The sequence below is a fragment of the Povalibacter sp. genome (assembly GCF_036520495.1).
GTDB lineage: Bacteria > Pseudomonadota > Gammaproteobacteria > Steroidobacterales > Steroidobacteraceae > Steroidobacter.
Genome location: NZ_DATDJO010000026.1, coordinates 172,397 through 221,819, shown reverse-complemented (window position 1 = coordinate 221,819; position 49,423 = coordinate 172,397). Strand labels below are relative to the sequence as shown.

The following is a 49,423-nucleotide window of genomic DNA, read 5'->3' as shown; positions in this document are numbered from 1 at the left end:
TTCGAAGCCAAAGCGGTGAACATCGAATGTTTGGGTCGAAATATTCGTAATTCGCCGGTGCAGTCCCGCCCTCACTGACAGTTACCTGCCAGCCGTATTCACTATCACGGAAAGCGAGACGGAATATCTATATTGGGTCGATACCGGTCGTAGGCGGAAGTTGGCTGCGATCGTTCTCATCAACGCTTCCGCGTAACGCGGAGGGACGCGCATCCGCTCGATACCCCATGCTGTGATAGCCTTGCGGCCATGAGTACCGTGGACGCAGCACGCGAATTTGGTATCGACCTGAGCCTGATCGAGGAGAGTCTGCGCCTCACTCCCGAGCAAAGGGCAATCCAGCACCAGCAGGCGCTGGAACTGGCGATGCAGATGCGGGCAGCCTATCAGTCGCGCCAGGCAAGGGCGGAGAATGACGGAACTGAACAAGCTGTTGCAGGCGCTGTGCGACGCTGAGATCGACTTCGTCATCGTCGGTGGGTTCGCGGCGATGCTGCATGGCTCGTCGATGCTGACGAGGGGCCTCGATGTTTGCAGCGTACTGACAGATGCGACGGTCGCAAAGCTGAGAACCGCGTTCCGCGATCTCCACCCCATACATCGCCAGACCCCGCAGCGGCTCTCGTTCCTGGACAACCCGGATCCAGGCGTGCCGCTCAGGAATATCTATCTGCAAACCGATCTGGGGCCACTGGATGTGCTCGGCTCAATCACCGGACTGGGCAACTTCGAAGAGGTTCGCAGGAATGCGGTGCGCTTCGAAATATTCGGCCGTCAGGTGGGTGTGATGTCGATCAACGACCTGATCAGGGCGAAAGAGGCGCTCGGTCGTCCGAAGGACATCCTGATGGCGCAGGAGCTTCGGGCAATCATTGCCGCAGGAAAGATTGACTAGAACCTATCTCAAAATCGGTAGCGAAGCGTTTCTTGCCTCAACTGGCGTTCACACCAAAGAAAACGCTCGAGCCTTGTTCCAGGCGGTGTCGTGGCGGCCGATTGAAGCGTTCTAGAACATCAGTAGAAATGTCGCGCCCGGCTGCAGGCTGCGGACGTACCGTACCCGGCCGCCCATTCCGTGAATGAGTTGCCGGACCACGGCGAGCCCGATGCCTTGCCCGTTTTCACGCGTGGTAAAGAAGGGCAGGAAGATCTGCTGTTCGAGACCTTCCGGAACTCCCGCACCATTGTCACGCACGCTGATCAGCATCCGGCCGCCGCGTCCCAGCTTCGCCTGGATCGCGAGCTGCGGTTCAGCCTGCGCTGCCGTGGCGTTCTCGGCATTGCTGATGAGTGCCAGCAGGGCCTGCTCCAGCTGCCCTTCGTCAGCCATGAGGCGAGCGCCTGGAGAGGCGATCTCGAAACTGACGGTTCCGTTGCGAGCCCTCCAGCGCGCCTCGATCGCCGCCCGCAGGCGTGCGAACAACGCACCCAGATCGACAGGAGTCATGACAGGCGCGGGCCACTGGGCGATCTGTCGATAGGAATCCACGAATGCTGCGATGTGCGTCGTGCGCCGGCCGATGGCGTCGAGCGCCGTTCGCAGATCGAGAGTCGCGTCCGCATCGTCCAGCAGGTCGAGCGCGGTCTCGCTGAGGCTCTTGATCGGTGTCAGCGAGTTCATGATTTCGTGGGTCAGAATCTGCACGAGTTGTTGCCGCGCCTGCATCGACTCGGATTCGAGTTCGTTCTCGATCGGTGTCAGCGCCACGAGCCACTGTTGTTCGCCTTCGATCGCGAGTGACTGGCGATGGATCTGCCAGCGTTCAGGCCCGCGCTCGGTGTCGAGCGTGATCGCGTCGCGCGACGCGCGGCTGCGCAGCATTTGCGTGAACTGATGGGTGTCCCGGACGCCGCCGTTCGCCACGAGGCGCCGTGCGCGACTGGTGACCACCTGCGGTTCCTGTTCGCCTTTGATCAGCCACAACGCGATGGGGAGCCGCTCCAGATAGAGCGCGGCGAGTGTGTGTTCATCGAGCGTCGCGGGCCGCGGCTCGAATCGTGGTTCGGGCGTCGTCGCATCGGTACGGCGATGTGCTCGCGCCAGCGGCCATCCCATAATCACGCCGAGGCTGCCGAGCAGGGCCGCCGCGGCCCAGGTGCGCGACGAGTCGGCGGCGATCGCTCCGAGCACACCACAGGCGCACCACAGCACAGAGGTTGCAGCGAGTCGCAGTCGATCAGAGACCATGCTTTTGGAGTCGCCGATACAGCGCAGCTCTCGACAGACCCAACGCACGGGCCGCAGCACTGAGGTTTCCCTGTGCGTCCGTCATCGCTCGCAGCACCGCGGCACGTTCCTGTGCTGCAAGCGGCTGCGCTGCCGGCGCTGAGCTGCTGGTCGCATCTGATATAGGCCCCGACTGCGTGCGCCTTGCATGCTGCAGGGCGTCGCGACAGGTAGCGACGAGGCGCACGTTGTCCCAAGGCTTGGTGATGAAGTCGTAGGCGCCGCGTTTGACGGCACGAACAGCGAGATCGATGTGAGCGTAGGCCGTGAGTGCCACGACCACGGGCGGCGACGCGGTGGCGTGAATTTCATCCAGAAGCCGCAGTCCCTGTTCGCCATCGGTCCGACCGGGGGCAAAGTTCAGATCGAGCAGCAGCAATGCAGGCTGCAGGCGCTCGAGCGCACCGAACAGCTCGACCGTCCTGCGAATACAGAAGACCGGCGCCAGTCGCCGCTGCAGCAGCAGTTGCGCCGAGAGTCCGACGTCGGGGTCGTCATCGAGGACGAGGATCGGAGACTGCGGCGACGCCACTTCCATGCGCTGCATCATCGCAGCGTTCCCGGGGTCGATGCCAGCGAGGTGTCCGGAAACGAACGGTGGGCTTGGCTTGCCCGCTGCCCATGATCACCCTGTATGCGCATGCATGCCCCGGAATCACTGCGGTTGTCGTCTCAGGAGGGCGCGAGTGCTGTCAGCGGCGCCGCCATGGACAGAGCGTTGCCGCAGCCACCGACGTGGCTTCGCTATTCGAAGCATGCCGTCCTGACCGCGCTGGTGCTCGGTGCGGCATTCGTTGCCTGGCGTCAGCCGGTGCCGACGCGGGTGGTCGATTCGCCGCGACTGGCGGAAGTGAAGTTCGGCCAGTTCCGCGACGAAGTGGCCTTGCGCGCTCGCGTCGAACCGGTTCGATCGTTCCAGCTCGATGCGATCGAAGCAGGTCGGGTCGAGGCGGTGTTCGTGAAGGACGGCGATCTGGTCAATGCCGGCGACCCGCTGTACCGGCTGCAGAGCGGCGAGATGGAACAGCAACTGCTCGCTCGCCGCGCCGAGGTCGCGCAACAGCTTGCCAACGTTTCGATCGAGCGCAGTGCACAGGCCGCGAGCCTTGCGCAGAACCGTCGTGTACTGCTGCAGCTCGAGGCGGACTTCCACACTGCCGACTCGCGATACCGGCGCACAAGAAAGCTCGCCGAGGCGGGCTACGTCTCGGCCATCGACTTCGAAGACATTGAGCTCAGGCGGGAGACTTCCGCCGAACTGCTCGAACAGGTGCGACGCGATCAGCGCGAGGAGGCGCGGATCCGCCAGGTGTCGATCGAGGAGATGGCGCGCGCTGTCGAACAATTGCAGTACGGACTCGCTGCACTGGAACGCGCCCAGGAGCGCCTCGATCGCAATGCCCCGATGGCGGGGCGCCTGACGGGATTCCAGGTTCGCGAGGGAGCCAGCGTCAGTCCCGGCGACCGGATGGGCCGCATCGACGATCCGGACGGGGGCGTGCAGTTCGTGGCGGAGATCGACGAGTACTACTTGTCGCGCCTCAGTAATGGCATGGAAGCGACGAGCAATCTGGGGATGCTGAAAGTCACGCAGGTCCTGCCCGACGTTCGCGATGGCAAAGCCCGCGCCGTATTGCAGCAGGCCGAACCGTCCGCAGTGACGCAGTTGCGTCCCGGTCAGAGCGTCGACATCCAGTTGCAGATGGGGGATGCCGTGCCAGCCCTGCTCGTGCCCGATGGGCCCGGCGTGCAATCCACCCTTTATGTCCGCGAAGGCGATGAACTGCATCGCCGCACGGTCCGACTCGGCAGGCGCGGCACCGGATACGTCGAGGTGCTCGGCGGCCTGCGGGCCGGCGATGTCGTGCTGACTTCCGAACCCCCTTCCAATGCAGAGAGGCTGGCACTGCCATGATCGAGATGCAGCAACTGACGAAGCGCTACCGCGGCGGCGATGTCGAAACCACTGCGCTGAACTCCATCGACCTGCAGATCGATGCCGGCGAGTACGTGGCGATCACCGGCCCTTCCGGGTGCGGCAAGTCCACGTTGCTCGGCCTGATGGGCCTGCTCGACGCGCCGACGTCGGGCAGCCTGCGTCTCGATGGTCACGAGGTCGCTGGCAAATCCCAGCGCGAGCTGGCAGCGATCCGCCGCGATCGCATCGGCTTCGTGTTCCAGAGCTTCAACCTGGTCGACGATCTCACGGTCGAACAGAACGTGCAGCTCGCCCTGCGCTACGGCAGCCTGCCGGTGTCGAAGCAGAAACTGCGCGTGGCCGAAGCCCTCGAGCGTCTTGGTCTGTCGCACCGCGCCCGTCACCATCCCGGTCAGTTGAGCGGCGGCCAGCAGCAACGGGTCGCCATCGCCCGCGCCATCGCTGCACGGCCGGCGCTGCTGCTGGCGGATGAACCGACCGGCAATCTCGACAGTGCGCACGGTCATGAAGTCATGCGGCTGCTAAGCGAATTGAATGCAGAGGGCGCGACTCTCGTCACGGTCACACACAGTGCTGAGCATGCTGCGCTGGCCTCGCGGTGCATTCGCCTGCTGGACGGTCGCGTGCTGGTAGATGCTCACGCGGATCTGGCGTCATGAAGCCGTTGCTGGTCGATGCCTTGCGGAATCTCAAAACCCGCCGCAGCCACGCACTGATCGCCGCCAGTGGACTGGCGCTTGCGATGGCCGCCTGCGCACTGGTGGCAATGACGGCGATCGCGTTGCGTGCAACCGATCCGGCCACCACGGACCCTGACCGCATCGTACTGCTGGATTTCAAGGGCAACCTGCCGGATCAGCAGAACGCCTGGTTCATCGCCTCGCCGCTCGCGTTTGGTCCGATGCTCAAACAATCGGGCGCGCCGCTCGATCACATCAGTCGGGTGGCTGGCAGCGGGATGGAGATCCGCCACGAAGGGCGTCAGTGGCCGGCGTACCTGCTGGTTGCCGACACGGATGCCGTGCCGCTGCTGGGGCTGACGCCGCTGCACGGCGATCTGAATGCAGCACTGACGCGACGCGACGGGATCGCCATCACCGTCGATGTCGTGCAAACGCTCTGGGGCGATCTGTCGCCCGCCGAGGCCGTCGGGAAAAGAATCGAAGGCCGCGGCGAGGAGGGAGAGTTCAACGCGTTCACGGTCATGGCGGTGTTGCCGAATACTGATCCGCGCAGTCCGCTGTTCAATCCGAATCCCTGGATCGGCGGCGCAATGGCCATGGTGGGTTTCGATTCACCTGCGTCAGTCCCGCGCGAGCATCAGGAAGCGATCTACGCGGTCAATGGGCAGGTCTTCGCGCGGCTTCGTGACGGGACCAGCGCCGCAGAGATTGGCGCATGGATGCGTGAGGCTTTCGTCGCCAACCCGCGGTACGCGCAGATTCCCGCGGAGTGGAAGACCAATCGCGAGGCCGCTTTCTTCCGTGCACTTCCTCTCAGCGACCTGCCATTCAAAGGCAGGACCAATGAACGGCGCTGGACGGTATTGCGAGCGGCGGCGATCGCCAGCGTGCTGATGCTGTTGCTGGCAACGTTCAATTGCATGAACCTGCAGACCGCCCATCTGCTGCAGCGCCAGCGGGAAACGGCGTTGAGGCGCAGCATCGGTGCTACCGGGGCCCAGCTCCTCATGCTCTGGACGATGGAGGCGTTCATCGTGATCGCGCTGTCGGCCGTGCTGGCGATGGTCCTGGCGTGGTGGATGGCGCCGGCATTCGCAGCGCTGCTGCAACTGCCGCCGGGCTTTGTGTTGGGTCCGGTGCCGGGCAGCGTACTGGGCGGTCTCGCGATAACGGTATTGCTGCTTCTGCCATTGGTCGTTGCGTTTCCGGCATGGCGAGCGTTGCGCAATCCGCCCGCCCCGGGACTGCAGGGCCGCACCGCGAGCGAGGGTCCGTGGGGACGTCGCGTCCGCCAGTCCTTGCTCTGCCTGCAGTTCGGCGGCGCCATCGTGCTGTGCGCCATGGCCGGCATCCTCGCGGCGCAGCAGTTTCACCTCATGCACGCCGACCGGGGCTTCGAAACCCGCAATCGGGTGTGGTTGATGATCCATGCGAACCCGGAACGCCTTCCCGATCTCTCAGAATTCCTGAGCGCGCTCGGCCGTCATCCGGACATTCTTGATTGGGCCTCGACCGACAATGCTGCGGGGCTGCCTACCGACGGAATTACCGATCTGCACGTGAGTCGATCGCAGCACAAGCAGGTCCTGCGCGTGATCAGCGTTTCACCAGGCTTCTTCGCAACACTGGGAGTGCGCATTCTCGCGGGTACGCCGCGAGCGGGCAGCGGCGAGACCAACATCGTGATCGACGAGAAAGCCGCCAGCGCACTGGGGTTTGCCAGCGCGCAGAACGCAGTCGGTGAAATCATTCGAGGCGGCGGCGACTTCCTGCAGGAAGGTTCGGAGGAAAGGCGCATCGTCGCTGTCGTGAACGACTACAAGATGGAATCGGCCCGGGACGCCAGCATGCCCAAGGGTTTCATCGTCACGGACCAGCCGCTCTGGGACATCATGATCCACGGAAAGAACGCCGCCACGCTGGCGCAGACCGTCGGAGAGATCTGGCGCGAATCCGGGCCGCCGCTCGACTACGACGTCTGGACGCTGGATCAATCGCTCGCCTGGACCTATCGCCAGGAAGGTGCGTTGGCCATGCTGCTGGGCGCGCTCTCGTTCCTCGCTGTCTGCGTCGCGATGCTGGGTGCATACACCCTGGTCGCCGACAGTTTGCGCCGTCGCCGCATGGAGCTCGTGCTGCATCGCCTGCACGGTGCGAGCGATGCGGCGATCATGCGTCAGGCCGCCAGCGAAGTCGCAGTCCCGTTCCTGATCGCACTGCTGATCGGACTGCCAATCGCAGTGTGGCTCGGGTTGCTGTATCTGAGCGGCTTCGTCGACAGGTTGGATCCTACGACGGGAATCGCGCTGCCAATTGTCGGCGCTGTGATTGCGACCCTTGCGATCACGACCCTCGCAGTCTTGCGTCATCTGCGCCGCGCAGCATCGTGGCAGCCGATCGAAGCATTGCGATAGTCGCGAAGAACCAGTGCGGTGTCCCGTAAGTTTCTTTCCGTTCGTCCATGGAATCTCAGCGCGAACGGACAAGAACGAGTTAGTCACCAGACGACTAGGCGTCTGCCGCGGTCACGAATCCCGCGTCGTGGTGGAAGTCGGGTTTGCCAGTCGGGTGCTGCAACGCCCAGTAGTACGTCGCCCCGTCCGTGCCCTTCAGCACGGCCGACAGCGCCATTCGCAGCGGCGAATCCGGGCACTCACCACTGGCGATCAGCACATCCAGACGCAGGCGATCAGTGTCGCGCTGGCACAGAATCCGCGGTGGTTCGCCCATTTCCAGTTCGACCATGCCGGCCCGGTAGTGCTCGAAGCGATAGGCCGCCCAGTTTCCGGACGGCGAGAAATTGAATTCGTCATAGAGTGTGGCATTCCCCGGCTTCAGGAAGATTTCGCAGCAGGTTTGACGCCACAGTTCGTCCGTGCGTGCGGGCAAGGCCGCAGGCGCAGGGATCACCAGACGATCGATGGCGCCGCGCAGTTCATAGCTGCAATACAAGCCGCCGCCGTTGCGCCGTTCGACGCTCACCTCGAGTGCCTCGATGAACGGACAGGGCGTGTTCGGGTGCGGTGTCAGGTTGAAGGTCTTCATCGGTCAGGCGACGGCGTGCGTAGTGAGCGTGACTAGTGTGCTTGAATTTGCGGGCAGTATCCCGCGCGCCAGCGACGCTTGCAGTCAGAAAATATTATCGCTATTCCCGCATGTCGGCATCACGGAGGGTCACATGAACTTCTTATCGATCTCTTGCCGTCGTGCGTCCTCGCAGCGTCGGCCGACCGTCATCGGGGGATGACATCGTTGTCAGGCGAGCCGAGCGTCACACTTCCGCGCTGCCGATTTCCGCGGCGACGCGCGTCGAGGGTATGCTGCGGTCCCAACAGCTGATCGTTTGAATCGGCTTCGGCAAGACGGACCTTGTGCGCAGGCAATGCCTTCCAAGTATTCCATTCATCCCGATCAGAACCTGATTCGTCAGACCCTCTGGGGAGCAGTCACGGCTACGGATCTGCGCAATCTCGCCGCAGCCACGTGGGCCGATCCTACTCATCGCAAGAAGCTCGACATCCTCGCGGATCTGCGCGATGCCCAGCTCCACATTCCTTACGACCAGATGGTCGAATACACACAGTTTCTCAGCGGTCAGAGCGAGATCGGGCGGCAGGCCATCGTCGTGAGCCGTCAGCTGGAGTTCGGCATGGCGCGCATGTACGAGCAGCTGACCGAGCATCGCGTGTTGCGCGAAGGTCTGCGGGTATTCTTCTCCATGGAAGAAGCCGAGAAATGGCTGGCGCAGGACAGGCGCGACGCCACAAAGCCGCCCTCGTCTTGACGCAATACGCGGGTGTGGGATTCTTGGCCCATGAAACCCCGGACCCGTGTCAATCATCCGCCTGCCGTCAAGATTCCAGACGACAACCGGCCGCTGGTGGCGCCGATCTACCAATCGGTGAAATTCACTTTCGACGATGTCGCCGAGTCGCAACGCCAGTCGCGCGGAGAACGCGAGGGTTTTCAGTATTCGCGGGTGTCGAACCCGACACTGCGGCAGCTCGAGCTGACACTCGCCGAGTTGCAGGGCCGCGATGCGTGCCTGTTGGCGGCATCGGGCATGGGCGCGGTGAGTCTCGCCCTGCTCGCGCTGTGCCGGCAGGGCGATCACGTCGTGCTGTTCGCGGAGTCCTATCAGCCGACGCGACATGTCGTGCGGCGCGTGCTCTCGCGGTACGGCGTGCGGCACACGGTGCTGTCGATCGAGGACGGCGATGCCCTGGAAGCGACCCTGGCCGCCACGCCGACGCGCCTGATCGTTTTCGAATCGCCGACGAATCCGGTACTCAAGATCGCCGATATCGAAGGCATCACGGCCGCAGCACGCCGGCACGGTGCGCTCACGGTGCTGGACAATACGTTCGCCGGTTTCCACAACCACGGCCTGTACGACATCGATGTATTCGTGCACAGCCTGACGAAATACGCTGCCGGCCACGGCGACGTGATGGGCGGCGCGGTGATCGCGAACAGCGAATTGATCGACACCATGCGTGGTGACGGCGTGGTCCTGGGCGCAACGCTCGATCCACATTCGGCGTTCCTGATCCAGCGCGGGTTGAAGACGTACTTCCTGCGCTACGAGCGGCAGTGCGAGAACGCACAGCAGATCGCGCAATTTCTCGCGTCGCATGCGGCAGTCGCGCGAGTGTCCTATCCCGGCCTGCCATCGCATCCGCAGCATGCTCTGGCGACACGGCAGATGCGCGATATGGGCACCATCGTGACCTTCGATCTCGACAGCGCCGTATCCGCGCCGGGTTTCGCCAATGCGCTGCGACTGTTCGCGATCTCGGCCAGCCTCGGCTCCACCGAGTCGCTGGTGCAGCCGGGCCAGCTCATGATGCCGCGCGATCTCGATGCGACACAGCGCGCCTGGGCAGGTATTTCTGACGCGACGATCAGACTGTCCGTGGGTATCGAAGACTGTGACGACCTCATCGACGATCTGACACAGGCGCTCGAAGTCCACTGAACGTCCGGTCCTCGACCTTTGGTTGAATTCTCAGCGACCAATGCGGCGCGCACCATCGCGCCATGCTGCAAGGGACGTCCATCACTGATCTGATCCAGCGCGCCGACGCCGGTGACAGTTCAGCGCTGCTCAGCGTCTTTGCCACCTGCTACGACGATCTGCGGCGGCTCGCTCAGCATCGCCTCGCCTGCAATTCACCGGACACGCTGCTCGACGCAACGACGCTTGTGCACGAGTCCTATCTGCGGCTGGCCAGTGCACGTGCACCGCACATCGTCGACCGCCAGCACTTTCTTCGCTACGTCGGCCACATCATGCGTTCGGTGATCGTCGATTTCGTGCGCGAGCGCCTGACGCAACGACGCGGAGGCAAGGCGCTGCATGTGGCGTTCAATGGTCAGATCGACGAGAGCGACATGGCGGACGAAGCACAGGTTCGGCGCTTACGCGACGCGCTGCAGGATCTGGCGAAGGACTGTCCGCGCATGCGGCAAGTGATTGAGCTGCGCTACTTCGCCGGTCTGACGGAAGGGGAGATCGCGAGAGTGCTGGGCGTCACGGGCAGAACCGTGCGTCGCTATGGGGAGAAAGCACGACAGGTGTTAGCCGGGATGCTCGCTTCGAACGATTGCAGGATGATGTAAGCGTCACAGTTGCGGATTCATTCGTCGGTGCGTGGTCGTCAAGCCATGTTCCGTTCAGCTCTGCCTGTCATCATTGGTCCCAACCACACCGTCACATGGGTAAGGATCGATGACACGCAGTTACTTCACCGCCACGGCCATCACCATGAGCATCGTCGGCGCCCTGATATCCGGCGCGGCGAGCGCGCAGAATCGCGACCTGGGCGGTGTCGGCATGACTGTGTTCGCCGATAGCAATTTCAACGGCAAGAATGCGACGCTGCGCGAGCCGGTTGCGAACCTGCGCTCGATCGGTATGAACGATACGATCTCCAGCCTGCGTGTCGCTCCCGGCGAACAATGGGAAGTCTGCGTGGACGCGGATTTCAAGGGACGTTGTACCGTGGTGTCCGGCGAGGAGCGCGATCTGGGGCGCGTGTCGTGGAACGATACGATTTCTTCCGTGCGCCCCTTGCGCAGCAGCGGCAGTGGTCCTCGTCCTGGCCCGCGTGACCCCTACATCGTGCTGTTCGATCAGCGTAACTATCGCGGCAATCCGCTGAACGTGAGCTCCTCGCAATCCGGGCTGGGCCAGTTCAACGACCGCGCGCAGAGCGTTACCGTTGGCCGCGGCATCTGGGAAGTCTGCGAGCACGCCAACTTCGGGGGTCGCTGCGTCACGCTCAGTCGCAGTTCGCCCGACCTCGCTGCGCAAGGATTGCCGTCGCGCGTTTCCTCCGTGCGGCCGGTCAATGGCGGCGCCGGTCCGTCGCGACCACCAGGCAGTGCGTCCATCGTTCTCTACGATCAGCTCAACTATCGCGGTGCCGCCGCGAACTACGACGCCGAGGTGCGCGACGTGGGGCGCTTCAACGATCGCGCCCAGAGCGTGACGATTGGACGAGGCACCTGGGAGCTGTGCGAGGACAGCGATTTCCGCGGCCGGTGCATCACGTTGCGCGACAGCTCGCCCGACCTGGGCAGGCAGGGAATGTTGCGACGCATCTCTTCGGTGCGGCCGCTGCACGCGCACCCCCGCTGACCAAAGGTCACGGCGTGTCCTGCTGACGCTCAGGAATCCGTTGTCTCCATTGGAACCAGCCAGTGGAGACAGTCATGAAAGAGCTTTTCCTCCTGAGCGCGGTGGCGTTGTCGATGTTCACCCTGACCGCCGCCGCAGATCCCGAGAAGCGCAACACGGTTATTCGCAAGCCCGCGGCACAGCAGGTCACACAGAGCGAGACCGCACAGCCGCCCGCAGACACAAAGATTGTGGTCGCTGAGCGCGACCAGGAGCCCAAAGCCGTACCCAACGGGCCCTGGAAGCCGAGGAAGGATTGAGCAAGGGCTGCTCGGCGCTGGACTGCTGGGCCGTGGGCGAGAGAACAGCGGTTCTGTTCCGATTCTGGCCAGCAGCCCAGTGCCCAGCCGCCTCAAGCCCGCCAGCACTTCAGTACCAGTCCGGATCAGACTGTGCGTTCCGTTGCTACTCCTGAGAGAAATGATCTCTCGTCAATCTGGAGTATCTGCAATGTCGAACTTCAATCGGATCCGCGCGTCGCATCGGCGTGCGCTGGCAGCGGTCGTTGCGGCGGGAGTGGGGTTGCTAGTGAGCGGGATAGCGTCCGCAACGCCGCCGTCGACCGTGGTGGGAACCTGGTCGATTCTGATCGACCAGACGTACGCCACGCTGACCATCGACAGTCAGGGCGGGCCGGGTGGTCCTGGCGGCAGCGTCTGTCGTGTGATTCTGGGATCGCTCGGCATCGCGCCGGTGCGTGGTTACTACTGTCAGTCCACAGGACGGATTCACTTCCTGCACAACAATGTTGCCAGCGGTGTGACAGTGCGCGACTTCACAGGGAGCGTGACTGCGGCAACGGCGAACTCGCCGGCGCAGATGGCCGGGACATTCAACGTGGTGAATGTCGCCTTCGGACCATTCGGTGAGTATCCGTTCTCGGCGACGAGGTAGGAGGAATAGGCCTTAGGCTTGAAGCAAGGCCCTCCTGTTGGAGGGCCTTTGCTTTTCTGGCTGGAGCCTGGCGCCTGGCACCCAGGGAGGTCTGATTAATTCCGTTCGTGCTGAGTTTATGACTGAAAGGAATCCCGCGGGATGACCGCAGGGAATGGTTTATCCATCGAAGCACATCCCGAAAATAGTGCAGCAGTGTCAACGGTGCAGCGTTCACCCTTCGACCGGGTTCTGGGCGAACGGAGAATAAATCAGAGGTTCCCCAGGGCCTACTTCCGCCACAACCAGAGGATCAGTGACAGAACGACACTGACAATGATCATCGTCGTCAGCGGCATGAAGAACCGGAAGCCGGGCCGGTCGACGACGATGTCCCCGGGCAGTCGCCCCAGCGGGATTTTCGACAGCCACGGCCACGCGAGCCCGATCAGGGCCACGAACAAACCGATGCCGATCAGGATGCGTTGCATGGATGCGAGTGTATCGCCACCACGTGTCTGGTTCATGCCCGATCCTTTGTAGGTGTTTGACATCTGCGACCTTCGGGCAGATTGGCGGCGGCAAGGTCACAGCATTCTGCATCGGGTGCACAATGCGGGTCATGGAAACGGCGCCGGCCCTGACCGATCTGATTCGTCGCGCGGAGAGCGGTGACGCCGGTGCATTGCAGTCGTTATTCGATGCGGCGTACGCCGATCTGCACCGGCTGGCGCGCATCCGACTGGGCAGCAACCGTTCCGGCGCATTGCTCGATACCACGGCGTTGGTGCACGAATCCTATCTGCGCTTTGCCGAAGTCGGGCAGCTGCGGCTGGAGGATCGTCAGCACTTCATGCGCTACTCGGGTCATGTGATGCGCTCCGTCATCATCGACCTGGTGCGTGCCGCACAGGCGGAACGCCGCGGCGGCGATGTTCGACATGTCACATTGAATTCGCAGATCGATGACAACACGGCAGGCGCCGACGAGATCCTGCGTGTGCACGAGGCGATCGATGACCTCGCGCAGTACGACCCGCGAATGGTGCAGGTCGTGGAAATGCGCTATTTCGCCGGCATGACCGAGGCCGAGATCGCCGATGCATTGGGTGTGGCGGAGCGTACCGTGCGACGTGATTGGGAGAAGGCCCGCGTGTTGCTGGCCGAGGCTCTGCGATAGGTCGGTTGACGGATCGGCGCCTGTTTTACTGCAGGACCCAACCATGCCCTCTGATACCTCCCCGGACGAGAGTGCCAGCATCAACAGGCTGCTCGATGAGGCACTGAGCCTGCCGGCGCAGCAACGCGATGACTGGCTGCTGCAGCTCGCGCCAACGCATGCGGCGATCCTGCCGCGATTGCGCCAGCTGTTGCAATCTGCAGTGCAGCTCGAAGCGGACGACTTCCTCGCAGTGCTGCCGCAGATTCCGCTGCCCGCAGGCGGCAGTGACGCGGCACTGCGTTCGCTGGACAGCGACACTGTGGTCGGCCCCTATCGATTGCTCCGCGAGCTGGGCAGCGGCGGCATGGCAACGGTGTGGCTCGCGCAGCGGCTCGACGGAATGATCGATCGGCCCGTGGCGCTCAAGTTGCCGCACGCGACATGGCGCGGAGTCGGGCTCGCCGAACGCATGGTGCGTGAACGTCAGATTCTCGCGACGCTGACGCATCCGAACATCGCGCGCTTGTACGACGCGGGACTGACTGACGATGGCCAATCGTTCCTCGCGCTCGAGTATGTGGAAGGCCGACCCATCGATCTGTATTGCCAGGAAGAAAACCTCGGACTGACAGCGCGGCTGCAACTCTTCAGTCAGGTCGCCTCCGCCGTGGCGTATGCGCATGGCAAGCTCGTCGTGCATCGCGATCTCAAGCCCGGCAACATTCTGGTGACCGCAGAAGGGCAGGTGCGCCTGCTCGATTTCGGGATTGCGCGGTTGATGGACGAAGGTCAGGTGAACGAAAGCCGCCTGACGCAGCTGTCAGGACGAGCGCTCACACCGGACTATGCGTCACCCGAGCAGATTCTCGGCGAGCCGCTGTCGGTTGCCTCCGATGTCTATTCGCTCGGCGTCATTCTCTATGAACTGCTCACGGGAACGCGGCCCTACCGGCTCAAGCGCGATTCGCGAGGCGCACTGGAAGAGGCGATTCTGCGGGCAGAGCCAGCCTGCCCCAGCGATGTAGCCACGGGTCCCTGGCGTAAGTCGCTGCGCGGCGATCTCGATACGATCCTGCTCAAGGCGCTCAAGAAGAAGCCCGAGGAACGCTACGCGACCGTACACACGCTGGTCGAAGATATCGATCGGCATTTGTCGGGCCGGCCGGTGCTGGCGCGGCCGGACAGCACCTGGTATCGCGTTCAAAAATTCGCGGCACGCAACAAGCTGGCCGTGGGAGCGGTCAGCGGAATCTCTCTGGCGATCCTGGTGGGTGCTGCGCTGGTCCTGTGGCAGTCACGTGCCGTGCGAATGGAGAAGGCCAGGGCGGACGAGGTCAAGGACTTCATCGCTGCCGTGTTTCGGGAAGCCGATCCGACGCAGGAACAAGGAAAGGTGGTCTCGGCACCGGAGCTGCTGGCACAGGCCGAGCGCAGGCTCAATGAACGCGCCGACGCCGATCCGTACCTGCGGCTCGAACTGCTCGCCATCATTGGCGAAAGCCTGTTCGGTCTGCAGCAGCATCAGGATGCTGCGCGAGTTCTCGAACAGGCCGTGCAACTGCAGGCGGGCGCGGACAGCCACGACCCGATGATGGACGCCCGGTTGCGATTGGCGCTGTCGCAGTCATACGAGTACCTGGGCAGGAACGATGACTCGCTGGCTTCGCTGAACCATGCGCTTGCGACATTGAAGCAAGCGCGCAACGAATCGACACCGCTGTTTGCGCGCGCGAAGTTACAGCAGGCCGCGTTGGGTATCGTGTTCGCGGACTACGCGCTGGCGGAGAAGTCGGCGCTCGAAGCGATCGATGCGGCGTCGCTGTCGCTGGGCAGGAAATCGGCTGAAGTGGCCACAGGCCTGCAGCAACTCAGCCATGTCTACACACTGACGCAGCGTCGCGAGGAGGCCGTAACGCCGGCGCGTGATGCCTACCGGCTCATGCTGGACCTGCATCGACAGGATCTTGCTCATCCGCGCGTGATGGAGTCTTCCCTGTACTACGCGCAGGCGCTCGGTGTCGTAGGCGATTTCGATGCGTCATCGGCGCTGTTCCATGCCACCGCCGAACGCGCAGCTACGGTTTTCGGACCGGACAGCCGCTCAGTGGGCGAGGCCTTGTCGGCGACTGTGCCGACGGACATCGAGCGCGGTGACCTCGATGGCGCGATTGCAGATGCCCGGCGTGCAGTGGAGATTTATCTCAAACAGGCGGAGCCGGGTTCCGTTGCGCACACCGGCCGTGTCCGCAAGCTGGGTGCAGCATTGCTCGCCGCGCGTCGCACCGAAGAGGCCATCACCCAACTCCGCGAGGCGATCCGCCTGGCGACGATGGCAGGCGCAGATCTGGAGGCGCTGCATGCCCGCAGCAGCCTGGGCCTTGCACTCGGCTACCTCGGACGTTTTTCCGAGGCGGAAACCCAGCTGCATCAGGTGCTGGACCATGAAGGCAACGTTGGCGCGCGTGCACGACAGTTGGCGATGCGCAATCTCGGCACTGTGCTGCGACTGCAGCGCAAGTACGAAGAATCCAGGCCGTGGCTGCTGAAGGCAGTAGAGGCAGCTTCGGTCCATCGCGGTCATCGCGGTGACCTCGCACATGCGCAGGCAGAGGCAGGGTGGGTGGCGCTCGAGTTGCGGGAGTTCGAAGCAGCAGACACTCATTTCAGCCGCGCCGATGAGCTGTTCAGTGACGTGCAGAAGCAGCACATGACCCCGGCACATGCCGAGCTGCTGGTCGGTCGTGCGAGGCTCTTGTTGCAACGGGAAGACGCGCGCGCAGCGCTGACCCTGCTGCAGCAGGCCGATGCCTTCTGGCGGAGCTTCGACGCGACCAATCGCTCCGCGGGCGAAGCCGCCGCATGGCTGGGTCGTTCCCTGTCGATCCTCGATCGACCTGTTGATGCGAGGCAGGCGCTACGACGCGCCGAACAGATCCTCGCTGTCTCACCCATCGAAGGCGATCGTGTTCTCCTGAGTGCCGCGCAGATCCATTGACCTTCCGGGCAGCGCGCCGGACTGATATCGCTGGCCGGATTCTCCGTCGCGATCCGTTCTCTCGGATAAGCACCCCGGCTTTGCATGGCAAGGCAGGTTGCGATCGGTCGGTGGCGAGAACGATCTGGCGGAGAAGGCGATGGGACGATGGACAGAGTGGTTGGCGATGTGCCGGTCACGGGCCAGAACAACGACTTCTCTGACTTCGCCATTGCCCGCTATGACAGCAATGGTTCGCTCGATCCAGGTTTCGGCGCGGGCGGCAGACTTGCAACGGACATTGGCGATGGCACGAACACGGCCCGCAATGTCGTTGTGCAGTCGAATGCGATGATCGTCGTGAGTGGTGAGCCCATCGGTACATTCACCGGGTCCGATCACACCGACGTCGCGCGCTATGACGCACGGGGAGTTCCCGATCCGGCTTTTGGCGCTGGCGGCCTGCTGACGCTGAGCGGCGCGCGTGTCGGCGAAGGCCTGGCTGTGCAACGCGATGGCAAGCTCGTATTGGTGGGCGAGGTCGAAGTCGCCACGCCGCCGGCTACGCGAACACAATTCGCAGTTCGCCGCCTGAATGCCGACGGTAGTCCCGATACCAACTTCGGCACGGCTGGCATCGTCAGCACCCCATTCACCGACAGAGGAGATTCGGCCCGGGCGGTCACGTTGCAGGACGACGGCAGGATTCTGGTGGCCGGCGCGAGTTCCACCCAGACCAATCCCGAGTTCGCACTCGCGCGCTATAACACGGATGGTTCGCTCGACACGGCATTCGCTGGTAACGGCGGCGGCCGGCTGACGGTCGACTTCTTCGGTTTCACCGATATCGCAGAGAGCGTCGCGGTGATGACTGACGGCCGGATCGTGCTCGGTGGCTTGGCGCGAGACAATGTTGATGGGTATGGGGTCGCGCGAATTCTGCAGTGATGAGCTGGTCGCTGGCCAACTGGTCAACCGGCTGACTGGCCCGATAGAAGGAAAGAAGCGGGGCTGTGCGCCTCTCATCGCTGGCCAGCCGACCAGTTGGCCAGTTCGCCAATTGGCCGGCTGCGAGTCACTCAGCCACTGCTGAACACCCTCACCCGATGCCGGTGATAGGGCAGCACTTCCATCACATCGCCCTCGGCGAGCCGCTGCTGGATCCCACGCCACCAGTCGGCGGTCAGGATTTCGCCGTGGACTTGCAGGAAGATGTCTTTCAGATGCTGGTCGAAACCGAGGAACTGCATGAACGTTTCGGGGAAGACGTCGTTGTCGTTGACGTGGTACCAGGCTTCCGCGCGCATTTCGTCTTCCTCGTGCCGGGCCTGCGGTATATCGCGGAACCGGCAGTCGGTCACGGCGCAGAGTTCATCGTAGTCGTAGAAGATCACGCGGCCATGGCGTGTGACGCCGAAGTTTTTCAACAGCAGGTCGCCGGCGAAGATGTTGGTGACCGCCAGGTCGCGAATGCACTGGCCGTAATCCAGCACCGCGCGCTCGGCTTCTTCGCGGGTTGCATTACGGATGTAGAGATTCAGCGGCGTCATGCGCCGCTCGATATAGATGTGATCGATGACGATCTCGCCGTCCTCGAAATGCACTGTGTTGGCCGCCTCGGTGCGCAGTTCCTCGCTCACGGCCTCCGAGAACCGGGCGCGCGGGAATTTCAGGCGTTTGAATTCCTGCGCATCGACCAGCCGTCCGGCGCGATCGTGCTTGAACACCATCTCGTACTTCTGCAGCACTTCTTCGCGTAGTACGTTCTTCGGATAGGCGAAGCGGTCGCGGATGATCTTGAACACGACGTCGAACGAGGGGAGGGTGAAGCAGATCATCACCAGCCCTTTCTCGCCCGGCGCATGCACGAACTGATCGGTGCTCTGCTGCAGATGCCGGAACAGTTCGCGATAGCGCTCCGTCTTGCCCTGCTTGGCGCGGCCCAGCACGGTGTAGAGCTCGCTGATGGGCTTGCGCGGCAGGATGGTCTTCAAAAACACCACCGCCTGGCCGACGTGCGGCAGGTCGGCGTGGAAATAGGAGCGTGTAAAGCTGAACAGAATGCTCACACTGCTCTCATCCATCATGACGGCGTCGACCAGGACGCCGCTTTCAGAATTCTTGAGGCTGAGAACGAACGGCCGCATCCAGCCCTTGCCCGCAATCCGGCCCACGATGTAGGCGCGGGTCATCTGGTAGAACGGCACGCGGATGAACTCGATCTTCTCGACTTCCAGCGGCGGGCGCGAAGCCACCGCATCCGCTTCGCATTGCCCACGCACTTCGTTCGTGATGATGCGCACGCTGCGGTCGAAATCCAGATACGGCGTGCGGAAGCGGAAATCCGCCAGCACCTCCTCGAACAGCAATTCGAGCGAGCCGCGATTCACGTAGAGGTTGGTCTCGATCTGATTGCGGATCTCGCTGATCGGATCGAGATCGAGCGCGACGAATTCCACGGCGGCATCGACACCCACGGTGCCGAACGTCTGGCGCGTCACCGAGTTGAAGAACGTCTTGTCGAACTCGCGATCGGGAAAAGCCTCGATCAGTTCGGTGAAGCGGCGTTTGACGCTGCTCCACAAGGCACGCTCCGCGACATCGTCGGCGAGCCGCGTGAGCATCTGCGAGACAGCGCGGCTGATGCACTTCTCGTACAGCTCGATGCGCTCGACGGCATCGCGCTGGCTGCCTTTCCAGTCGCGCGCTTCGAACCGCTGCGGCGCGCGCCGCGTGATGGCACGGAACTCTGCGTTGTAGTTGGCGAAGGCTTCGACGAGGGCCGCCGCGCACCCTTCGACGAGAACGTCGCGGGACAGGGTGGGGGTGGTGGCGGCGGAGGACATGGGGGAAAGGTACTAGGCCCCAGGCCCCAGGCGCTAGGCCTGAAGCAGGATTGCGGCAGTCCGGGGTGAGTTTCCCGGGGCACAAACGATTCGGGGCGCTTGCGCGCCCCGAATCAGCCAGTGCCAGGCGCCTCGCAATCATCGGATCCGTGGTTTTCTGTGGGGTCCGACTTTAGTCGGACATCTGAGGCACAGGAATTGTCCGGCGGCCGGACCCACAGCGGAATGCTGCGCAAACGAATCGGGGCGCTTGCGCGCCCCGATCCTCACCTCTGGCCAGCTTGCCAGTCAGCCGGAATCACAGATTGCGGATCATCGCATCCGCGAACTCGCTGCACTTCACTTCCGTCGCGCCTTCCATGAGACGGGCGAAGTCGTAAGTGACGGTCTTCTGACCGATCGCCTTGTCCATCGCGCTGATGATGGCGTCGGCTGCTTCGGTCCAGCCCATGTAACGCAGCATCATTTCGCCGGACAGGATCACCGAACCCGGGTTCACCTTGTCGAGGTTGGCGTACTTCGGCGCCGTGCCGTGCGTGGCTTCGAACACCGCGTGGCCCGTGACGTAGTTGACGTTGCCGCCCGGCGCGATGCCGATGCCGCCGACCTGTGCGGCCAGTGCATCCGACAGGTAGTCGCCGTTCAGGTTCATCGTCGCCATGACGTCGAATTCTTCCGGACGCGTCAGAATCTGCTGCAGCGTGATGTCGGCGATCGCATCCTTGATGATGATCTTGCCGGCCTTCTTCGCTGCATCCTGTTCTTCGTTGGCAGCCTTCTCGCCCTTTTCAGCCTTGGTGCGTTCCCACTGATCCCAGGTGTAGGTCTGCTCGGCAAATTCCTTTTCGGCCAGTGCATAGGCCCAGTTACGGAATGCGCCTTCCGTGAACTTCATGATGTTGCCCTTGTGCACGATCGTCACGCTCTTGCGCTGGTTGGCGATCGCGTACTCGATGGCGGCGCGGAACAGACGCTCGGTGCCTTCCTGCGACACGGCCTTGATGCCGATGCCCGAGGTGTTCGGGAAGCGGATCTTGGCGTACTGCTTCGGGAACGCTGCCTTGAAGGCTTCGAGGAACTTCTGGTTGTCCGGCGTGCCGGCTTCGAATTCGATACCGGCGTAAATGTCTTCGGTGTTTTCACGGAAGATCACCATGTCGACCTTGCCTGGGTTCTTCACCGGGGAAGGCACACCCTTGAACCAGCGTACCGGACGCAGACAGACGTACAGATCCAGCATCTGACGCAGCGCGACGTTCAGCGAGCGGATGCCACCGCCGATCGGCGTGGTCAGCGGTCCCTTGATGGAGACGAGGTATTCGCGGCAGGCCGCGACGGTTTCGTCCGGCAGCCAGGTGTTGAACAGGTCATTGGACTTCTGGCCCGCATAGACCTCCATCCAGTGAATCTTGCGCTTGCCGCCATAGGCCTTCTCGACCGCGGCGTCCATCACACGTACGGAGGCGCGCCAGATGTCCGGGCCGGTGCCGTCGCCTTCGATGAACGGGATAATGGGTTGATCCGGAACGGTGAGCTGGCCGTTCTGGATGGTGATCTTCTGGCCCTGGGCCGGCACGTTGAGTTTGACCGCTGTCGACATCGACGGAACTCCGATAAATCTTGAGGGAAACGCTGATCGAAAGGGGAATTTCGAGGCGCTGGATGATAGCAGACGAGCCCGCCCAAGGGCGGGCTGGCGGACTGGCCAACGGGGTCTGCTGGACCGCTCGCCGGAAAAAACTTCCTGCTGCAGCGGAAAAGTGCACTGCACCGATGTATCTCAGCCATTCCCTCACTCTGGCCAGCAGGCCGCTGACCAGCGCCTTCTTCAAAATCCCACTCTGGCCTCCACGCCTCCAGCCGTGTTTTCCAGCCGGATATCCCAGCGATAGCGCTCGCAGATGCGGCGTACCAGGTACAGGCCCATGCCATGTCCGCCCGGATGGGTGGTGAAACGGCGCGTAGGTTTCGAGGGATCGGCGGGCGGCAGAGAACCGGCATTCGACACGCTGAGTTCGCGGCCCTGCAGCCGGCAATGCACATTGTCGGCCGTGCCGTGCTGCAGGGCGTTACGCACGATGTTGCCGATCAGCATGGCGACCATGCTTTCGGGGGCCGCGACTCGAACGGCATCGCGCCGATCGATGGCTACGCTGATCTTCTTGTGCGGCGTCACGCTGCGCAGATCCTCGACGACTCTGAGCAGCAACTGCTGGATCTCGCAGCCCGAGTCACTGTCCCGCGCCGCTCGTTCCTCGCGCGACAGCGTCAGAAGCGCGTCGGTGAATTCAGTCATCTCCCGCACGGCCCGCTGGATGCGACCGAGGGCGTTCGCGGTGGCGGGACGATCCACCATCTGTGCTTCGAGCAATTCCACCGCGCCTCGAATCACCGCCAGCGGAGTGCGCAGCTCATGGCTCGCGGTCGCCGTGAACGACTGCTCGCGCTCGACGAAGCCATCCAGTCGTTCCATGTAGCTGTCGATGGAGCGTGCAATGGGCTCGAGTTCGTTGCCGGCGAACTCGGCGCCGATGCGTACGTGACGCTGACCGGGGTCGATGTCGGTGAGCCGGTTCGCGAGCGCATTGATGGGTTTGACCAACCGGCCGGAAATGCCGAATGCCGCCCAACCGGCGACGGCGACGATGCCCACCACGCCGAACGCAATGATGAGGATGGCGATCAGTTGCTGTCGCGCATGCGTCGTGACGTCGTATGTGATGTAGAGACGTCCGAAATCGCCGTCGCGCACCAGCACATCGAGGATGCGGCCTTCCGAGCGCACGCGATGCATCTCGCCGGGCCGCAGCGTGGCGATCCGTCGCGGCAACTGGGCGAAGTCACTGGATCGGTAGATGCTGAGTCGCGCCGACCGCAGCGGTTCCGCGCCCCGATCGATGCGCATCCGCTGCTCATAGTGGGCCAGTTCCTCGGAGAGCAGGTCGTAGGTGACGTTGCGCTTGAGGCGCTCATCGGCCAGCACCGACCACGCAGCAAGCAAAACGCCGGCAATGGCGACGAGCGCGATCATCGTGCCCGCGATGCGCGCTCGCAGACTCAGTCGTGCGAGCCGCTCGCTCAGGTCACGGACGAGGCGGATCCGGCGAAAGTCGATAGCCCGTGCCATGGATGGTGTGCAGAAGTTTGACTGGGAAATTCTTGTCGATGGCCGTGCGCAGGGCGTGCATGTGGGCACGCAGGAAATCACCTTCCGGCGCGCGATCGCCCCACAGCTCGTGTTCGAGCTCTGCGCGCGTCACTACGCGGCCGCTGTGTTGCATGAGCACGGCCAGAATGCGCCGGGTGGTCGGATTCAGCTTGATGCGTTCGCCGGCGCGCTCGGCTTCGAGCGTATTGAGATCGAACTTCAGATCGCCCACCGTCAGCACCCGCGGGGTTTCCGGCGCACTCGCACGCCGCACCAGGGCTTTCAGTCGCGCATCCAGTTCGACCAGGGAAAACGGCTTGACCAGGTAGTCGTCGGCGCCAGCCTCGAACCCCTCGATCTTGTCCTCGAGCAGGTCTTTCGCCGTGAGCATTAGGATCGGCACGCGTGTATGCCCCGCCTGACGCAGGTTGCGACAGACCGTCAGACCGTCCATGCCCGGCAGCATCAGATCCAGCACGATCGCGTCGTATTCCTCATTCAGCGCGAGATCGAGACCCGTGTTGCCATCCGTCGCATGCGCAACGGCATCGCCGCGCGCGCCGAAGTATTCGGCGATATTGTCGGCAATGTCTCGATGGTCTTCGATCAGCAGCAGCTGCATGGGTGGATTGTGCAGGAAGGATGGCTCGTTGCGCGAGCAGGAAGGCCGTGCGGCAGGTGGGCCGCGAAGCGCGGCAGGCGGGCCAATGGAATTGGCAGGTCGATGAGAGCGATATTCAGGGCGAGGCTTTATTGGCGGGGATGTTTTTTCTGACAACGGTGATCAGTGCCGAGATTCGTCGCGCAATGATCTTTGCGTCGTGTCTCAGATCGGCAGCGACGCTGCCTTCGAGGTAGCCGATGTCTTCGATCGCGTATAGCTGCGAGCGCAATTCGCCGACCGATCCTTTGGCTATTGACAGAAAGTACGCGAATTCCTTGCGGCTGCCGCGCTCACAACCTTCAGCGATGTTCGACATGACCGAGATCGCAGCGCGGCGAATCTGGTCGCGCAGTCCTCGATCTCGTTCAAATGCCGCGCTGTTCGATGTCTGGTAGATGCGCGCTGACAGATGTCTTGCGTCATGCCAGACGCGTAACGATTCAAAGGATGTATGAGCCATGAGCCGTCCTTGGTGTTGAATGATTCAAACGCATGATACTGCCGACGGGCTTCTGACCTGCCGACCCTGTCGGCCTGCCTGCCGCCTCGCGGCCCGCCTGCCGTACGGGCTCCCTTGCCGCGAAGCGGCCTCAGGACCGCCGATAGCGTGAACCGCCGATACCGTGAAAGGGGTCACAGAACTAGCGCCAGGTCGCTGAATCACAAAACCGACACACAACTGTCAATCGCGCGCAGCACGGGAGGGGCAAAGTGCGCGCAGCAACCGAAGCGAGGTGATTGACATGGCCTCCGCGAGAACTGAAGAACTGTTCCGGCGTGTCGATGCGATCGAGTACGGCTGGTGCCTGCGGTTGAATCGCAGCTGCAGCGGGCGGCGCGTTCGCGAGCTGTTCGCGACCGTGAGCCGTCTCGGTGATGGTGTGTTCTGGTACACGCTGGTGCTGTCGCTGCCGCTGATCTACGGCCAGTCGGCGTTGCTGCCTGTCCTGCGCATGGCCATCGTCGGCTTCACCGGGCTTGCGTTGTACAAGTATCTGAAATCGCGGCTGGTGCGCGAGCGGCCGTACATTTCGCTTGCCGGCGTCGTGCCCGGCACGAAGGTTCTGGATCGCTACAGCTTCCCGTCCGGGCATACGCTGCATGCCGTGAGTTTCACGGTGCTGATCACGGCGAGTCATCCGGAGCTGGCGTTGCTCTGTGTCCCCTTCACGCTGCTCGTGGCAATGTCGCGTGTCGTTCTGGGGTTGCACTACCCCAGCGATGTGGCTGCAGGCGCGCTGCTCGGCGCGAGCCTGGCTCTGGCCAGCATGGTGCTGATACCGTTCTGAGATCGACCGCACGAGTCCAGGTCATCTTGCAGGTCAGGGTTCGTCTGACATTCTCGCGCTTCGCTGACGTTCGACTGAAGTCGAACCCACAGGGGCGCCTGCGAGGGTGCAGAGCATCTTCTGTTCTGCGACGGGTCCGGCTTTCCCATGGAATTTTCTTCGGTTATAGCCGGACGACGCGCCGAAGGCCGCTGCTTCGCTGATTCGACTTCAGTCTCCGGCCCGGATTTCGCCTGACGCCGGGACCGATCACTGTCCATATGGCCGATGGCCATTCGTCCTCCGGGGTAGCAGGGACTACACTTTCGTAGTCCTGTACTTCGGGGGCGACCATGTGCCGGAATATCAAGACCCTTTTCAATTTCGAGCCGCCGGCGACGCGGGAGGAGATCCACGCCGCCTCGCTGCAGTTCGTGAGAAAACTCAGCGGTTTCAACAGTCCGTCGAAGATCAATGAAGCGGCCTTCAATCGCGCCGTCGACGAGGTCGCGGCTGCGGCGGAGGCATTGATCGCGTCGCTGGTTACGACCGCCGAACCGCGCGACCGCGAGGTCGAGGCGCAACGTGCCAAGGCCCGCTCCGTCATGCGCTTTCCGCCATTGCGTCAGGCCTGATCCGTCGGCGCGACTTTACGAATGACTCAGGGGGACTGCCATGTTCGCTGGTAATGCCTATTCCTCCCTGGCGAAAGCGGCGGCGCGCTTCACAGGCAGGCCTGTCACGTTCCTGCTGGCCATGCTGGTCATCGTCGTCTGGGCGATCACCGGTCCGCTGTTCAAGTTCAGCGATACCTGGCAGCTCGTGATCAACACGGGTACGACGATCGTGACCTTCCTGATGGTGTTCCTGATCCAGAACACGCAGAACCGCGATACCGAAGCGATGCAGGTGAAGCTCGACGAACTGATTCGCGCAACGAAGGGAGCGCACAATGCGCTGCTCGATCTCGAAGAACTCGATGAGAAGGCGTTGATGGTGTTCAAGCTGCGGTATGAGGCGCTTGCCACGGAGGCGCGCGGGGCGATCGCGAAAGGCCAACTCGATACGGATACGCCGGACACCTGATCGGCCATGCCCCGCCGCGTTCTCCTCGTCTGTGTCGTGCTGCTGGCCTGTGTCGGCTGCGACCAGTTCACCAAGTCGATGGCAAAGACCTATCTGCCACGCGAAGAGGCGTGGTCCTATCTTGGTGATACCGTGCGTCTGCAACTGGCGCACAACTATGGCGCGTTCCTGAGTTTGGGAAACTCTCTGTCGCCGGGCTGGCGACAGGCGCTGCTGTCCGCGGGTGTAGGCGTCGTGCTGTTGGGTTTGCTGGTCTACCTGTTGGGATGGAAGAACGTGAATCCGCGCAACGTCGTGCCGCTGACGCTGATTCTCGCCGGCGGCACCGGCAACCTGATAGATCGCATCGCCTATGGCGGCTATGTCGTCGACTTCGTCAATCTGGGCATCGGGTCGTTGCGCACGGGGGTCTTCAACGTGGCGGACGTGGCTATCATGACGGGCGTGATATGGCTGCTGATCGTCGATTTCATGATCAAGCCGCGCGACTCGAAGCGCTGATGCTGCAGCTCATGTGTATTCTTGAACAGGGGAGGCAGAGTGCAATTCATCGACTGCAGTCTTGAGTCTCACGGCGCGGAAATCCTCGACATCCTCAACGACGCCATCGTTCACTCCACCGCGCTTTACGACTATCGGCCGCGCACATCGGACAACATGACGGGCTGGTTCAACGCCAAGACGGCCGGTCGATTCCCTGTCATCGGCGCGACCGACGAGCGCGGCGCGCTGCTGGGCTTCGCAAGTTACGGGACGTTTCGCGCCTGGCCCGCGTACAAATACTCCGTCGAACATTCCATCTACATCCACAGAGACCATCGCGGCCGCGGCCTGGGCGTGGCGCTGATGCAGCAATTGATCGAGGCGGCCACGCGACAGGAGTACCACGTGATGGTCGGCGGCATCGACGTCGCGAACGCAGCCAGCATTGCGCTGCATGAGAAGCTGGGCTTCACACACGCGGGAACGATCCGGCAAGCGGGATTCAAGTTCGGCCGCTGGCTGGATCTCGCCTTCTATCAGCGCATTCTCCAGACGCCGGTAACACCGGTGGATGGTTGAAGCTTTTCGATGTCCTGTCAGGCAGGGAACTTCCAGTGCGTCGCTCGACCTAAGAGCCCGTACTGAATCGACCGATTCCGTACGCGGCGCGGGGACGACCCCACGGTGCCAGATCTTCAGGGGACGACCCCGCGTCAATCGCCGGGTGCACTTATGTCTCCTCATCTTTCCTGGTTGCTGTTGTTGCTGGCCGGCCTCTTCGAGGTCGCGTGGGCCGTCGGGCTCAAATATACGAATGGCTTCACGCGTTTCTGGCCGAGCGTCGGCACCGCGGTGGCGTTGATCGTCAGCATCGGGTTGCTGGCGGTGGCGCTGAGATCACTGCCGATCGGTACGGCTTACGCGGTGTGGGTCGGCATCGGCGCGGTGGGAACGGCGGTCGTCGGCATCGTCGCGTTCGGCGAGTCCGCGAGCCTCACGCGCGTGCTCAGCCTGTTGCTCATTGTCGCGGGTGTCGCAGGTCTCAAATTCAGCACGTCGTAGGTTCGGGCGGATCGCGAAGCGCGTTCGCTGCGTTAGAGTGATTGCATGCCGACACCCCGGGACAATGACTCCGACGCGCGCAGCGCGCGGCGCTTCCTGCTTGCGCTTGGATTTTTTTTCGCGGGGCTGGCCATCGCATGCCTGGCATTTCCATCGTGGAATGTGCCGGGCCACGCGATGCCGGTCTGCGCCATGCTGGCAGTCACGCTCGTCGGCTTCGCGCGATTCGTTCCCGATGCCTGGGTGCGGCGACTCGAGAATATATTCATCGGCTGGCCATGAATCGCCACGTGATCGCGAGCTGCTGGGCGCCGCGATGATCCGACCGGGCTTCAGCAACTATTCGATGGCATGGTGGCATTACACCTTCCATTCACGCAGCGCGCCGTGCAAGCATCAGCCGATTCCGACGCTCGCCGCCGCCTGTGCGATGCGCATCGCTGCCTTGGGGCGCGCATACATGCGTTCCAGGTACGCGCGTAGCGTCGGGTAGTCATCGAGCAGTGATTCCATCGTCGCCCAGTCGAGCGTGTACGCGAGCACGAAATCGCCGACCGTGACCGTATCGCCGACCACGAACTCGCGGCCTTTCATGTGTGTCTCCATCACTGCCGCCATCCCTTTGAAATCGCGACTTGCGAGTTCCACGTCCTGCGGCTGGCGTTCTTCCTCGGGGTAGAGAAACGTATTGCGGGCAATGCGCCACAGCGGCTGCTCCAATTCTGTCGCGGTGAAGAGCAACCAGCGATACAGCTCGGCGCGTTTACGCAGGTCCGTCGGCAGAAACTTCTTCTGCGGATATTTTTCGGCGAGATACAACACGATGGCCACCGACTCGGTGACGACCAGATCGCCGTCGACCAGCACCGGCAGCTTTGCCGCTGGATTGATCTTGAGGAAGTCAGGTGAGCGATGCTCGCCCGCCGGCAAGTTCACGGTAACCGATTCGAAATCGATGCCGAGCTCCTGCAAGGTCCAGCGTGCGCGGATCGAGCGGGTGGGGGCGAATTCGTACAGCTTCATGTCGGGTCTCCGGGTGCAGTCACACGAGGACGTGCGAGCGTGGTCGCGTCCGACACTCTGCGTCGTGCGATTTCGTACGACCTGCCGACGGCGTAAGAAAAGCGCTGTCGGACATAGCCGCAGCACGCAAAAAACGTCTCCTTCACGCTGCAACTTCACTGCGTGCCGAACGTTGATCAAGAGGATATCCGGTGCAGGTATCGAATGGTCGATCGACCATGCCTCGACAAAGATTTGCACCGACAACAGGAGACTCACATGCCGAATCGCACCGACGATCAGAAGCGCAGCGAAGAGCAGCAGAAGCAGAATCGCATCAATCAGGGCGGGAGCCAGATGGGCGAGGAGAATCGCAAGAGCAACCAGCAGGCCCAGGAAAGTCCCGACAAGCAAAATCCGAACAAGGAAAATCCGAACCCGAGCGTGCAGAATCAGCCCGGACAGGGTCAGCCCGGGCAGGGTACGCAGCGCCCGGGTCAACAGTCCGGCGGCACCGCAACCGGTCAACAGCGCCAGGATTCCGGCCAGCGCACTGACCAGCCTGGACAGAGCCAGAATCGGACCGGCCAGCAAGGTGGGAGCACCGACAATCGCAGTGAGCGCGATCGCAACCGGACCTGATCTGCAAATATCCTCAATGAGGTAGAAGAAAGCCAGCCCCTTGGGCTGGCTTTTTTTGGGGAAACTCGAGGCGGGCCTGACCGGGAGCGGTGCGACTCGCGGCTGCCCTTGAAGTGTTGCTGGATAGATCGCATCTACCTGTCCCTGCCCTGTCCCTGCGTCCCCTCCCGAGTCCAGCCATGACCACTCAGTTGAAGATCGATTTCGTGTCCGATGTGTCCTGCCCGTGGTGCGTCGTCGGGCTCAGGTCGCTCGAGCAGGCTCTGCAGCGCATCGGCGACGCCGTCACTGCGGACATCCATTTCCAGCCGTTCGAGCTCAATCCGCAGATGCCGGCGGAGGGACAGGACATCGCCGAACACATTGCGCAGAAGTACGGATCAACGCCGGAGCAACTGGCGCGCAATCAGGAAGGGATCCGCGCCCGTGGCGCCGAACTCGGCTTCTCGTTCAACATGGAGAAGCGCGGTCGCATCTACAACACATTCGATGCGCATCGACTGTTGCACTGGGCCGAACTGGAGGGCCATCAATCGGCATTGAAGAATGCGCTGTTTACGGCGTACTTCACCGACGGTCGCAATCCCAGCGATCGTGAGGTCCTGGTCGATATTGCGGCCAGCGCCGGTCTTGACCCCGCGCGCGCTCGCGAAGTGCTCGAATCAGATCGTTACGCCGCAGAGGTTCGTGAACGCCAACAGTTCTATGCGCAGCACGGCATTCGTGCAGTGCCGTCCGTGATCATCAATGGTCAATACCTGATTCAGGGTGGTCAGCCCGTCGAAATGTTCGAGCAGGCGCTGCGAAAGATTGCTGCCGAGACGCAGCAGCAGTCCGGGACCTGAGGTTCAGCGCGTCTCCCGGAAGGAATGGTTCATCCATCGGACCATGCACGAAGGCCCCAGCGTACTCATGCGCGGGGAATCGGCGCCCTTCGATAGACTCCCCTTCGATAGACTCAGGGCGCACGGAATAATTCAGAGCTGCCCTGAAGCGCGTTGCGCTACTCATTCAGAAACAACTGCGCGATCGATCGTGCTGTCTGATACGGCTCCGGCTCTTCCCGGTTCGTCAGCACGATCACGGTGAGGCGCTGCTGCGGATAACGCACGATGACGTTGCGGAAGCCGCGCGTCTCGCCGGAATGCCACAGCGTCGTGCCGCCGACCTCTTCTGGTGTGATGCGCCAGCCCATGCCGTACTCGATTCGTGGATCCTCCGTCCTGGTCACTGGCGTGAACGCGAGTTCACGAGACTCGTCGCTCAACAGACGCTCGTCGTAGAGCGCCGCGTCCCAGCGCGCGAGATCGTCGATGGATGAATAGATGCCGCCGTCGCCGAGCACGGCACTCGTCTGGCTTTGGTCGGTGCGACCCCACCTGCCATTCTCGAAGGTGTAGCCGTAAGCGCGATGGGGAACGGCCGAAACGCCTTCCTGATGGGCGACCGTGTTGCTCATGCGCAAGGGTTGAAAGATACGCGCGCGCAGGAAGGCCGCGAAGCTTTTGCCCGATGCCCGCTCGACGATCAGCGCGAGCAAGGCATAGCCACCGTTGCTGTAGCGATAGCTCGTGCCCGGAGCGAAGTAGGTGCGGTCCTGTCCTTCCAGGATTTTCAGTATGTCGGCGTCATGCAGCTGCTGCGTCATGTCAGCCGGGATGACTTCTTCGTAGTCGATCAGGCCGGACAGGTGTGACAACAGATGACGAACGGTGATGGCCTTCGTGGCAGACGGGAGATCGGGAAACCATCTGCTGATGGGATCGTCGAGTTGCAACTGGCCATCCTGCATCAGCAGCAGGATCGAGGCGGCAGTGAACTGCTTGGTCACCGAGGCAAGGCGGTAATTGGTGTCCGGCGCGGCCAGCGTGCGCTTCTCGAGATCGGCAAAGCCGTAGCCACGATGTACGACCGCTGAGCCGTTATGCAGTACGAGCACCGAGGCGCCGGGCACCTCGCCGTCGTATGCGCTCATGAGTTCGTCGATCTGCTGTTGTTGCATGCGTGGATTCCGCTCGCCGCCATTGCTGCAGGCGGCGACTGCAATCGTCAGTGTCAGGAGGAGCGCGCGCCTCATCTCATGGGCAATCACGTATCCGGGTGAACGCGAGGTCGTCGTAGTCATAGCTGAAGTCGGCATCCGGATCCACTTTGCTGAGTTGCAACGTTGCCGGCTGCGCGGAGGAGAATTCGAGCCAGGGCTCGGCGTCGATGCTGTCGTCGTCCCAGTCCACCAGCCGTCGTTCGCCGACCTGCATGATGCGTCCGGCCATCCGCGGCGACTTTGCGGCGACGAAACCAACAGTGCTTTCCCGGGCGCAGATCGACACGTCGCCGAACCAGGGATCGCGATAAACGCCGAGCCATTGGGTCATGTTCCCCGGTGTAACCGCCTGCCGCGAGGATGTGTCGTGCGCGCGGTTCTCGGCAGGCTCCCGTGCGCGCTCCGATTCCAGTGATTGCGCATACCAGGTGACCGCTCTCGCCCGGTCCGGATCCGTGAGGTACTTCGCCAGAACGGTGTTCAGCACGGCACGTGCGTCGCTGCCATCGCCATTGATCAGGAAGACGAAGCCGGCATTGCGCTCGGGAAACAGATTCACCGCCGAGAACATGCCTGCGAGCGTGCCCGTATGTGCGACCCGCAGCACGCCGTCGACATCAGAGACGCGCCAGCCGTAGCCATAGGCATTGAAGCGGCTGCCATCCCATTCGCGCTGGCGCCTGGAGAGTGGCATGGGCGTATGAGCGCTCCACACCGCGGTGCGCTGTTCTTTCGAGAGCCATACGTCGCCCTGCTGCGATTCCAGGTCCGCGTCCAGCCACAGCTGCATCCACGTCAGCATGTCGTTCAGGCTGCAGCGAATGCCGCCGGCCGCTGCAGACGTGCTGACTGGCACGTTCGCCTCATCGGCACGGATGACCACATTGCCGTTGTACTGGCGCATGTGCGGCTGCGCCACATTGCCGACGGCCTCGCGGTTGAATGCCCCGGCCTGGCAGCGGGACATGCCGAGCGGTTCGAACAATTCACGACGCACGAGATCTTCGTAACTCGCACCGCCGGCCGCCGCGGCGACTTCGCCGGCAACGACATACATCAGGTTGTCGTAGGCGTAGCGCGAACGAAAACTGTGCTGCGGCATCAGGTGCGCAAGCCCGGCGATGATGTCCGCGCGCGTGAACTGATTCGGCTCCGGCCACAGCATCAGATCGCCCGCGCCTTCTCGCAGGCCGCTGTTGTGAATCAGCAGGTCGCGAACCTGCATGTTCTGTGTGACCCACGCGTCGTACATGCGAAACTGCGGCAGGTACTTCGTGACCGGGTCGTCCCACTTGAGCTTTCCCGCATCGACCAGTCGCGCCAGCACACCCGTCGTCATGGCCTTGCTGTTCGAGGCGATCTTGAACAGGGTATCGGCGTTCACCTGCTGACCGGAACCCGCACTGAGTTCACCAGCGGTGCGTTTGTAGATGACCTTGCCATCCTGGATGACGCCGAGTGCGATGCCGGGAAGGTGGTATCGCTGGACGACGTCGTCGACGATGGTGTCGAAGGTCTCGATCTGCGAGGGCTGTGCGGGTGCCTGCGCGCAGGAAGCGATGCCCAGAAGTGCGGCGAGCAGTGGGGCACGAGAGAAGTTGAGTGGCATGCGGCGGGGTTGTTGCTGGCTGTGGCGTCAGCCTAACCCGCTGGACACTTGCCGGCACTTCTCCCGTAGAAGCCCACTCCCTGTGGGTCCGGTTTCAGCCGGACCAGTCCTGAAGAAGCCCGGCCGGCGCCGCACCCACAGGCAGATCCTGGCCTGGCTTTCCCCGCCACCTTGAAAATCCTCTCCGGGCGCCCCATTTGGCCCGCAGTCAAATATCATTCGCGCCCTCGCGAATCCCAGATGGAGCCCGACCGATGACCGATAGTGCCACCCAGACAATGGGTTTTCAGGCTGAAGTGAAACAGCTGCTGCGGCTGATGATCCATTCGCTGTACAGCCACAAGGAAATCTTCTTACGCGAACTCATCTCCAACGCCTCCGATGCGCTGGACAAGTTGCGTTTCGAAGCGCTGGCCAGGCCGGAACTCGCGGGCGGCGACAGCAATTTCGCCATCACGATCGACACCGACGACAAGGCCCACACGGTCACGATCACCGACAACGGCATCGGCATGACCCGCCAGGAGGCGATCGACCATCTGGGCACGATCGCGAAGTCCGGCACCGCGGAATTCCTGTCGAAGCTGAGTGGCGACCAGAAGCAGGATGCTCAGCTCATCGGCCAGTTCGGCGTCGGTTTCTATTCGTCCTTCATCGTGGCCGACCGGGTCGAGGTCTTCTCGCGCCGGGCGGGCGAGCCTGCGAGCGAAGGCGTGCACTGGGAATCTCGCGCCGATGGCGATTTCACGGTCTCCAATGTCGAGCTGCCGGAACGCGGCACGAAGATCGTGCTGCATCTGAAGGAAGGCGAATACGAATTCGCCGATGCGTTCCGTATCCGTGCGCTGGTTCGCAAGTACTCGGATCACATTGCCTTTGCGGTGCGCATGCGCAAGTCGGAGACGGATGCCGAATACGAAACCGTCAATCACGCGCAGGCGCTGTGGACACGGCCGCGCACCGAATTGAAAGACGACGATTACAAGGAGTTCTATCGTCATGTGACGCATGACTACACCGATCCGCTCGCGTGGTCGCACGGCAAGGTCGAAGGCAAGAAGGAGTACACGAGCCTGCTGTATATCCCGGCCCGTGCGCCGTTCGATCTGATGCATCGCGACGCCGCGCGCGGGGTCAAGTTGTATGTCCGCCGCGTCTTCATCATGGACGACGCCGAGCAGTTCCTGCCGCTGTACCTGCGCTTCGTGAAGGGCGTGGTCGACTCCGCCGATCTGCCGCTCAATATTTCGCGTGAAATGCTGCAGCAGGATCCGGCCATTGACACGATTCGCACCGGCCTCACGCGTCGCACGCTCGATCTGCTGGCCAAGCTGGCCAAGGACGAGCCCGAGAAGTACGCGACGTTCTGGAAGCAGTTCGGCTCGGTGCTCAAGGAAGGTCCGGCCGAAGATCATGCCAATCGCGAGCGCATTGCCAAGCTGCTGCGTTTCTCGTCGACGCATACCGACGCTGACTCGCAGGACGTTTCGCTCGAAGACTACGTGGCGCGCATGAAGCCGGGTCAGACGGCCATCTACTACGTGATTGCCGATACCTTCGGCGCCGCGAAGTCGAGCCCGCACCTGGAGGTGCTGCGCAAGAAGGGCATCGAGGCATTGCTGCTGTCCGATCGGGTCGACGAATGGCTGGCGGATCATCTGCATGAGTTCGACGGCAAGAAGTTCGTGAATGTCGCCCGCGGCGAACTGGACCTGAGCGCCCTGCAGACCGAGGACGAAAAAAAGTCGCAGGAATCGCTGGCGAAGGAACACGCGGAACTGATCGAGCGCATCAAGAAGTCGCTGGGCGACAAGGTGAGCGACGTGCGTGTGACGCAGCGTCTCACCGAATCGCCGGCCTGCCTGGTGCTGGGCGAGAACGACATGGGCGCGCAGATGCGCCGCATTCTCGAAGCAGCGGGGCAGAAGGCGCCGTCCGTCAAGCCAGCGCTGGAAATCAATCCAACGCACCCGCTCCTGGCGCGGATCGATGCGACAAAGGACGATGCGGAGTTCGATGATCTGTCGCTGCTGGTCCTTGACCAGGCAACGCTGGCGGATGGCGGCCAGCTGCCTGAACCGGCCGCGTTCGTGCATCGGCTCAATCGCCTGTTGCTGTCGATGAAGTAGTTGCCTCGACCTGAGGCCGTCGCGTACGAGAACGCCGCCCTGCCCGTGTGGGGCGGCGTCGAGCGCATACCGTAGAGGTCCCTGAATGTTGCGATCGAAGTGGGTCGTCCTGGTGGGCGTGGTGTGGCTGGCGGCCTGTTCGCCCGAACCGCCTCCTGATCGGAGTGTCGCGCCGATGCCCGTCGTTCCCGAACTGGTCAAGACCGATGTCGCTGTCGGCAGCGGTGCAGCCATTGCGAAAGGACAGACCGCCGTCGTGCACTACACCGGCTGGTTGTATGCGCCCGGCGCGCCGGAGGATAAGGGCGTCCAATTCGACAGTTCGCGCGATAGCGGCCGGCCTTTCCGTTTCAAGGTCGGCGCGGGTCGCGTCATCGAGGGCTGGGATGAAGGCGTGGCCGGAATGATGGTCGGTGGCCGCCGCATCCTGCTGGTGCCCGCGGACATGGGATACGGCAAATCCGGCGCCGGTCGTGTGATTCCGCCGGGAGCGCCGTTACTGTTCGATGTCGAGCTGTTGGCCATCGAGAACTGAAGCTGCGCGCCGGATCCGTACGATGACTCTGAATACACCGCGTCCCCTGATCGAGACCCTGAGGATTCCCGGCCCCGCCGGTGAACTCGAAGCGATTCTCGAAACTCCTCCAGACACCGTTGCCGAGAACGTGATCGTGATCTGTCATCCGCACCCGCTCTACGGCGGCACGATGACCAACAAGGTCGTGCACATGCTCGCCAAGGCGTGCAACGAGCTCGGGGTGCCCTCGGTGCGCTTCAACTATCGCGGCGTTGGCCGAAGCGCAGGTGCGTACGCTGAGGGCAATGGCGAAACCGACGATGCAGTCGCCGTGCTCGACTGGGCCCATGAGCGCTGGCCCGATGCCGGTTTGTGGTTGGGTGGATTCTCGTTCGGGGGCGCAGTCGCAATACGGGCGGCCGTGCGTCGCGAAGTCCGCAGACTGATCACAGTGGCGCCGGCCATTCGGCGCGTTGCCGTCGACGATGGCAATCTGCCGCAGTGCCCGTGGTTGGTGGTGCAGGGCGATCAGGATGAACTCGTCGATTCCGCCGATATCCAACGCTGGGTGGCGAGTCTGTCCACACCGCCTGAGCTGGTGATGCTGGAGGGCGTGCAGCACTTTTTCCACGGCCGCATGAACGACCTGCGTCAGGTCGTGCTCGACTGGGCCAGGCGAACGGCCTGAGCGCATAACGGGAGGTCTCGGTGCTCGATCATCTCAAACGAATCTTCGGTAGCGAGCCTGCGCCTGCGGGTCTGTTGCAGATCCGCGAGCCGCTGGATCTGGCGATCGCATCGCTGCTGGTGGAACTGGCGCGGGCGGATTTCTCGGAGTCAGACGCCGAGATCGAGGCGATCCATCACGTGCTTGGCCGACGCTTCGGCATCAGCGACGAGACGGTGGATGAGCTCATCAGTCGCGCGATGCGGCGGGCGGACCGGGCGGTTTCCCTGCATGAATTCACGCATCGGCTGAATACGGAGCTGCCCCACGACGACAAGCTCGCCATCATCGAAATGCTGTGGGAAGTGAGCCATGCCGATGGCCGCATCGACAAGCACGAGGAGCACCTGGTGCAGCGGATTGCGGGCCTGCTGCACATCTCGGATCGCGACCGGATCCGCTTGAAGCTCAAGACGATCGTCGGAGATTGAGGCGGGTCGACTGGTCAACGGGCGGCTGGTCTGCCGGCCAGAGAAGAATTGAAGAGTCGTGAGGCCACTCTTCTGCCTGTGGGTTCGATTCCCGCCTCTGCGGGTGGTCCCGGCATTGCCTCCCCCACCTCTCTATGCGGGTGGTCCCGGCGTAGCCTCCCACACCTCTGCGGGTGGTTCAGGCACTGCCTCCTGTAGTCGGGCTTTTTTTTCATTGTCCGGCTCGAGCCGGACCCACAGAAGAGTAGAAGGGAGTGCCCCCGGGGCCGCGAGAGTCGCGACACCCCGGAGGCAGAGAACCGTAGATCAGTTCACCATTTCCTTGAGGCTCTTCAGAGCCGCAATGCGAACTTTCTTGCTGGCCGGCTTGGCCTTGAACATCATCTTCTCACCCGTGAACGGGTTCACGCCTTCGCGTGCCTTCGTCGCAGGCTTCTTCACAACCTTCATCTTCAGCAGGCCGGGCAGGGTGAACAGTCCCGAGCTCTTGAGGCTCTTCTTCACGATGCCGTTCAGCGATTCGAACACATCGCTGGCCTGCTTCTTGGCCAGGCCGGTGTCCTTCGAAATCTGAGCGAGGATCTCCGACTTGGTCGGGGCTGCATTCTTTTTCGCCATTTGTATCTCCTGTGGATGTGACGATTCGCGCCCGCTTCGTGTGTGCCAGGTCGCGCCGGTTAGCAAGACGCGCGGGAAAATAGCATAAGATTCTGCGGGAAATAAGCGGCGTGCGATCTTTTTTAGCTATTTTTTCAGGGTTTTTCGCGGCGAGCGTTCCGTCGTTACCGTGCGACGGTCATCTCGCGTTGCAAACTGCATCGCGTCGCAGTTCTTCATGGAAGAGAAGAAGCTCCAAGGAGATCACGGGGCGGAAGAAGCATTGAATGCGAGAGAGTCGAGTTCAAAGGAGGATCATGTCCTCTCGAAGCTCGAATCTACGTGCGCAGCATCAGGGCCTGTTTCGTTCCTGCCCTGTGTTCCCGTCCCGTGGAATTTCCTTTCGGTCATGTCCCCCGTGGAGCAATTCTGATCCGGTTCCTGATCTCAGCTCGCGTCGAACTCCCGCTTGAGCTTGACCTCCAGCGTGCCTGACTGACCCTCGGGAGTGACCTTGATATCGAACACGAGAATCTCGGAGCCGCTGATCGACGTTTCTCCGATGTAGTAGATCGCGTCGCCTTCCGCAACGCGGCGCATCTCCAGGTTCTTCAATTGCCCGTTCAGATTGTAGGTGTCGACCTGAACCGTGGCATTCATGGGTTTGCGCGGCGCATGCTCTGCTTCCTTGCCGAGCAGAGTGACGTTGAGCATCACGCGGTTCTTGCTGCGCTGAATGCCGTAGGAACGGGCGATGTCCGGAGTCAGGGTGTCAGTTCGAAGCGCGTTGAAGTGCACCTCGTAATTACCGAAGTCCTTGAAGGTTTCGCCCAGGTCCTGAGCGGGCGGTGCCTTCGACTGCGGCGCGTCATTGCAGCCGGCCAGGGTCAGGAGCGCGCCCAGAAGCAACGTGATGCAGGTGCCTGTGGTAGTCGCTCGCATGTGGCTGGGCCTCTTGTTGTAGGCAGCGTGGCCGCTGCAGTCGACCATCACTATAGACCAATGCATGTGCGTCGCGGCAGGGTGATCGCGGTCGTAGATTCCACAGTTACGCCGGGTCGACAGTCAGCTGCGCGATTTCCGGCGGCACGGTGCGTGGACTATCGATGCGAATCGTCTTGACGCGACCGGTCTCGCCACGCAGCAGCGTGACGCGCGAGCGTGGCACATCGAACAAGGCGGCGAGCCACTCGATGAGATGCCGGTTGGCCTTGCCGTCGACGGGCGGTGCGGTGATGCGGACGCGCAGGCGTTCGCCATGGAGTCCGACGACGGCGTCGCGCGACGCCCCCGGCTGTACGTGCAGGTGCAGGATCAGTGCATCGCCTTGCCTTTGAACGGCCGGCATCGCGAGCTAGCTGATCAGGATGTACAGCGCCTGCAGACCGATGATCACGAACAGCGCCGAGAGATCGATCCCGGCAATGGCGGGGATGAGGCGGCGAACCGGGCGCAGCAGCGGTTCGCAGAGACTTTGCAGCAGCGAGGCCGCGGGGCTGTAGGTGCCGGGCGCCACCCAGCTCAGCAGGATGTAGAGGAACATGGCGTACGTATAGAAGAGCAGGATCGTCCCGAGGAGGCTGAATAGCGCGACGCGCAGAAACCAGGCCGTACCCATGAGACCCGGATAGGCCATCAGCACCCACAGGACAGCGGTCGCTGCCAGTTGCACCAGCAGCAGCGCGACGATCGATGCCGTATCGACCTTGCCGATCGGCGGCACGATCCGGCGCAGCGGCAGGACCAGCGGATTGGTGAGGCGGATCACGGCCTGCGAGAGCTGGTTGCGCGAATCGGCGCGAGCCAGGGGCAGCAGGACGCGCAGCAGAAAGACCACGATCACGATCTGCAGCAGCGCGCGAACGATAAAAATCAGGGCATCCATGGGAAAGGCTATGGGCTCTAGGCTGTGGGCTGTAGGGCGGAACGATCAAGCAAGGCTACAGGCTGTAGGTTCGTAGGCTGCTGGCGTGTGGCGAGAACTTGAAGCAAACCACTTGGTCTTGGTCCGATCCACAACCTACAGCCTACAACCCATAGCCTTCTTATTCTCCAAACTCGTCGGCGAGTTCGGCAGAGCGTCGCGCAGCGGCAGCGACAGCTGCGGAAAAGATAGCACGGACGTTTTCCGACTCGAGGACGCGCAGCGCAGCTTCCGTGGTACCGCCCCTGGAAGTCACCTGCTGCCGCAAAGTGGCTGGCGAGTCGCTCGATTCACGCGCCATCCGTCCTGATCCATAAGCCGTTTCTACGGCGAGTTGCCGGCTGGTTTCCGGCGACAGGCCGAGTTCGATGCCAGCCTGCTCGAGCATTTCGATCACCAGGAAAAAATACGCCGGACCGCTGCCGGAGACGGCAGTGACGACGTCCATCTGCGATTCCTGTTCGAGCCACAACGTTTTGCCCACGGCGCTGAGCAGATCGGCTGCGATCCTGCGGTGGTCTGCGGATACTTCCTCGGTGGCAAACAATCCGGTCATGCCGCATCCCTCGAGTGCCGGGCGATTCGGCATGCAACGGACCACCGGTGCGCCGCCGGACCACTCATGGATATCGCTCGCGCGAATGCCTGCTGCGACTGAGATGAGCAATGGCTTGCGCGCCAGCGCCGGTGCCAGGCCCGTCGTGACCGCGCGCATTTCCTGCGGTTTGACGGCCAGTACGATGACGTCTGCACCAGTCACCGCTTCCAGATTGCTGGACGTGCCGCGCACGCCAAACTGGCTACGCAAAGCTTCCAGCTGCGCCGGGAGGGGATCCGCTACGATGATGAGCTTCGCGTCGCGGCCGCGTGCGATGAGGCCGCCGATGAGGCTGCGGGCCATGTTGCCGCCGCCGATGAAACAGAGTGAATGAGGCATGGTACGGGAAGCTCGATGGATGAGTGACACCGGGTCGGTCCAGGCCGCAATCATCCATGCATCCTCTCATCCAGTCACGCACGCTGCCGTTCGCCGAACAGCGCCGTCCCGATGCGGACGTAGGTCGCGCCGGCCGCGATGGCTGCTTCCAGGTCGGCCGACATTCCCATCGACAGGGTATCTACAGCGAATCCGCTGGCCTGTAGCTCGCGCAAAAGCGAGTGGAGGCGATCGAACAGTTGCTTCTGCTCGTCGAAAGAATCACGCGGCGGCGGTAGCGCCATGAGTCCGCGCAGTCGCAGGTGAGGCAGTTCGCTCACTTTCGCCGCCAGTGCCGGGATCTCGTGCGGTTCCAGGCCGCCCTTGCCGGGTTCGTCCTCGAGCCGCACCTGCAGGCATACGTTCATCGGAGGCAGACCCGGCGGACGCTGGTCGTTCAGTCGCATTGCCGTGCGTTCGCGATCCAGCGTGTGGACCCATGCGAATGATTCTGCGATCGGGCGGGTTTTGTTGGCCTGGATCTGGCCGGTGAAATGCCAGGTGAGCGGCAGATCCCGGAGGTTCTCCTGTTTGGGGAGTGCCTCCTGCAGATAATTTTCGCCGAAATCGCGTTGGCCCAGCTCGGCCAATGCCCGAATCGCCGTCGCCGGCTGTCCCTTGCTGATGGCGACCAGTCCGACAGATTCCGGGGTTCGACCTGCGCGAGTCGCCGCAGATGCGATGCGCGTCCGGGTCGTTGCAAAGCGTTCTGTCAGATCATGATCCGGCATTCATCGTCATCCAGGTCGTCCGGTCGCTTCTCGCATCGCACACAAGCGGATCGAGAGACGGCGGGGATACCCGCAGATACGCGCTTTCGCGCCGAAAACTGCGGACTAGTTAACATATTTGGCGCGTTGGCGCTCCGCTATACTCAAAGCAGCGTGTCGCCGTGCGTGCCATGTCAGCCGCGGGCGAAACGAATGCAGAAGGTTTGCGGCGCACACGCGTACACGCACGAATTAAGGATTTCTTCATGCCCGTTGATATCGCGCAGTTGCTCGCGTTTGCCGTCAAGAACAACGCCTCGGACCTGCACCTGTCCGCCGGCGTGCCGCCGATGATTCGCGTCGACGGCGACATGAAGCGTATCAACATGCCGTCACTGACCCACAAGGAAGTGCACAGCATGGTGTACGACATCATGAACGACAAGCAGCGCAAGGCTTACGAAGAGTTCTACGAGACCGACTTCTCCTTCGAGATTCCCAAGCTGGCGCGCTTCCGCGTCAATGCGTTCAACCAGAATCGCGGCGCCGGCGCCGTCTTCCGAACCATTCCGTCGCTCATCATGTCGCTCGACGACCTGAACGCGCCGAAGATCTTCAAGGACATTTCCATGCATCCCCGCGGCCTCGTGCTCGTGACCGGTCCGACCGGTTCCGGCAAGTCGACGACGCTGGCGGCGATGATCAACTACATCAACGACAACAAGCCCGATCACATCATCACGATCGAAGATCCAATCGAATTCGTGCACGAAAGCAAACGATCGCTGGTGAATCAGCGCGAAGTGCACCGCGACACGCTCGGCTTCTCGCAAGCACTGCGTTCGGCACTGCGCGAAGACCCCGATATCGTGCTGGTCGGCGAAATGCGCGACCTGGAAACCGTCCGGCTGGCGCTGACTGCTGCCGAAACGGGCCACCTGGTGTTCGGCACGCTGCACACGACCTCGGCCGCCAAGACCATCGACCGTATCGTCGATGTGTTCCCGGCGGCGGAAAAGGAAATGGTCCGCACGATGCTGTCCGAATCATTGCGCGCGGTCATTTCGCAGACGTTGCTCAAGCGCATCGGCGGTGGCCGCGTAGCGGCGCACGAGATCATGATCGGCACGCCCGCGATTCGTAACCTGATCCGCGAAGGCAAGATCGCGCAGATGTATTCGGCGATCCAGACCGGCCAGTCCTCGGGCATGCAGACCCTCGACCAGTGTCTGACCGAACTCTTGCAGAAGGGTCTGATCTCGAAGGAAGAGGCGCGGTTCAGGGCGCAGAACAAGGATGCGTTCTGAGCGCGCCACTGGGGCGAGAGGTTTTAGGCTCTAGGCTCTAGGGAAGAGGGAAGAGGGAAGAGGGAAGCGGAAGCGGAAGCGTGGGCAGACACGGAACGAAGATGCTGTTATCTCTCGTTCCGACCTGGCGCCTAGGGCCTAGCACCTGGGGCCTAGCGGGAGCGAACAGTGGAACGCGAACAAGCCATCAAACTGATGCAGGACCTGCTCAAGCGCGTCGTGGAGCGCAAGGGCTCGGATCTGTTCATTACCTCGGGATTCCCGCCGGCCATCAAGGTCGACGGCGAAATCCGTCCGCAGTCCGAGCGCATCCTGACGCCGGAGCAGAGCGCCGTGCTGGTGCGTTCGATCATGAACGACAAGCAGACGCGTGAATTCGACGCCAGCAAGGAATGTAACTTCGCGATCGCGCCGGCTGGCATCGGTCGTTTTCGCGTCAGCGCCTTCGTGCAGCAGGGCCTGATCGGCTGCGTGGTACGAACGATCAACGCAAAGATCCCGACGCTCGAAGAAATGATGCTGCCCCCGGTCCTGAAGGACGTGGTCATGACCAAGCGTGGCCTGGTCATCCTGGTCGGCGGCACGGGATCTGGTAAATCGACGTCGCTGGCTGCGATGCTCAACTACCGCAATGAAAAGACCCGCGGTCACATCATCACGATCGAAGATCCGGTCGAGTACGTTCACGATCACAAGGGCTGCGTGATCACGCACCGCGAAGTCGGCGTCGACACCGAGTCCTGGCACATGGCGCTCAAGAACACGCTGCGTCAGGCGCCGGACGTCATCCTGATCGGCGAAATCCGCGACCGCGAAACCATGGAATACGGCATTCAGTTCGCCGAAACCGGCCACCTGGTGCTCGCAACGCTCCACGCCAACAGCGCCAACCAGGCCCTGGATCGCATCATCAACTTCTTCCCCGAGGAGCGGCGCGAACAGCTGCTGATGGATCTGTCGCTCAATACGCGCGCCCTCATCTCTCAGCGTTTGATCCCGCGCGATTCAGGCGCTGGCCGTATCGCCGCGATGGAGATCATGCTCAACTCGCCACTGATCGCCGACCTGATCTTCAAGGGCGAAGTGGCGGCAATCAAGGAAGTCATGGCCAAGTCGAACCGGCTCGGCATGAAGACCTTCGACCAGTCGCTGTTCGAGCTCTATGAGGGCGGCTTGATTTCGTACGAGGACGCGCTGCGTAACGCCGACTCGAAGAACGAAGTGCGCCTGCGCATCAAGCTCGAGAGCAAGCGCGAACTGAAGATCAACGATGAGGCAGGCAGCAGCCTGCGCATCATGGAAGACGAGACCGACCACACGTTCGGCAGGTGAGAGTTCAGGATTTCACACAGAGCCGCGGAGAAATCAGGAAGCAGGAGCAAGAGTCTCCCCGGGGCACACGGGGAAGAGATTTTTTCTGTCTTGCCCCGTGTTCGCCGTGTACCCCGTGGAGAATTCCCTGTCTGGTTCGTTCGGTCTCCGTGAACTCCGTGTGAAACGTCTTTCTCGGGAAGCAGGAAAATGGCAGTAGACGGCGAAGCGATGGACAGTACCGGGAACACGGGCAGCGGGGAGCGCCCGGTCGTTCTCAATACCAAGCCGCTGTTCAAGCTGATGGTGGACAAGCGCGCGTCCGACTTGTTCTTCACGTCCTACGCGCCGATCAAGATCAAGATCGAAGGCCAGATCTTTCCGGTCAACAAGCAGATGCTGACGCCCGAAGTCGTGCGTCAGGCCGCTTACGGTCTCATGACCCAGGAACAGATCGAGGCGTTCAACGAGGAACTCGAGATCGATTTCGCCATCTCCGAGCCGGGCCTGGGCCGCTTCCGCGTGAACGTGTTCCACCAGCGCGGCAATCCGGCAATGGTGCTGCGTTACATCACCGCCGACATGCCGCGCCTCGATGACCTGGGCCTGCCGGAGATCCTCAAGGATCTGGTCATGATGAAGCGTGGCCTGCTGCTCATGGTGGGTGCGACGGGCTCGGGCAAGTCGACGACGCTGGCGTCGATGATCAATTACCGCAACGAGAACTCATCGGATCACATCATCACGATCGAAGACCCGATCGAGTTCTTGCATTCCAACAAGAAGTCCATCATCAATCAGCGCGAGGTCGGCCTTGACACCAAGTCGTACGCACGCGCCCTGAAGAGTGCGATGCGTGCAGCGCCGGACATGCTGCTGATCGGCGAAATCCGCGATCGTGAAACGATGGAGTCGGCCATCATGCTGGCGGGCACGGGTCACCTGGTGCTGGCAACGCTGCATGCGAACAACGCCGCGGAAACGCTCGATCGCTGCATCAACATGTTCCCGCTCGACCAGCACACCCAGATCTTCCTGGACCTGTCGCAGTACCTGCGCGCCATCATCGCGCAACGTCTGGTTCCCGGTAAAAACAAGCGTCGCGTCGCTGCGGTCGAGTTGCTGATCAATACGCCCCACGTGCAGGAACTGATCAAGAAAGGCGACGTCATCGGCGCCAAGGAAGCGCTGCGCACCAGCAGCGAGAAGGGCATGCAGCACTTCGACACGGCACTGTATGAGCTTTACAAGGCCGGACGCATCACGATGGAAGATGCGCTGACCTACGCGGATTCCAGGACGAACCTGGAAGCGAAGATCAACTTCAGCTAGCGCGGGCTGGGCCAACTGGTCTGCCGGTCAGAGTCAGGAACCCCGCGCGGCAGCTACTTCCATCTCTGGCCAGTGAGCCAGTTGGCCAGTTGGCCGGCTCAGTCCCCAAACACCGCCTGCGCCTCAAACACCGGTCCATCCACGCACACCCGCTTCATCGCCGGTCCATCCGGCGTCATGACTTTCACTGCGCAGCCGGCGCAGCCGCCGACGGCGCAGGCCATGAATTCTTCCAGCGAGACCTGGCAGGGGATGTCGAACCGTTTCGCTACGGCGGCCGCTGCTTTCAGCATCACCGTCGGTCCGCAAGCGAACATCTCGACTTCCGCCAGCGCGCCGCGATCGAGAGATCCAAGCCATGCGGCGGCGAGATCGGTGACATAGCCGTCGAAGCATCCCGGGTAGCCCGCGAGAGTCGCGAGCCGGCTGGGCACGCCCCATTCTTCGAGCATGGGCATGCACGCGATGGCGCCGTCAGGCATGCCGGGCAGGAGAATCGTCGAAGGGCGCGCGCGGAACGGAAACGGCACTTCCGATCCCATCAATACCAGTGGCTTCCAGTCCGCATCGTTACTCTGCCGGAGCGCTTCGGTGAGGAACACCATGGGCGGAATGCCGACACCGCCGCCCACCAGCAGCGCGCGGGGACGCTGTGGATGCGGCACGAAGCCATTGCCGATCGGTCCGAGCGTGCTGATGCGATCGCCCGCGCGCTTCGCTGACAGCAGCTGCAGGCCCGGGCCAACGATCTTGTACAGAACCTCGATCACGCCGCGCTGCGCGTCCACGCGCATGATCGACAGCGGTCGCCGCATCGGCAGGGATTCATCGCAACTCAGGTGTACGAATGAGCCGGGCTTCGCCGCGGCCGCACACTTCGGCGCCTTCAGTTTCAGGATGAACTGATTCGCCTCGAACGCCTCCTGCGCGACGACTTCAGCGTCTTCGAGGAAGATCGTGCCGCGGTGAGGCTTGTGTGTTGTGGTCATGAGGAAAGAAACAGGAATTCCACGGGGAGCACGGGGATCACGGGGCAAGCAATGAAGAGTCGGAGCGAGAATCTGCGGGCCGCACGTCTCCTCTTCGACCCCGTGATCCCCGTGTCCCCCGTGGAGATCTTCTCTCTCCTGCGCTTCACGTCAGCTGCCGCCGCGCCTGCACATTGCGCGCGATCGTCGCCAGCACAGCCATGCGTACGGCAACGCCATTGGTGACTTGCTGCTGGATGACAGACTGCGGGCCGTCGGCGACATCGCTGGCGATTTCGACGTCGCGGTTCATCGGGCCCGGGTGCATGACGATGGCGTCGGGATTGGCTTTGCGCAGCCGCTCGGCGGTGATGCCGAAAGCACGGTGATAGCTGGCTTCATCGACGATGTGTGCACTGCTCATGCGTTCGCGCTGGATGCGCAGCGCCATGACGACATCGACTCCCGCGATGGCCTCGTCGATGTTGCTGAAGCGGCGGGCGTTGGCGAACTCGCCGGGTCTGGGCATCAGGTCGTCGGGCGCTGCGATACGAATTTCACCGGCGCCCAGGGTCGTCAGCGCCTGCAGGTCGGAGCGTGCGACACGCGAGTGCGTGATGTCGCCCGCGATCAGCACCTTGAGCTGGCTGAAATCGGGCTTGTGCTGGCGGATGGTGAGTGCATCGAGCAGGCCCTGCGTCGGATGCGACAAATGCGCTTCGCCGGCATTGAGGATGCAGACGTTCGGCGCCACGAATCCGGCGACATAGGCGGGCAGGCCCGGCTCGGCGTCGCGCATGATGAGAATGTCCGCGTGCATCGCCTGCAGCGTGTAGATCGTGTCGAGTACCGTCTCGCCCTTCACGCGCGATGAAGTCTGCATGTCGAGGTTCACGACATCGGCGCCAAGTCGATGCGCCGCGAGTTCGAAGGACACGCGTGTGCGCGTGCTCGGTTCGAAGAACAGGTTCGCGACGGTGTGGCCGGTCAGTGTCTGATCCCGCGCCGGCAGTTCGCCGGGCGAGCGCACATAGAACTGCGCCAGATCCAGCAGCGCGGTCAGTTCCTCGCGGCTCAATCCTTCCAGCGTAATCAGGTGCCGCAGCCGGCCTGCGCTGTCGCGCTGTACCGTTGCGCTCGTGTCTGAGTTTGTTTGGGCTTCGTTGCTCAATGTGGTGTCTTTCAAGGCGTTAAGGAGTGGAGAAGAATTTCCACGGGGGACACGGGATCGCAGGGGTCAGGACAAGATTTCCCCGTCTTACCCGGTGTTCCCCGTGGCAATGCTCTTCTGCGGAATTTCGGTCGCATCCGGTGCGTCGAACCACCGCTCCAGCAGTACCTTGGCGGCGGTCATGTCGACATCGGCGTGCGTCAGGCGTCGTCGTTTCAGTCCCTGGGCGCGGGCATCGCGCAGTTGCGCTTCCGCCTCGCGCGAACTGAGTCGCTCATCCACCAATGCCGCCGGTAAACCATAGCGGAGTGTCAGATCGCGTGCGAAGGAGCGGGTCGATTCGGTCAGGGTCGTTGGTGTGTCGTCCATATTATAGGGGACGCCGACGATCAGCCGGGCGGGGCGGTATTCCTCGATGAGTTTGCCGATGCCGGCCCACGGGATCGCGCCGTGACAGTCCAGCGTCGTGAGCGGGCGGGCAGTGCGGGTCAGCGTATCGCCGCTCGCGACGCCGATGCGGCGAGTGCCGTAGTCGAATGCGAGGATCAGTTGCGGCTGCGCCGGACCCTTGGTGGGGCCGGCCATCACGCGTGCCCGGCGGTGGAACTGAGGGTGGACAGATCGACGCCGATCAGCCGCGCCGCGGCATGCCAGCGCTGCTCGAACGGTGTGTCGAAGATGATTCGGGCGTCGGCGGGAACCGTGAGCCAGGCGTTCTGAGCCAGTTCGACTTCCAGTTGTCCTGCGCCCCATCCGGCATAGCCCAGCGCGACGATCGCGGTACCGGGCCCGTTGCCGCTGGCCATCGCGCGCAGGATGTCCGGCGACGTCGTGACCTGGATCTGCGAGGACACCTGGCGTGTGTGTTCCCAGGTGCCGCCGATCCGGTGCAGGACGAAGCCACGGTCGGTCTGGACCGGACCGCCCTGTAACACCGATTGCTGGCCGATCGCTTCGGTCGACGCCGACAGCTTCAGCTGCTCGAACACATCGGCCAGTTTCATCTGCAGCGGCCGGTTGATGATGATGCCCAGCGCGCCATCGGCGTTGTGTTCCCAGATGTACGTGACCGTCTGGGAAAAATTGCTGTCCGTCATCGCGGGCATCGCAATGAGGAACTGGTTGGTGAGGTAATCGCCGGCGGACATGATGCGGCAAGTATCCGTTGCGGCAGGGGCAGGCTCAAGAGGAGAGGCCGGTCTGCGGTCACTCTTTGCCGGCTTCGCCGTACTGCGTGCCGGCCGACACCGTGCCGCCGCTGCCACTCAGGAACTGCCATTCGTAAGCAAAACGCAGCTCGTCGTATTTCTTGCGCAGATCGGCAGGAAAGGGATCGAAGGGCGAGGCGAGCCGCAGAATCGACAGGGCGGCCTGATCCAGCTCCTTGCGGCCGCTGGAGCGGCGCACGATGATCTGGCCGAGGCTGCCGTCCGCCTTGATGGCGACTTCCAGCACCGGATTGGCCGTGGCCTTTGCATTGCGTGCGGTCTGCGGAAAATTCATCGTCCCCAGTCGCTCGACCTTGCGCCGCCAGGCGTCGAGATACGGTGCGATGATGGATTGGCGCGTGTTGGGAATGACCTCGTACTTGCCATCCTGGCGACCGCGCAATCGCAGTGCCGTATCCGTCGCATTGGTTGCGATCGGGCTGGGCGCTGTCGGCGCCAGGGCCAACGGTGTTTCGGCGGCGGTGGCAGGCGAGTCTTCACCGGAGCGATAGGACACCTCGCTGCGGTCGGCCCGGCTCGTCACGTATTCGTTGGAGCGTTGCCCGCTCGTGGCTTCGCGATACTCGCTGCCTGAACCATCGACCAGACCGTCCTGCTGCATGGGCAGCGCTGACGAGGCCGGATTCGCGGGCCGCACTGCATCATTGGTCGTGCCGGTACCCTGCTGATTGCGCTGCGCAAGGTACTCGGCGTTCGGATTGTCTGCGGCGCGCGTATCCGCGCCGGTCAGCAGCAGCACTTCGAGCGTAGGCGTCGGACCCGCGGGCGCCTTCGGGACCGCGAACGTCACACCCAGGATCACGATGCCGTGAAACAGCGCCGCCAGGAACAGCGTCGTTGTCAGGCGATCCTTGACAGGCGCGAGCGTGTCAGCGGCATCGTCCGGCAGAGTGTCGGAGGTCGAGGACATGCGTCCGTCAGTGATGGTCGGTCAGCGGCGCCATGTCCCGATGATAACGCCGACCTCAGGTCGCGATCGCCAACCTTTTCTCAATCGCTGTCATCAGCAGTGCGGCGATCTCGGTCTTGAACTGCTTGTCCAGTTCCCGCACGCCGGTCGGGCTCGTCACATTGATCTCGGTGACGTAGTCGCCGATGACGTCGAGGCCGACGAACAGCATGCCGCGCTCGCGCAATGCAGGGCCGATCTGACTGACCAGCCAACGATCCCGGTCGCTGAGCTCGCGCCCGTGGCCGCGAGCGCCTGCTGCAAGGTTGCCGCGGTTGTCTTGTTCCGTGGGAATGCGCGCCAGCGCGTAGGGTGCCGGTTCGCCATCGATGACGAGCACCCGTGAATCGCCGGTCGTTACGATCTCCGGCAGATACTTCTGCACGATCGCGTAACGCGTGCCGTACTCGGTCTGAGTCTCGAAGATGACATTGGCGTTCTTGTCGCCCTGATCGATCACGAAGATCGAGCGCCCGCCCATTCCGTGCAGCGGTTTGCACACCGCCCGGCCGTGCTCGCGCAGGAATTCGTGCATGTCGGCCATGTTGCGGGTGATCAACGTGGGCGCGCAGCACTGCGGGAACCAGGCCGTGTAGACCTTCTCGTTCATGTCGCGCAGACCCTGTGGGCGATTCACGATCAGGGCGCCTTGCTGCTCGGCCCGCTCCAGGATGTACGTCGTGTAGATGTACTCCATGTCGAACGGCGGATCCTTGCGCATGAGAATGGCGTCGAACGACCCCAGCTGCGC

General features: G+C 62.6%; 54 protein-coding genes (1 of these 54 only partly in view). 30 read left to right on the top strand and 24 right to left on the bottom strand.

Annotated features, from left to right (window positions below; all coding sequences use genetic code 11):
• Positions 1–249 precede the first annotated feature (249 nt).
• Entirely contained in the window at positions 250–456 is a 207-nt protein-coding gene (locus VIZ63_RS09950; protein ID WP_331609428.1) for a hypothetical protein, read from the top strand.
• Positions 413–895, top strand: a complete 483-nt coding sequence (locus VIZ63_RS09945; RefSeq protein WP_331609427.1) for a hypothetical protein — start codon at positions 413–415, stop codon at positions 893–895. Before VIZ63_RS09950 ends, VIZ63_RS09945 begins: the two co-directional genes overlap by 44 nt.
• Positions 896–1,006: 111 nt before the next feature.
• Here VIZ63_RS09945 and VIZ63_RS09940 read toward each other — a convergent pair whose 3' ends face one another.
• Both VIZ63_RS09940 and VIZ63_RS09935 read right to left on the bottom strand, forming a co-directional pair.
• A complete protein-coding gene (locus VIZ63_RS09940; RefSeq protein ID WP_331609425.1) occupies positions 1,007–2,188 on the bottom strand; it encodes a HAMP domain-containing sensor histidine kinase in 1,182 nt (393 codons plus the stop codon).
• Entirely contained in the window at positions 2,178–2,777 is a 600-nt protein-coding gene (locus VIZ63_RS09935; protein WP_331609424.1) for a response regulator, read from the bottom strand. Before VIZ63_RS09935 ends, VIZ63_RS09940 begins: the two co-directional genes overlap by 11 nt.
• Positions 2,778–2,861: 84 nt before the next feature.
• Between VIZ63_RS09935 and VIZ63_RS09930 the strand changes: the two genes are divergently transcribed.
• Genes VIZ63_RS09930 through VIZ63_RS09920 form a run of 3 tightly spaced genes read left to right on the top strand, consistent with a single transcriptional unit; the run spans position 2,862 to position 7,263 of the window.
• Positions 2,862–4,142 carry an efflux RND transporter periplasmic adaptor subunit gene (locus VIZ63_RS09930; RefSeq protein ID WP_331609423.1) on the top strand — a complete coding sequence of 427 codons (1,281 nt, stop codon included), beginning with the start codon at positions 2,862–2,864 and terminating at the stop codon, positions 4,140–4,142.
• Positions 4,139–4,825, top strand: a complete 687-nt coding sequence (locus VIZ63_RS09925; protein ID WP_331609421.1) for an ABC transporter ATP-binding protein — start codon at positions 4,139–4,141, stop codon at positions 4,823–4,825. Before VIZ63_RS09930 ends, VIZ63_RS09925 begins: the two co-directional genes overlap by 4 nt.
• Positions 4,822–7,263 (top strand): FtsX-like permease family protein, encoded by a 2,442-nt coding sequence (locus VIZ63_RS09920; RefSeq protein WP_331609420.1) that lies wholly within the window; start codon positions 4,822–4,824, stop codon positions 7,261–7,263. The genes VIZ63_RS09925 and VIZ63_RS09920 overlap by 4 nt, the downstream gene beginning before the upstream one ends.
• Before the next feature lie 94 nt (positions 7,264–7,357).
• On the opposite strand, the gene VIZ63_RS09915 is transcribed toward VIZ63_RS09920, so the two are convergent.
• Complete coding sequence (locus tag VIZ63_RS09915; RefSeq protein ID WP_331609419.1) at positions 7,358–7,894, bottom strand: DOMON-like domain-containing protein; 537 nt, start codon at positions 7,892–7,894, stop codon at positions 7,358–7,360.
• A 337-nt stretch (positions 7,895–8,231) separates the two neighbouring features.
• Between VIZ63_RS09915 and VIZ63_RS09910 the strand changes: the two genes are divergently transcribed.
• The 6 genes from VIZ63_RS09910 (at position 8,232) to VIZ63_RS09885 (ending at position 12,425) form a co-directional block, all read left to right on the top strand.
• Positions 8,232–8,633 (top strand): STAS/SEC14 domain-containing protein, encoded by a 402-nt coding sequence (locus VIZ63_RS09910; protein ID WP_331609418.1) that lies wholly within the window; start codon positions 8,232–8,234, stop codon positions 8,631–8,633.
• A 30-nt stretch (positions 8,634–8,663) separates the two neighbouring features.
• Complete coding sequence (locus VIZ63_RS09905) at positions 8,664–9,827, top strand: aminotransferase class I/II-fold pyridoxal phosphate-dependent enzyme (RefSeq protein WP_331609417.1); 1,164 nt, start codon at positions 8,664–8,666, stop codon at positions 9,825–9,827.
• A gap of 62 nt (positions 9,828–9,889) precedes the next feature.
• Positions 9,890–10,471, top strand: a complete 582-nt coding sequence (locus VIZ63_RS09900; protein WP_331609416.1) for an ECF-type sigma factor — start codon at positions 9,890–9,892, stop codon at positions 10,469–10,471.
• Positions 10,472–10,580: 109 nt separating this feature from the next.
• Positions 10,581–11,492 (top strand): beta/gamma crystallin-related protein, encoded by a 912-nt coding sequence (locus VIZ63_RS09895; RefSeq protein ID WP_331609415.1) that lies wholly within the window; start codon positions 10,581–10,583, stop codon positions 11,490–11,492.
• 74 nt (positions 11,493–11,566) lie between these two features.
• On the top strand, positions 11,567–11,791 hold the full coding sequence (locus tag VIZ63_RS09890; protein ID WP_331609414.1) for a hypothetical protein: 225 nt from the start codon (positions 11,567–11,569) through the stop codon (positions 11,789–11,791).
• 190 nt (positions 11,792–11,981) lie between these two features.
• On the top strand, positions 11,982–12,425 hold the full coding sequence (locus VIZ63_RS09885) for a hypothetical protein (protein WP_331609413.1): 444 nt from the start codon (positions 11,982–11,984) through the stop codon (positions 12,423–12,425).
• 269 nt (positions 12,426–12,694) lie between these two features.
• Here the strand turns inward: VIZ63_RS09885 and VIZ63_RS09880 are convergent, their stop codons facing one another.
• Positions 12,695–12,931 (bottom strand): DUF2905 domain-containing protein, encoded by a 237-nt coding sequence (locus VIZ63_RS09880; RefSeq protein WP_331609412.1) that lies wholly within the window; start codon positions 12,929–12,931, stop codon positions 12,695–12,697.
• 86 nt (positions 12,932–13,017) lie between these two features.
• Between VIZ63_RS09880 and VIZ63_RS09875 the strand changes: the two genes are divergently transcribed.
• The 3 genes from VIZ63_RS09875 to VIZ63_RS09865 all read left to right on the top strand — a co-directional run bounded on the left by VIZ63_RS09875 (position 13,018) and on the right by VIZ63_RS09865 (position 17,488).
• A complete protein-coding gene (locus tag VIZ63_RS09875) occupies positions 13,018–13,584 on the top strand; it encodes an ECF-type sigma factor (RefSeq protein ID WP_331609411.1) in 567 nt (188 codons plus the stop codon).
• Between the two features lie 43 nt (positions 13,585–13,627).
• Positions 13,628–16,561 (top strand): serine/threonine-protein kinase, encoded by a 2,934-nt coding sequence (locus tag VIZ63_RS09870; RefSeq protein WP_331609410.1) that lies wholly within the window; start codon positions 13,628–13,630, stop codon positions 16,559–16,561.
• A gap of 147 nt (positions 16,562–16,708) precedes the next feature.
• Entirely contained in the window at positions 16,709–17,488 is a 780-nt protein-coding gene (locus VIZ63_RS09865; protein WP_331609408.1) for a hypothetical protein, read from the top strand.
• Positions 17,489–17,619: 131 nt separating this feature from the next.
• On the opposite strand, the gene aceK is transcribed toward VIZ63_RS09865, so the two are convergent.
• The 5 genes from aceK to VIZ63_RS09840 all read right to left on the bottom strand — a co-directional run bounded on the left by aceK (position 17,620) and on the right by VIZ63_RS09840 (position 23,658).
• On the bottom strand, positions 17,620–19,386 hold the full coding sequence (gene aceK / locus VIZ63_RS09860) for a bifunctional isocitrate dehydrogenase kinase/phosphatase (protein WP_331609407.1): 1,767 nt from the start codon (positions 19,384–19,386) through the stop codon (positions 17,620–17,622).
• A 298-nt stretch (positions 19,387–19,684) separates the two neighbouring features.
• The gene (icd, locus tag VIZ63_RS09855) at positions 19,685–20,986 is read right to left on the bottom strand and encodes an NADP-dependent isocitrate dehydrogenase (protein ID WP_331609406.1); all 1,302 of its coding nucleotides are present in this window, start codon (positions 20,984–20,986) and stop codon (positions 19,685–19,687) included.
• 228 nt (positions 20,987–21,214) lie between these two features.
• Positions 21,215–22,513: a HAMP domain-containing sensor histidine kinase gene (locus VIZ63_RS09850; RefSeq protein ID WP_331609405.1), complete on the bottom strand. Its 1,299-nt coding sequence runs from the start codon at positions 22,511–22,513 to the stop codon at positions 21,215–21,217.
• A complete protein-coding gene (locus tag VIZ63_RS09845; protein ID WP_331609404.1) occupies positions 22,470–23,156 on the bottom strand; it encodes a response regulator transcription factor in 687 nt (228 codons plus the stop codon). The genes VIZ63_RS09850 and VIZ63_RS09845 overlap by 44 nt, the downstream gene beginning before the upstream one ends.
• A 115-nt stretch (positions 23,157–23,271) precedes the next feature.
• Entirely contained in the window at positions 23,272–23,658 is a 387-nt protein-coding gene (locus VIZ63_RS09840) for a four helix bundle protein (protein ID WP_331609403.1), read from the bottom strand.
• A 283-nt stretch (positions 23,659–23,941) separates the two neighbouring features.
• Here VIZ63_RS09840 and VIZ63_RS09835 point away from each other — a divergent pair, with 283 nt between their 5' ends.
• The 7 genes from VIZ63_RS09835 to VIZ63_RS09805 all read left to right on the top strand — a co-directional run bounded on the left by VIZ63_RS09835 (position 23,942) and on the right by VIZ63_RS09805 (position 27,379).
• A complete protein-coding gene (locus tag VIZ63_RS09835; RefSeq protein WP_331609402.1) occupies positions 23,942–24,487 on the top strand; it encodes a phosphatase PAP2 family protein in 546 nt (181 codons plus the stop codon).
• A 332-nt stretch (positions 24,488–24,819) separates the two neighbouring features.
• Positions 24,820–25,101 carry a DUF2277 domain-containing protein gene (locus VIZ63_RS09830; RefSeq protein WP_331609401.1) on the top strand — a complete coding sequence of 94 codons (282 nt, stop codon included), beginning with the start codon at positions 24,820–24,822 and terminating at the stop codon, positions 25,099–25,101.
• A gap of 40 nt (positions 25,102–25,141) precedes the next feature.
• Positions 25,142–25,552, top strand: a complete 411-nt coding sequence (locus VIZ63_RS09825) for a low affinity iron permease family protein (protein WP_331609400.1) — start codon at positions 25,142–25,144, stop codon at positions 25,550–25,552.
• 6 nt (positions 25,553–25,558) lie between these two features.
• The gene (lspA, locus tag VIZ63_RS09820) at positions 25,559–26,053 is read left to right on the top strand and encodes a signal peptidase II (RefSeq protein ID WP_331609399.1); all 495 of its coding nucleotides are present in this window, start codon (positions 25,559–25,561) and stop codon (positions 26,051–26,053) included.
• 39 nt (positions 26,054–26,092) lie between these two features.
• Entirely contained in the window at positions 26,093–26,614 is a 522-nt protein-coding gene (locus VIZ63_RS09815; protein ID WP_331609398.1) for an N-acetyltransferase family protein, read from the top strand.
• A 153-nt stretch (positions 26,615–26,767) separates the two neighbouring features.
• Complete coding sequence (sugE, locus tag VIZ63_RS09810) at positions 26,768–27,097, top strand: quaternary ammonium compound efflux SMR transporter SugE (RefSeq protein WP_331609397.1); 330 nt, start codon at positions 26,768–26,770, stop codon at positions 27,095–27,097.
• A 45-nt stretch (positions 27,098–27,142) separates the two neighbouring features.
• Entirely contained in the window at positions 27,143–27,379 is a 237-nt protein-coding gene (locus VIZ63_RS09805) for a hypothetical protein (protein ID WP_331609396.1), read from the top strand.
• A 114-nt stretch (positions 27,380–27,493) separates the two neighbouring features.
• Here the strand turns inward: VIZ63_RS09805 and VIZ63_RS09800 are convergent, their stop codons facing one another.
• On the bottom strand, positions 27,494–28,120 hold the full coding sequence (locus tag VIZ63_RS09800) for a glutathione S-transferase family protein (protein WP_331609395.1): 627 nt from the start codon (positions 28,118–28,120) through the stop codon (positions 27,494–27,496).
• Positions 28,121–28,378: 258 nt separating this feature from the next.
• Between VIZ63_RS09800 and VIZ63_RS09795 the strand changes: the two genes are divergently transcribed.
• Both VIZ63_RS09795 and VIZ63_RS09790 read left to right on the top strand, forming a co-directional pair.
• Complete coding sequence (locus VIZ63_RS09795) at positions 28,379–28,741, top strand: hypothetical protein (RefSeq protein ID WP_331609393.1); 363 nt, start codon at positions 28,379–28,381, stop codon at positions 28,739–28,741.
• 179 nt (positions 28,742–28,920) lie between these two features.
• On the top strand, positions 28,921–29,586 hold the full coding sequence (locus VIZ63_RS09790) for a DsbA family oxidoreductase (RefSeq protein ID WP_331609392.1): 666 nt from the start codon (positions 28,921–28,923) through the stop codon (positions 29,584–29,586).
• Positions 29,587–29,744: 158 nt separating this feature from the next.
• Here the strand turns inward: VIZ63_RS09790 and VIZ63_RS09785 are convergent, their stop codons facing one another.
• Positions 29,745–30,743: a serine hydrolase domain-containing protein gene (locus VIZ63_RS09785; RefSeq protein WP_331609391.1), complete on the bottom strand. Its 999-nt coding sequence runs from the start codon at positions 30,741–30,743 to the stop codon at positions 29,745–29,747.
• A gap of 76 nt (positions 30,744–30,819) precedes the next feature.
• Positions 30,820–32,394 carry a serine hydrolase domain-containing protein gene (locus VIZ63_RS09780; protein ID WP_331609390.1) on the bottom strand — a complete coding sequence of 525 codons (1,575 nt, stop codon included), beginning with the start codon at positions 32,392–32,394 and terminating at the stop codon, positions 30,820–30,822.
• A 254-nt stretch (positions 32,395–32,648) separates the two neighbouring features.
• Here VIZ63_RS09780 and htpG point away from each other — a divergent pair, with 254 nt between their 5' ends.
• The 4 genes from htpG (at position 32,649) to VIZ63_RS09760 (ending at position 36,198) form a co-directional block, all read left to right on the top strand.
• On the top strand, positions 32,649–34,523 hold the full coding sequence (gene htpG, locus VIZ63_RS09775; RefSeq protein WP_331609389.1) for a molecular chaperone HtpG: 1,875 nt from the start codon (positions 32,649–32,651) through the stop codon (positions 34,521–34,523).
• A gap of 85 nt (positions 34,524–34,608) precedes the next feature.
• Positions 34,609–35,058, top strand: coding sequence for an FKBP-type peptidyl-prolyl cis-trans isomerase (locus VIZ63_RS09770; RefSeq protein ID WP_331609388.1), 450 nt, complete (start codon positions 34,609–34,611; stop codon positions 35,056–35,058).
• Between the two features lie 22 nt (positions 35,059–35,080).
• Positions 35,081–35,728, top strand: coding sequence for an alpha/beta hydrolase (locus tag VIZ63_RS09765; RefSeq protein WP_331609387.1), 648 nt, complete (start codon positions 35,081–35,083; stop codon positions 35,726–35,728).
• Positions 35,729–35,748: 20 nt separating this feature from the next.
• Positions 35,749–36,198 (top strand): TerB family tellurite resistance protein, encoded by a 450-nt coding sequence (locus VIZ63_RS09760; RefSeq protein ID WP_331609386.1) that lies wholly within the window; start codon positions 35,749–35,751, stop codon positions 36,196–36,198.
• 306 nt (positions 36,199–36,504) lie between these two features.
• Here the strand turns inward: VIZ63_RS09760 and VIZ63_RS09755 are convergent, their stop codons facing one another.
• From VIZ63_RS09755 to VIZ63_RS09730, 6 genes are all read right to left on the bottom strand, one after another.
• Positions 36,505–36,816 carry an HU family DNA-binding protein gene (locus VIZ63_RS09755; protein WP_331609385.1) on the bottom strand — a complete coding sequence of 104 codons (312 nt, stop codon included), beginning with the start codon at positions 36,814–36,816 and terminating at the stop codon, positions 36,505–36,507.
• Positions 36,817–37,242: 426 nt separating this feature from the next.
• Positions 37,243–37,737, bottom strand: coding sequence for a DUF4426 domain-containing protein (locus VIZ63_RS09750; protein WP_331609384.1), 495 nt, complete (start codon positions 37,735–37,737; stop codon positions 37,243–37,245).
• A 106-nt stretch (positions 37,738–37,843) separates the two neighbouring features.
• On the bottom strand, positions 37,844–38,143 hold the full coding sequence (locus VIZ63_RS09745) for a DUF167 family protein (RefSeq protein WP_331609383.1): 300 nt from the start codon (positions 38,141–38,143) through the stop codon (positions 37,844–37,846).
• Between the two features lie 6 nt (positions 38,144–38,149).
• Entirely contained in the window at positions 38,150–38,680 is a 531-nt protein-coding gene (locus VIZ63_RS09740) for a YggT family protein (RefSeq protein ID WP_331609382.1), read from the bottom strand.
• A 160-nt stretch (positions 38,681–38,840) separates the two neighbouring features.
• Entirely contained in the window at positions 38,841–39,656 is an 816-nt protein-coding gene (proC, locus tag VIZ63_RS09735; RefSeq protein WP_331609381.1) for a pyrroline-5-carboxylate reductase, read from the bottom strand.
• A gap of 74 nt (positions 39,657–39,730) precedes the next feature.
• The gene (locus VIZ63_RS09730; RefSeq protein ID WP_331609380.1) at positions 39,731–40,426 is read right to left on the bottom strand and encodes a YggS family pyridoxal phosphate-dependent enzyme; all 696 of its coding nucleotides are present in this window, start codon (positions 40,424–40,426) and stop codon (positions 39,731–39,733) included.
• A 245-nt stretch (positions 40,427–40,671) separates the two neighbouring features.
• Between VIZ63_RS09730 and VIZ63_RS09725 the strand changes: the two genes are divergently transcribed.
• The 3 genes from VIZ63_RS09725 (at position 40,672) to VIZ63_RS09715 (ending at position 44,355) form a co-directional block, all read left to right on the top strand.
• Positions 40,672–41,712 carry a type IV pilus twitching motility protein PilT gene (locus tag VIZ63_RS09725; RefSeq protein WP_331609378.1) on the top strand — a complete coding sequence of 347 codons (1,041 nt, stop codon included), beginning with the start codon at positions 40,672–40,674 and terminating at the stop codon, positions 41,710–41,712.
• A gap of 168 nt (positions 41,713–41,880) precedes the next feature.
• Entirely contained in the window at positions 41,881–43,044 is a 1,164-nt protein-coding gene (locus VIZ63_RS09720) for a PilT/PilU family type 4a pilus ATPase (protein WP_331609377.1), read from the top strand.
• Positions 43,045–43,233: 189 nt separating this feature from the next.
• Positions 43,234–44,355 (top strand): PilT/PilU family type 4a pilus ATPase, encoded by a 1,122-nt coding sequence (locus VIZ63_RS09715; protein ID WP_331609375.1) that lies wholly within the window; start codon positions 43,234–43,236, stop codon positions 44,353–44,355.
• Between the two features lie 98 nt (positions 44,356–44,453).
• Here the strand turns inward: VIZ63_RS09715 and VIZ63_RS09710 are convergent, their stop codons facing one another.
• The 6 genes from VIZ63_RS09710 to gshB all read right to left on the bottom strand — a co-directional run.
• Entirely contained in the window at positions 44,454–45,344 is an 891-nt protein-coding gene (locus VIZ63_RS09710) for a dihydroorotate dehydrogenase electron transfer subunit (RefSeq protein WP_331609374.1), read from the bottom strand.
• A gap of 145 nt (positions 45,345–45,489) precedes the next feature.
• Entirely contained in the window at positions 45,490–46,494 is a 1,005-nt protein-coding gene (locus VIZ63_RS09705) for an aspartate carbamoyltransferase catalytic subunit (RefSeq protein WP_331609373.1), read from the bottom strand.
• An 87-nt stretch (positions 46,495–46,581) separates the two neighbouring features.
• A complete protein-coding gene (ruvX, locus tag VIZ63_RS09700) occupies positions 46,582–47,079 on the bottom strand; it encodes a Holliday junction resolvase RuvX (protein WP_331609372.1) in 498 nt (165 codons plus the stop codon).
• A complete protein-coding gene (locus VIZ63_RS09695; protein ID WP_331609371.1) occupies positions 47,079–47,642 on the bottom strand; it encodes a YqgE/AlgH family protein in 564 nt (187 codons plus the stop codon). The genes ruvX and VIZ63_RS09695 overlap by 1 nt, the downstream gene beginning before the upstream one ends.
• A gap of 58 nt (positions 47,643–47,700) precedes the next feature.
• A complete protein-coding gene (locus VIZ63_RS09690; protein WP_331609370.1) occupies positions 47,701–48,633 on the bottom strand; it encodes a TonB family protein in 933 nt (310 codons plus the stop codon).
• A 55-nt stretch (positions 48,634–48,688) separates the two neighbouring features.
• Positions 48,689–49,423 carry the 3' portion of a glutathione synthase gene (gshB, locus tag VIZ63_RS09685; RefSeq protein WP_331609369.1) on the bottom strand. Its footprint extends 237 nt past the window's final position, so the window shows 735 of its 972 coding nt (coding positions 238–972); its start codon lies beyond the right edge, outside the window; its stop codon occupies positions 48,689–48,691.

What these genes read in the sequence shown, in the direction of transcription:
- VIZ63_RS09870 (WP_331609410.1), top strand. Translation starts at nt 13,628, where the DNA reads ATGCCCTCTGATACCTCCCCGGACGAGAGTGCCAGCATCAACAGGCTG.
- VIZ63_RS09755 (WP_331609385.1), bottom strand. Translation starts at nt 36,816, where the DNA reads ATGGCGAAAAAGAATGCAGCCCCGACCAAGTCGGAGATCCTCGCTCAG.
- proC (WP_331609381.1), bottom strand. Translation starts at nt 39,656, where the DNA reads ATGCCTCATTCACTCTGTTTCATCGGCGGCGGCAACATGGCCCGCAGC.
- icd (WP_331609406.1), bottom strand. Translation starts at nt 20,986, where the DNA reads ATGTCGACAGCGGTCAAACTCAACGTGCCGGCCCAGGGCCAGAAGATC.
- VIZ63_RS09915 (WP_331609419.1), bottom strand. Translation starts at nt 7,894, where the DNA reads ATGAAGACCTTCAACCTGACACCGCACCCGAACACGCCCTGTCCGTTC.
- htpG (WP_331609389.1), top strand. Translation starts at nt 32,649, where the DNA reads ATGACCGATAGTGCCACCCAGACAATGGGTTTTCAGGCTGAAGTGAAA.
- VIZ63_RS09895 (WP_331609415.1), top strand. Translation starts at nt 10,581, where the DNA reads ATGACACGCAGTTACTTCACCGCCACGGCCATCACCATGAGCATCGTC.
- VIZ63_RS09790 (WP_331609392.1), top strand. Translation starts at nt 28,921, where the DNA reads ATGACCACTCAGTTGAAGATCGATTTCGTGTCCGATGTGTCCTGCCCG.
- VIZ63_RS09695 (WP_331609371.1), bottom strand. Translation starts at nt 47,642, where the DNA reads ATGTCCGCCGGCGATTACCTCACCAACCAGTTCCTCATTGCGATGCCC.
- VIZ63_RS09745 (WP_331609383.1), bottom strand. Translation starts at nt 38,143, where the DNA reads ATGCCGGCCGTTCAAAGGCAAGGCGATGCACTGATCCTGCACCTGCAC.
- VIZ63_RS09920 (WP_331609420.1), top strand. Translation starts at nt 4,822, where the DNA reads ATGAAGCCGTTGCTGGTCGATGCCTTGCGGAATCTCAAAACCCGCCGC.
- VIZ63_RS09730 (WP_331609380.1), bottom strand. Translation starts at nt 40,426, where the DNA reads ATGCCGGATCATGATCTGACAGAACGCTTTGCAACGACCCGGACGCGC.
- VIZ63_RS09725 (WP_331609378.1), top strand. Translation starts at nt 40,672, where the DNA reads ATGCCCGTTGATATCGCGCAGTTGCTCGCGTTTGCCGTCAAGAACAAC.
- VIZ63_RS09715 (WP_331609375.1), top strand. Translation starts at nt 43,234, where the DNA reads ATGGCAGTAGACGGCGAAGCGATGGACAGTACCGGGAACACGGGCAGC.
- VIZ63_RS09950 (WP_331609428.1), top strand. Translation starts at nt 250, where the DNA reads ATGAGTACCGTGGACGCAGCACGCGAATTTGGTATCGACCTGAGCCTG.
- VIZ63_RS09780 (WP_331609390.1), bottom strand. Translation starts at nt 32,394, where the DNA reads ATGCCACTCAACTTCTCTCGTGCCCCACTGCTCGCCGCACTTCTGGGC.
- VIZ63_RS09800 (WP_331609395.1), bottom strand. Translation starts at nt 28,120, where the DNA reads ATGAAGCTGTACGAATTCGCCCCCACCCGCTCGATCCGCGCACGCTGG.
- VIZ63_RS09880 (WP_331609412.1), bottom strand. Translation starts at nt 12,931, where the DNA reads ATGAACCAGACACGTGGTGGCGATACACTCGCATCCATGCAACGCATC.
- VIZ63_RS09890 (WP_331609414.1), top strand. Translation starts at nt 11,567, where the DNA reads ATGAAAGAGCTTTTCCTCCTGAGCGCGGTGGCGTTGTCGATGTTCACC.
- VIZ63_RS09710 (WP_331609374.1), bottom strand. Translation starts at nt 45,344, where the DNA reads ATGACCACAACACACAAGCCTCACCGCGGCACGATCTTCCTCGAAGAC.
- VIZ63_RS09805 (WP_331609396.1), top strand. Translation starts at nt 27,143, where the DNA reads ATGCCGACACCCCGGGACAATGACTCCGACGCGCGCAGCGCGCGGCGC.
- VIZ63_RS09930 (WP_331609423.1), top strand. Translation starts at nt 2,862, where the DNA reads ATGCGCATGCATGCCCCGGAATCACTGCGGTTGTCGTCTCAGGAGGGC.
- VIZ63_RS09865 (WP_331609408.1), top strand. Translation starts at nt 16,709, where the DNA reads ATGGACAGAGTGGTTGGCGATGTGCCGGTCACGGGCCAGAACAACGAC.
- VIZ63_RS09750 (WP_331609384.1), bottom strand. Translation starts at nt 37,737, where the DNA reads ATGCGAGCGACTACCACAGGCACCTGCATCACGTTGCTTCTGGGCGCG.
- VIZ63_RS09785 (WP_331609391.1), bottom strand. Translation starts at nt 30,743, where the DNA reads ATGCAACAACAGCAGATCGACGAACTCATGAGCGCATACGACGGCGAG.
- VIZ63_RS09940 (WP_331609425.1), bottom strand. Translation starts at nt 2,188, where the DNA reads ATGGTCTCTGATCGACTGCGACTCGCTGCAACCTCTGTGCTGTGGTGC.
- ruvX (WP_331609372.1), bottom strand. Translation starts at nt 47,079, where the DNA reads ATGGCCGGCCCCACCAAGGGTCCGGCGCAGCCGCAACTGATCCTCGCA.
- VIZ63_RS09945 (WP_331609427.1), top strand. Translation starts at nt 413, where the DNA reads ATGACGGAACTGAACAAGCTGTTGCAGGCGCTGTGCGACGCTGAGATC.
- VIZ63_RS09825 (WP_331609400.1), top strand. Translation starts at nt 25,142, where the DNA reads ATGTTCGCTGGTAATGCCTATTCCTCCCTGGCGAAAGCGGCGGCGCGC.
- VIZ63_RS09935 (WP_331609424.1), bottom strand. Translation starts at nt 2,777, where the DNA reads ATGATGCAGCGCATGGAAGTGGCGTCGCCGCAGTCTCCGATCCTCGTC.
- VIZ63_RS09910 (WP_331609418.1), top strand. Translation starts at nt 8,232, where the DNA reads ATGCCTTCCAAGTATTCCATTCATCCCGATCAGAACCTGATTCGTCAG.
- VIZ63_RS09690 (WP_331609370.1), bottom strand. Translation starts at nt 48,633, where the DNA reads ATGTCCTCGACCTCCGACACTCTGCCGGACGATGCCGCTGACACGCTC.
- VIZ63_RS09840 (WP_331609403.1), bottom strand. Translation starts at nt 23,658, where the DNA reads ATGGCTCATACATCCTTTGAATCGTTACGCGTCTGGCATGACGCAAGA.
- VIZ63_RS09905 (WP_331609417.1), top strand. Translation starts at nt 8,664, where the DNA reads ATGAAACCCCGGACCCGTGTCAATCATCCGCCTGCCGTCAAGATTCCA.
- VIZ63_RS09740 (WP_331609382.1), bottom strand. Translation starts at nt 38,680, where the DNA reads ATGGATGCCCTGATTTTTATCGTTCGCGCGCTGCTGCAGATCGTGATC.
- VIZ63_RS09885 (WP_331609413.1), top strand. Translation starts at nt 11,982, where the DNA reads ATGTCGAACTTCAATCGGATCCGCGCGTCGCATCGGCGTGCGCTGGCA.
- VIZ63_RS09795 (WP_331609393.1), top strand. Translation starts at nt 28,379, where the DNA reads ATGCCGAATCGCACCGACGATCAGAAGCGCAGCGAAGAGCAGCAGAAG.
- aceK (WP_331609407.1), bottom strand. Translation starts at nt 19,386, where the DNA reads ATGTCCTCCGCCGCCACCACCCCCACCCTGTCCCGCGACGTTCTCGTC.
- VIZ63_RS09850 (WP_331609405.1), bottom strand. Translation starts at nt 22,513, where the DNA reads ATGGCACGGGCTATCGACTTTCGCCGGATCCGCCTCGTCCGTGACCTG.
- VIZ63_RS09875 (WP_331609411.1), top strand. Translation starts at nt 13,018, where the DNA reads ATGCGGGTCATGGAAACGGCGCCGGCCCTGACCGATCTGATTCGTCGC.
- VIZ63_RS09900 (WP_331609416.1), top strand. Translation starts at nt 9,890, where the DNA reads ATGCTGCAAGGGACGTCCATCACTGATCTGATCCAGCGCGCCGACGCC.
- lspA (WP_331609399.1), top strand. Translation starts at nt 25,559, where the DNA reads ATGCCCCGCCGCGTTCTCCTCGTCTGTGTCGTGCTGCTGGCCTGTGTC.
- VIZ63_RS09845 (WP_331609404.1), bottom strand. Translation starts at nt 23,156, where the DNA reads ATGCAGCTGCTGCTGATCGAAGACCATCGAGACATTGCCGACAATATC.
- sugE (WP_331609397.1), top strand. Translation starts at nt 26,768, where the DNA reads ATGTCTCCTCATCTTTCCTGGTTGCTGTTGTTGCTGGCCGGCCTCTTC.
- VIZ63_RS09830 (WP_331609401.1), top strand. Translation starts at nt 24,820, where the DNA reads ATGTGCCGGAATATCAAGACCCTTTTCAATTTCGAGCCGCCGGCGACG.
- VIZ63_RS09765 (WP_331609387.1), top strand. Translation starts at nt 35,081, where the DNA reads ATGACTCTGAATACACCGCGTCCCCTGATCGAGACCCTGAGGATTCCC.
- VIZ63_RS09925 (WP_331609421.1), top strand. Translation starts at nt 4,139, where the DNA reads ATGATCGAGATGCAGCAACTGACGAAGCGCTACCGCGGCGGCGATGTC.
- VIZ63_RS09835 (WP_331609402.1), top strand. Translation starts at nt 23,942, where the DNA reads ATGGCCTCCGCGAGAACTGAAGAACTGTTCCGGCGTGTCGATGCGATC.
- VIZ63_RS09770 (WP_331609388.1), top strand. Translation starts at nt 34,609, where the DNA reads ATGTTGCGATCGAAGTGGGTCGTCCTGGTGGGCGTGGTGTGGCTGGCG.